The 55,954-nt window shown below is 70.6% G+C and carries 54 protein-coding genes and 2 tRNA genes (2 of these 56 only partly in view); 20 read left to right on the forward strand and 36 right to left on the reverse strand.

The genetic code is table 11. The features are described from left to right. On the forward strand, positions 1-525 hold the 3' end of the coding sequence (locus LIV55_RS06340; RefSeq protein ID WP_229299666.1) for an MMPL family transporter. It extends 1,488 nt beyond the left edge of the window; only the last 525 of its 2,013 coding nucleotides appear in the window; its start codon lies beyond the left edge, outside the window; it ends in the stop codon at positions 523-525. 179 nt (positions 526-704) lie between these two features. On the opposite strand, the gene LIV55_RS06345 is transcribed toward LIV55_RS06340, so the two are convergent. Then, on the reverse strand, positions 705-1,604 hold the full coding sequence (locus LIV55_RS06345; protein ID WP_308012878.1) for a LysR family transcriptional regulator: 900 nt from the start codon (positions 1,602-1,604) through the stop codon (positions 705-707). A 269-nt stretch (positions 1,605-1,873) separates the two neighbouring features. Between LIV55_RS06345 and LIV55_RS06350 the strand changes: the two genes are divergently transcribed. Genes LIV55_RS06350 through LIV55_RS06365 form a run of 4 tightly spaced genes read left to right on the forward strand, consistent with a single transcriptional unit; the run spans position 1,874 to position 6,551 of the window. After that, a complete protein-coding gene (locus tag LIV55_RS06350) occupies positions 1,874-2,995 on the forward strand; it encodes a PrpF domain-containing protein (protein WP_229299668.1) in 1,122 nt (373 codons plus the stop codon). Then, positions 2,992-4,155 carry a Bug family tripartite tricarboxylate transporter substrate binding protein gene (locus tag LIV55_RS06355; RefSeq protein ID WP_123093207.1) on the forward strand — a complete coding sequence of 388 codons (1,164 nt, stop codon included), beginning with the start codon at positions 2,992-2,994 and terminating at the stop codon, positions 4,153-4,155. The genes LIV55_RS06350 and LIV55_RS06355 overlap by 4 nt, the downstream gene beginning before the upstream one ends. A 9-nt stretch (positions 4,156-4,164) precedes the next feature. Next, entirely contained in the window at positions 4,165-6,150 is a 1,986-nt protein-coding gene (locus tag LIV55_RS06360; RefSeq protein WP_229299669.1) for a tripartite tricarboxylate transporter permease, read from the forward strand. A gap of 23 nt (positions 6,151-6,173) precedes the next feature. Next, the gene (locus tag LIV55_RS06365; RefSeq protein WP_068271029.1) at positions 6,174-6,551 is read left to right on the forward strand and encodes a universal stress protein; all 378 of its coding nucleotides are present in this window, start codon (positions 6,174-6,176) and stop codon (positions 6,549-6,551) included. A gap of 278 nt (positions 6,552-6,829) precedes the next feature. On the opposite strand, the gene LIV55_RS06370 is transcribed toward LIV55_RS06365, so the two are convergent. Both LIV55_RS06370 and LIV55_RS06375 read right to left on the reverse strand, forming a co-directional pair. Further along, entirely contained in the window at positions 6,830-7,513 is a 684-nt protein-coding gene (locus LIV55_RS06370; protein ID WP_068271025.1) for a helix-turn-helix domain-containing protein, read from the reverse strand. Beyond that, a complete protein-coding gene (locus LIV55_RS06375; RefSeq protein WP_229299670.1) occupies positions 7,510-8,766 on the reverse strand; it encodes a sensor histidine kinase in 1,257 nt (418 codons plus the stop codon). The genes LIV55_RS06370 and LIV55_RS06375 overlap by 4 nt, the downstream gene beginning before the upstream one ends. Before the next feature lie 187 nt (positions 8,767-8,953). Between LIV55_RS06375 and LIV55_RS06380 the strand changes: the two genes are divergently transcribed. From LIV55_RS06380 to pknB, 7 genes are all read left to right on the forward strand, one after another. Then, entirely contained in the window at positions 8,954-9,619 is a 666-nt protein-coding gene (locus tag LIV55_RS06380; protein WP_229299671.1) for a hypothetical protein, read from the forward strand. A 126-nt stretch (positions 9,620-9,745) separates the two neighbouring features. Next, positions 9,746-10,759: an FHA domain-containing protein gene (locus LIV55_RS06385; RefSeq protein WP_229299672.1), complete on the forward strand. Its 1,014-nt coding sequence runs from the start codon at positions 9,746-9,748 to the stop codon at positions 10,757-10,759. A gap of 81 nt (positions 10,760-10,840) precedes the next feature. Then, positions 10,841-11,323 carry an FHA domain-containing protein FhaB/FipA gene (locus LIV55_RS06390; protein ID WP_123093210.1) on the forward strand — a complete coding sequence of 161 codons (483 nt, stop codon included), beginning with the start codon at positions 10,841-10,843 and terminating at the stop codon, positions 11,321-11,323. Between the two features lie 3 nt (positions 11,324-11,326). Continuing rightward, a complete protein-coding gene (locus tag LIV55_RS06395) occupies positions 11,327-12,571 on the forward strand; it encodes a Stp1/IreP family PP2C-type Ser/Thr phosphatase (RefSeq protein WP_229299673.1) in 1,245 nt (414 codons plus the stop codon). Next, the gene (locus LIV55_RS06400) at positions 12,568-13,944 is read left to right on the forward strand and encodes an FtsW/RodA/SpoVE family cell cycle protein (protein WP_068272308.1); all 1,377 of its coding nucleotides are present in this window, start codon (positions 12,568-12,570) and stop codon (positions 13,942-13,944) included. Before LIV55_RS06395 ends, LIV55_RS06400 begins: the two co-directional genes overlap by 4 nt. Continuing rightward, positions 13,941-15,395, forward strand: coding sequence for a peptidoglycan D,D-transpeptidase FtsI family protein (locus LIV55_RS06405; RefSeq protein WP_123093212.1), 1,455 nt, complete (start codon positions 13,941-13,943; stop codon positions 15,393-15,395). Before LIV55_RS06400 ends, LIV55_RS06405 begins: the two co-directional genes overlap by 4 nt. A gap of 67 nt (positions 15,396-15,462) precedes the next feature. Further along, on the forward strand, positions 15,463-17,394 hold the full coding sequence (pknB, locus tag LIV55_RS06410; protein WP_229299674.1) for a Stk1 family PASTA domain-containing Ser/Thr kinase: 1,932 nt from the start codon (positions 15,463-15,465) through the stop codon (positions 17,392-17,394). Positions 17,395-17,407: 13 nt separating this feature from the next. Here the strand turns inward: pknB and LIV55_RS06415 are convergent, their stop codons facing one another. Genes LIV55_RS06415 through LIV55_RS06425 form a run of 3 tightly spaced genes read right to left on the reverse strand, consistent with a single transcriptional unit; the run spans position 17,408 to position 19,964 of the window. Further along, positions 17,408-18,475: a YihY/virulence factor BrkB family protein gene (locus LIV55_RS06415; protein WP_229299675.1), complete on the reverse strand. Its 1,068-nt coding sequence runs from the start codon at positions 18,473-18,475 to the stop codon at positions 17,408-17,410. Positions 18,476-18,499: 24 nt separating this feature from the next. After that, the gene (locus LIV55_RS06420) at positions 18,500-19,156 is read right to left on the reverse strand and encodes an aminodeoxychorismate/anthranilate synthase component II (RefSeq protein ID WP_229299676.1); all 657 of its coding nucleotides are present in this window, start codon (positions 19,154-19,156) and stop codon (positions 18,500-18,502) included. Between the two features lie 19 nt (positions 19,157-19,175). Then, positions 19,176-19,964 carry a DUF881 domain-containing protein gene (locus LIV55_RS06425; RefSeq protein ID WP_229299677.1) on the reverse strand — a complete coding sequence of 263 codons (789 nt, stop codon included), beginning with the start codon at positions 19,962-19,964 and terminating at the stop codon, positions 19,176-19,178. 98 nt (positions 19,965-20,062) lie between these two features. On the opposite strand from LIV55_RS06425, the gene LIV55_RS06430 reads away from it, so the two are divergent. Continuing rightward, complete coding sequence (locus tag LIV55_RS06430; protein ID WP_229299678.1) at positions 20,063-20,413, forward strand: cell division protein CrgA; 351 nt, start codon at positions 20,063-20,065, stop codon at positions 20,411-20,413. A gap of 329 nt (positions 20,414-20,742) precedes the next feature. On the opposite strand, the gene LIV55_RS06435 is transcribed toward LIV55_RS06430, so the two are convergent. Together LIV55_RS06435 and LIV55_RS06440 are read right to left on the reverse strand one after the other, a co-directional pair. Continuing rightward, entirely contained in the window at positions 20,743-21,606 is an 864-nt protein-coding gene (locus tag LIV55_RS06435; protein WP_229299679.1) for a rhomboid family intramembrane serine protease, read from the reverse strand. A 24-nt stretch (positions 21,607-21,630) separates the two neighbouring features. Further along, positions 21,631-22,149 carry a peptidylprolyl isomerase gene (locus LIV55_RS06440; protein ID WP_191564195.1) on the reverse strand — a complete coding sequence of 173 codons (519 nt, stop codon included), beginning with the start codon at positions 22,147-22,149 and terminating at the stop codon, positions 21,631-21,633. Between the two features lie 145 nt (positions 22,150-22,294). Here LIV55_RS06440 and LIV55_RS06445 point away from each other — a divergent pair, with 145 nt between their 5' ends. The 5 genes from LIV55_RS06445 (at position 22,295) to LIV55_RS06465 (ending at position 26,652) form a co-directional block, all read left to right on the forward strand. After that, positions 22,295-23,416, forward strand: coding sequence for a hypothetical protein (locus tag LIV55_RS06445; protein WP_229299680.1), 1,122 nt, complete (start codon positions 22,295-22,297; stop codon positions 23,414-23,416). Positions 23,417-23,684: 268 nt separating this feature from the next. Next, on the forward strand, positions 23,685-24,506 hold the full coding sequence (locus LIV55_RS06450) for a DUF4397 domain-containing protein (RefSeq protein WP_068270989.1): 822 nt from the start codon (positions 23,685-23,687) through the stop codon (positions 24,504-24,506). Between the two features lie 35 nt (positions 24,507-24,541). Continuing rightward, positions 24,542-25,249, forward strand: coding sequence for a class F sortase (locus LIV55_RS06455; protein WP_229299681.1), 708 nt, complete (start codon positions 24,542-24,544; stop codon positions 25,247-25,249). Between the two features lie 64 nt (positions 25,250-25,313). Beyond that, positions 25,314-25,838 (forward strand): RNA polymerase sigma factor, encoded by a 525-nt coding sequence (locus tag LIV55_RS06460; RefSeq protein WP_229299682.1) that lies wholly within the window; start codon positions 25,314-25,316, stop codon positions 25,836-25,838. Further along, positions 25,831-26,652: an anti-sigma factor gene (locus LIV55_RS06465; protein WP_229299683.1), complete on the forward strand. Its 822-nt coding sequence runs from the start codon at positions 25,831-25,833 to the stop codon at positions 26,650-26,652. The genes LIV55_RS06460 and LIV55_RS06465 overlap by 8 nt, the downstream gene beginning before the upstream one ends. Positions 26,653-26,667: 15 nt before the next feature. Here LIV55_RS06465 and LIV55_RS06470 read toward each other — a convergent pair whose 3' ends face one another. The 20 genes from LIV55_RS06470 to LIV55_RS06565 form a co-directional block, all read right to left on the reverse strand. Beyond that, positions 26,668-27,030: a tRNA-binding protein gene (locus tag LIV55_RS06470; protein ID WP_229299684.1), complete on the reverse strand. Its 363-nt coding sequence runs from the start codon at positions 27,028-27,030 to the stop codon at positions 26,668-26,670. A 50-nt stretch (positions 27,031-27,080) separates the two neighbouring features. Next, positions 27,081-27,908: an SGNH hydrolase domain-containing protein gene (locus LIV55_RS06475; RefSeq protein WP_229299685.1), complete on the reverse strand. Its 828-nt coding sequence runs from the start codon at positions 27,906-27,908 to the stop codon at positions 27,081-27,083. Between the two features lie 570 nt (positions 27,909-28,478). Further along, positions 28,479-29,897, reverse strand: coding sequence for a phosphotransferase (locus LIV55_RS06480; RefSeq protein ID WP_229299686.1), 1,419 nt, complete (start codon positions 29,895-29,897; stop codon positions 28,479-28,481). Next, entirely contained in the window at positions 29,890-30,543 is a 654-nt protein-coding gene (locus LIV55_RS06485; protein ID WP_229299687.1) for a GHKL domain-containing protein, read from the reverse strand. Before LIV55_RS06485 ends, LIV55_RS06480 begins: the two co-directional genes overlap by 8 nt. 212 nt (positions 30,544-30,755) lie before the next feature. Beyond that, positions 30,756-32,594, reverse strand: a complete 1,839-nt coding sequence (locus LIV55_RS06490; protein ID WP_229299688.1) for an AAA family ATPase — start codon at positions 32,592-32,594, stop codon at positions 30,756-30,758. Between the two features lie 273 nt (positions 32,595-32,867). Continuing rightward, positions 32,868-32,943, reverse strand: a tRNA-Ala gene (locus LIV55_RS06495). A gap of 24 nt (positions 32,944-32,967) precedes the next feature. Beyond that, on the reverse strand, positions 32,968-33,150 hold the full coding sequence (locus tag LIV55_RS06500; RefSeq protein ID WP_068270957.1) for a DLW-39 family protein: 183 nt from the start codon (positions 33,148-33,150) through the stop codon (positions 32,968-32,970). A 38-nt stretch (positions 33,151-33,188) separates the two neighbouring features. After that, a tRNA-Ile gene (locus LIV55_RS06505) sits at positions 33,189-33,262 on the reverse strand. Between the two features lie 141 nt (positions 33,263-33,403). Beyond that, positions 33,404-33,865: a DUF3566 domain-containing protein gene (locus tag LIV55_RS06510; RefSeq protein WP_224766930.1), complete on the reverse strand. Its 462-nt coding sequence runs from the start codon at positions 33,863-33,865 to the stop codon at positions 33,404-33,406. Further along, on the reverse strand, positions 33,862-36,459 hold the full coding sequence (gene gyrA, locus LIV55_RS06515) for a DNA gyrase subunit A (RefSeq protein WP_229299689.1): 2,598 nt from the start codon (positions 36,457-36,459) through the stop codon (positions 33,862-33,864). Before gyrA ends, LIV55_RS06510 begins: the two co-directional genes overlap by 4 nt. Before the next feature lie 50 nt (positions 36,460-36,509). Continuing rightward, positions 36,510-38,723, reverse strand: coding sequence for a DNA topoisomerase (ATP-hydrolyzing) subunit B (gene gyrB / locus LIV55_RS06520; protein ID WP_225985092.1), 2,214 nt, complete (start codon positions 38,721-38,723; stop codon positions 36,510-36,512). Between the two features lie 115 nt (positions 38,724-38,838). Next, positions 38,839-39,738, reverse strand: coding sequence for a serine hydrolase (locus LIV55_RS06525; protein ID WP_123093232.1), 900 nt, complete (start codon positions 39,736-39,738; stop codon positions 38,839-38,841). Positions 39,739-39,745: 7 nt separating this feature from the next. Then, positions 39,746-40,693 carry a hypothetical protein gene (locus LIV55_RS06530; RefSeq protein ID WP_123093233.1) on the reverse strand — a complete coding sequence of 316 codons (948 nt, stop codon included), beginning with the start codon at positions 40,691-40,693 and terminating at the stop codon, positions 39,746-39,748. 124 nt (positions 40,694-40,817) lie between these two features. Further along, complete coding sequence (locus tag LIV55_RS06535; RefSeq protein ID WP_123093234.1) at positions 40,818-42,266, reverse strand: aldehyde dehydrogenase; 1,449 nt, start codon at positions 42,264-42,266, stop codon at positions 40,818-40,820. Continuing rightward, the gene (locus tag LIV55_RS06540) at positions 42,263-42,487 is read right to left on the reverse strand and encodes a tautomerase family protein (RefSeq protein WP_123093235.1); all 225 of its coding nucleotides are present in this window, start codon (positions 42,485-42,487) and stop codon (positions 42,263-42,265) included. The genes LIV55_RS06535 and LIV55_RS06540 overlap by 4 nt, the downstream gene beginning before the upstream one ends. Then, on the reverse strand, positions 42,487-43,290 hold the full coding sequence (locus tag LIV55_RS06545; protein WP_068270942.1) for a 2-keto-4-pentenoate hydratase: 804 nt from the start codon (positions 43,288-43,290) through the stop codon (positions 42,487-42,489). The genes LIV55_RS06540 and LIV55_RS06545 overlap by 1 nt, the downstream gene beginning before the upstream one ends. After that, the gene (gene dmpG / locus LIV55_RS06550) at positions 43,290-44,378 is read right to left on the reverse strand and encodes a 4-hydroxy-2-oxovalerate aldolase (protein ID WP_205473719.1); all 1,089 of its coding nucleotides are present in this window, start codon (positions 44,376-44,378) and stop codon (positions 43,290-43,292) included. The genes LIV55_RS06545 and dmpG overlap by 1 nt, the downstream gene beginning before the upstream one ends. Continuing rightward, positions 44,375-45,370, reverse strand: coding sequence for an acetaldehyde dehydrogenase (acetylating) (locus tag LIV55_RS06555; protein WP_229299690.1), 996 nt, complete (start codon positions 45,368-45,370; stop codon positions 44,375-44,377). The genes dmpG and LIV55_RS06555 overlap by 4 nt, the downstream gene beginning before the upstream one ends. A gap of 14 nt (positions 45,371-45,384) precedes the next feature. After that, positions 45,385-46,179: a 2-keto-4-pentenoate hydratase gene (locus LIV55_RS06560; protein ID WP_123093237.1), complete on the reverse strand. Its 795-nt coding sequence runs from the start codon at positions 46,177-46,179 to the stop codon at positions 45,385-45,387. Positions 46,180-46,877: 698 nt separating this feature from the next. After that, positions 46,878-47,690: an IclR family transcriptional regulator gene (locus LIV55_RS06565; RefSeq protein ID WP_229299691.1), complete on the reverse strand. Its 813-nt coding sequence runs from the start codon at positions 47,688-47,690 to the stop codon at positions 46,878-46,880. 78 nt (positions 47,691-47,768) lie between these two features. On the opposite strand from LIV55_RS06565, the gene LIV55_RS06570 reads away from it, so the two are divergent. After that, on the forward strand, positions 47,769-48,521 hold the full coding sequence (locus LIV55_RS06570; RefSeq protein WP_191681609.1) for an IclR family transcriptional regulator: 753 nt from the start codon (positions 47,769-47,771) through the stop codon (positions 48,519-48,521). Here the strand turns inward: LIV55_RS06570 and LIV55_RS06575 are convergent. The 7 genes from LIV55_RS06575 to LIV55_RS06605 are packed head-to-tail and all read right to left on the reverse strand — an operon-like array spanning position 48,518 to position 54,227. Next, positions 48,518-49,393: an alpha/beta fold hydrolase gene (locus tag LIV55_RS06575; RefSeq protein ID WP_229299692.1), complete on the reverse strand. Its 876-nt coding sequence runs from the start codon at positions 49,391-49,393 to the stop codon at positions 48,518-48,520. The genes LIV55_RS06570 and LIV55_RS06575 overlap by 4 nt on opposite strands. A gap of 8 nt (positions 49,394-49,401) precedes the next feature. Next, a complete protein-coding gene (locus tag LIV55_RS06580; RefSeq protein ID WP_201468146.1) occupies positions 49,402-50,496 on the reverse strand; it encodes an NADH:ubiquinone reductase (Na(+)-transporting) subunit F in 1,095 nt (364 codons plus the stop codon). 42 nt (positions 50,497-50,538) lie between these two features. Then, the gene (locus tag LIV55_RS06585; RefSeq protein ID WP_191681606.1) at positions 50,539-50,877 is read right to left on the reverse strand and encodes a phenol hydroxylase subunit P4; all 339 of its coding nucleotides are present in this window, start codon (positions 50,875-50,877) and stop codon (positions 50,539-50,541) included. A gap of 1 nt (position 50,878) precedes the next feature. Further along, on the reverse strand, positions 50,879-52,477 hold the full coding sequence (locus tag LIV55_RS06590) for a YHS domain-containing protein (protein WP_229299693.1): 1,599 nt from the start codon (positions 52,475-52,477) through the stop codon (positions 50,879-50,881). Between the two features lie 14 nt (positions 52,478-52,491). Further along, entirely contained in the window at positions 52,492-52,782 is a 291-nt protein-coding gene (locus LIV55_RS06595; RefSeq protein WP_068270921.1) for an MmoB/DmpM family protein, read from the reverse strand. 11 nt (positions 52,783-52,793) lie between these two features. Further along, positions 52,794-53,801, reverse strand: a complete 1,008-nt coding sequence (locus LIV55_RS06600; RefSeq protein WP_229299694.1) for a ferritin family protein — start codon at positions 53,799-53,801, stop codon at positions 52,794-52,796. Positions 53,802-53,825: 24 nt separating this feature from the next. After that, a complete protein-coding gene (locus tag LIV55_RS06605) occupies positions 53,826-54,227 on the reverse strand; it encodes a hypothetical protein (protein ID WP_123093629.1) in 402 nt (133 codons plus the stop codon). A gap of 345 nt (positions 54,228-54,572) precedes the next feature. Between LIV55_RS06605 and LIV55_RS06610 the strand changes: the two genes are divergently transcribed. Next, the gene (locus LIV55_RS06610; RefSeq protein WP_123093628.1) at positions 54,573-55,511 is read left to right on the forward strand and encodes an AraC family transcriptional regulator; all 939 of its coding nucleotides are present in this window, start codon (positions 54,573-54,575) and stop codon (positions 55,509-55,511) included. A 198-nt stretch (positions 55,512-55,709) separates the two neighbouring features. On the opposite strand, the gene LIV55_RS06615 is transcribed toward LIV55_RS06610, so the two are convergent. Beyond that, positions 55,710-55,954, reverse strand: partial view of a GlcG/HbpS family heme-binding protein gene (locus tag LIV55_RS06615; protein WP_229299695.1) — the 3' portion only. 193 nt of this gene lie beyond the right edge of the window; the window shows 245 of its 438 coding nt (coding positions 194-438); the start codon falls outside the window, past its right edge; the stop codon is at positions 55,710-55,712.

Raw genomic sequence — 55,954 nt, forward strand, 5'->3', positions numbered from 1 at the left:
CAGCGTGACCGGCTGCTCATCCTGCCGCTCATCCTCGGGCTCGTCCTCGTCGCGCTCATCGCCCTGCTGCGCAGCCTCGTCGCGCCGCTCGTTCTCATCGCGACGGTCATGGCGACGAACTTCGCGGCGATCGGCGTCTCGTGGTGGATCTTCACGAAGGTCTTCGGCTTCAGCGCCCTCGACCAGATCACCGTGCTCTACGCCTTCCTCTTCCTCGTGGCGCTCGGCGTCGACTACAACATCTTCCTCGTCACCCGGGCGAAGGAGGAGACCCGCGAGCACGGGACCCGCGAGGGGATGCTGCGTGCGCTGGCCGCCACCGGTGGGGTCATCACCAGCGCGGGCATCCTGCTCGCCGCGGTCTTCGCCGTCCTCGGCGTCCTGCCGCTCGTCGTCCTCGCGCAGATCGGCGTCATCATCTGCATCGGCGTGCTGCTCGACACCCTGCTCGTGCGCACCGTCGTCGTCCCGGCGATCACCCTCCTGCTCGGCGACCGCTTCTGGTGGCCGCGCAAGGTGAGCTGACCCGGCTCGCCCCGGCTCCCCCCTTCGCCCTCCTCGCTCCCCCTTCGCCGAGCCCCGCTCGTGGTCCGCGAACCCCGCTCCTCGCCGCCCCGCGACGACCGGCCCTCACGGACCACGAGCGGGGCTCAGCGCATCGGAGGGGGCGGCGAAGGGGTGCCGGAGAGCGGGGCGAAGGGGGGTCAGTCCGGCTGGTAGCCCTGGGCCATGTCGAGCAGGACCTCGTGGAAGGCGATCTCGGCGGGGGCTCGGACGCGGTCGTGCCGGTGGGCGACGACGATCCGGCGCGGCGGGGCGGAGTCGCCGAGCGAGACGATGCGCACCCCGGGGTGCTTGTTCGTCAGCGCGGTGCGCGGGGCGAGCGCGACCCCGAAGCCGACGCTGACCATCGCCTGCGCCTCCTGGTAGTCGTTGGCCTCGAAGGAGATCCGCGGCTCGAAGCCCGCGGCCGCGGCGCTGCGGTGGAGCACCTCGACGACCGGGTGCTGCTCGGAGCGGATGATCCAGCCCTCGTCGGCGAGATCGCGCATGTGCACGGAGCGCTCCCCGGCGAGCGGGTGGTCCGCCGCGACGACGAGCACCGTCGGGTCTTCGAAGAGCGTCGTCAGCGCGACCTGGCTCGGGTCGATCCGACGCCACTCGTAGTCCCACAGCAGCGAGAGCCCGACCTCGCCCTCCTCGAGCTTGTCGATGAGGCCCTGCTCGCGGTCGCTGTGGATGTGCAGCCGGATCGAGGGGTAGAGCTGGCGGAAGCGCTGCACCGCGAGCGGGACGAAGGACGAGCCCACGGTCGCGAAGGTGCCGATCGACAGCTGACCCCGGCGCAGACCGGCGATCTCGGCGAGATCGGCCTCGGCGGCGGTGAGCTGGCGCACGACCTTGCGGGCGTGCCCGGCGAGCACCTGACCGGCCTCGGTCGGCACCATGCCGCGCGCGTGCCGGGTGAGCAGGGGCTGCCCGACCTCGCGCTCGAGCCGCCGCAGCTGCTGCGAGACGGCCGACGGCGAGTACTGCAGCCGGGCGGCCGCCGCGGTGACCGAGCCCCCCTCGATGACGTGCAGGAGGACCTGCAGACGACTCACGTCGAGCACGACGACCTCCGATCCTGAAGCATCGCTTCAGCCTCCTTCACATCCGATATCCGGGGCTTCAGCGTAGCCGCGTCCCGCGCGGTACCGGGGCGCGGCCGTGCGGACTGCCGGGCCGGTCACCCCCTTCGTCGACCGCACCACACCAGCGGATGAAGTGACGCTTCACACCTCCTCTCGATCTCGCGCTGGTCCTTCAGCCAGATCGCCGTCACTCTCGTCTGCGGCGACCGCTCGGTCGCACGAGATGTGAGGAGGCCCGGATGGAGATCCCGGCGACGTGGATGCGCGGAGGGACCAGCAAGTGCTGGGTCTTCCGGCGCGACGACCTCGACGTGCCCGGCATGTCGGTCGACGAGGTGCTCCTGCGGGTGTACGGCAGCCCCGACGTGCGGCAGGTCGACGGCGTCGGCGGCGGCACCTCGACGACGAGCAAGGCGGTCATCCTCTCGGCCTCGCAGCGCGAGGGCGTCGACGTCGACTACACCTTCGCGCAGGTCGGCATCGAGGCCGCCACGGTCGACTGGGGCAGCAACTGCGGCAACTGCTCGGCCGTCGTCGCGGCCTTCGCCGTCCGTGAGGGCTGGGTCGCCGCGCAGGACCCGAGCACCGAGGTCCGCGTGCTCAACACGAACACCGACCAGGTCATCGTCCAGGAGCTGAGCACCCCCGGAGGCGTCCTCACCGAGGACCTGACGACCGCGATCCCCGGCGTGCCCTTCCTCGGCTCGCCCGTGCGGATGGGCTTCCTCGACCCGGCCGGCCGCACGACCGGCCGGCTCTTCCCCACCGGTCGCGAGCGCGACCGGCTGCCCGACGGCGAAGGGGGCATCGACGCCACCCTCGTCGACGCCGGGGCGCCCGTGGTCGCCCTTCGCGCGGCCGACGTCGGCCTCACCGGTCACGACTCGCTCGCCGCCCTCGACGCCGACCCCGCCCTCCTCGGCCGGCTCGACGCGATCCGGCGCGAGGGCGCGGTCGCGATGGGCCTCGTCACCGACCTCGCCGAGGCCGCCCGCGCCGTGCCGAAGCTCGCGCTCGTCGCCGCACCGCGCGAGGAGGGCTGCGACGTCGACGTCCTCATGCTCTCGATGGGCCGCGCGCACCCCGCCATCCCCATCACCGGCAGCGTCGCGCTCACCCTCGCGTCGCGCCACCCCGACACCGTCGTCGCGCAGCTGCTCGACGACGAGGAGACCCAGGCCGACCAGCTCGTCATGCGCACCGCCGCGGGCGTCGTCACGACCTACGTCTCCGAGACCGACGGGCAGGTCGTCGTGGGCGCGACCCGCACCTACCGCCGTCTGGCGCAGGGAGTGGTCTTCCTGCCCGACCCGCCCACGAGCACCGCCACGCACCGCATCCTCAAGGGAGAGGAATCATGACCCAGGACAACCTCGTGACACCCGCACGGCCGGAGGACCCGCCGCCGCCGAACCGCCGGACGGCGCTGGCCATCATGGCCGGCTTCGCCGTGGCCGGGGTCGGCGGCACCCTGCTGGGCGGCCGCCTGCTCAACCCGCCGGCCTCGACCGCCGACGGCGACTTCGCCGGCGAGACCGTCGAGTTCCTCATCCCGCTCGCCGAGGGCGGCGGCACCGACACCTGGGCCCGCTTCGTCGGGGCCGAGCTCGTCCACAAGATCCCCGGCGTGCCCGGCTTCGCGCCGGTCAACGAGGCCGGCGGCGAAGGGATCACCGGCACCAACCACTTCGTCAGCTCGGCTCCGCCGGACGGCACCGAGGTCCTCGTGAGCACCGCGACGACCGTCGTCCCGTGGCTCCTCACGCGTCCCGCGGTCCGTTACGACTTCACCAGGCTCCAGCCGATCCTCGCCAACGGCACCGGCGCGGTCGTCTACGCACGCACCGGCGCCGGCGTCAGCGGCCTGTCCGACCTCGTCGACCGCCCGACCCCGCTGAAGTTCGGCGGCATCACCGCCACCGGGCTCGACCTCACGACGCTGCTCGCCTTCGACCTGCTCGAGATGGACGTCGACGCGACCTTCGGCTTCGAGGGTCGCGGGCCGGTCAACCTCGCCCTCCAGCGCGGCGAGATCGACATCGACTACACGACGACGTCGACCTACGCCTCGGCCGTCGAGCCGATGGAGGAGGCGAAGACGGCCGTCGTCCTCTTCTGCCTCGGCCAGCTCGACGAGTCCGGCGAGGTCGTGCGCGACCCGAACTTCCCCGACACCCCCACGGTCGTCGAGGCCTACGAGGAGCTGCACGGCTCGGCCCCCTCGGGCCCGAAGCTCGACGCCTACAAGACGGTCCTCGGCGTGACGTACACCTACCAGAAGGCCCTCTGGGTCCCCGCCGAGACGCCGAAGGCCGTCGTCGACCTCATGCGCACCTCCTCCGAGGCGCTCGCGCAGGACAAGGACTTCGAGGAGGCCGCCGACAAGGTGCTCGGCGGCTACCCGCTCGACGCGGGCGCCGACCTGGCGACCCGCATCCGAGAGGCGTACACCGTCGACGCCTCCGTCCGGGAGCACGTCATCACGCTGCTCTCGAGCTCCTACAACGTGACGGTCGAGTGAGGTCCTGACATGTTCGACGCTGCACTCTCAGCCCTGGGCTCCCTCTCCGAGCCCTCCCTGCTCCTCATGCTCGCCGCCGGTGTCATCGCCGGTCTCGTCATGGGCCTCATCCCGGGCCTCGGCGGCACGGGCGCGGTCGCGATCCTGCTGCCGGTGACCTTCGGGATGGAGCCCGAGCAGGCCTTCGCCCTGCTCATCGGCGCCCTCGCGGTCGTCCACACCTCCGACACCGTCTCCGCGGTCCTCCTCGGCGCACCCGGGTCGGCCTCCGCGAGCGTGACGATGCTCGACGGCTACGCCATGGCCCGCAAGGGCGAGGCGAAGCGGGCGCTCTCGCTCGCCTTCCTCTCCTCGATGGCCGGCGGTCTCATCGGCGCGCTCGGCCTCACCCTGGCCATCCCGCTCGCCCGACCGCTCGTCCTCTCCTTCGCCAGCCCCGAGCTCTTCATGCTCACGGTGCTCGGCGTCTCGCTCGCCGCCGTCCTCTCGCGCGGCAACGTCGTCAAGGGCCTCCTCGCCGGTCTGCTCGGCCTGCTGCTCGGCTTCGTCGGCACCTCGCCGACGACCGCCGAGGAGCGCTTCACCGGTGGCAGCCTCTTCCTCGGCGACGGCCTCTCGCTCGTCGCGGTCGCGCTCGGCATCTTCGGCCTGGCCGAGATCGCCTCGCGCGTCGGCCAGCGCACCGTCGACCGCGACATGGTCAGCCTCGGCGGCGGCTGGATGTCGGGCATCAAGGAGTGGGTCACCCACTGGACCCAGGTCATCCGCGGCTCGCTCATCGGCATCTGGGCCGGCGTCCTGCCCGGCGTCGGCGCGACCGCCGGCACCTGGCTCGCCTACGGCCAGGCCGTCGCGACGGCCAAGGACAAGCGCAAGTTCGGCAAGGGCGACCCCCGCGGCATCGTCGGCCCGGAGAGCGCGAACAACTCCGTCGAGGCCGGCGACCTCATCCCGACGCTGCTCTTCGGCATCCCCGGCGGCGTGCCCTCGGCGATGCTCCTCGGCATGCTGCTCACCTACGGCATCCAGCCGGGGCCGGCGATCGTCACCGAGCACCTCAACCTCATGTACCTCATCGTGTGGTGCTTCGCGATCGCGAGCATCGTCGGCGCCTTCTTGTGCTTCCTCGCCACCCCCGGTCTGGCCAAGCTGACGAAGGTCCCCTTCGCCGTCCTCGGCGCCGGCCTGCTCGTCATCATGCTGCTCGGCGCCTTCCAGGAGGGTGGCCAGATCGGTGACCTGTGGATCATGGTCGCGCTCGGCGCGGCCGGCTGGCTGATGAAGGCCACCGACACCCCGCGCGCGCCCTTCCTCATCGGCTTCGTCCTCGCGATCCCGATGGAGCGCTACTACTACCTCACGGACTCGCTCTACGACGGCGTCGGCTGGCTGACCCGCCCGGGCGTCCTCGTCTTCCTCGCCGTGCTCGTCGGCCCCCTCGTGTGGGGGCTCGTCAAGCGCACGCGTCGCAACCGCGACCAGGCGGCCGACCTCGGCCACCGCGGCGAGGCCGACCTGCGTCACGACGACGACGAGGACACCGAGCAGGGCATGCTCAAGGACTCGCCGTGGTCGCTGGGCTTCGCGGTCCTCACGACCGTCGTCTTCGCGGTCGCCCTCGGGGTCAGCCAGACATTCTCCCCGGAGGCGCGGCTCATGCCCCAGCTCGTGAGCGCCGGCGGTCTGATCATGGGTCTGGTCCTCGTGTGGGCCGAGCTGCGCACGCGTCGCGACGGGGCGGCCCCTCGCCCCGGGTGGACCCACGACGTGACGATCGCGGTGAGGATGTTCGGCGCGATGGCGCTCTTCCTCGTGCTCGTCATGCTCGGCGGCTACCTCGTCGCGGTGACCCTCTTCGTGCCGGGCTTCCTGCTCTACGTGGCCCGGGCGCGGCCTCGCACCGCGATCGTCTACACACTGGTGCTGTGCCTCGTGCTCGCCGCACTGCCCTCGATCCTGCCCGTGGACCTGCCGACCGGTCTGCTGCAGGGCTGACCACCACCTGAGAGGACACGCTCATGACCATCGTCGTCGCCTACGCGGACACCCCACCGGGTCACGCCGCGCTGCGGGCAGCCGCCCGCGAGGCCGTCCTTCGCTCCGAGGAGGTCGTCGTCGTCCCCGCGACCGCGGACCTCGACCCCACGACCGACTCGCTGCGGGCCGTGCTCGACGGGGCCGAGGGGCTCGACTCCTCGGGCGTCTCGCTCGAGGTGCGCACCTCGGAGCTGCACGACCCGGCGGACGCCGTCATCCAGGTCGCCCAGCAGCTCGAGGCCTCGCTCATCTGCCTCGGTCTGCGCCGCCGCTCCCCCGTCGGCAAGCTCCTCATGGGCAGTACCGCCCAGCGGGTCCTGCTCGACGCGACCTGCCCGGTGCTCGCGGTCAAGCCGTAGCGCGCGGCTGCCGACGCCCCCTTCGCCCGACCGGGTGGGGGGGGCGTCGCCGTCCCCGTCCCCCTTCGCCCCCTCCCCTCCCTGCCGCGCTCCTCCCCCTTCGCCGCTCCCCCTTCGCCGAGCACCGCTCGTCGTCCGCGAACCCCGGTCATCGCCGGCCCGCGACGACCGTCCCTCACGGACCACGAGCGGGGCTCGGCGCATCGGGGGGGTGTGGCGGAGGGGGGCGGGCGAAGGGGGCGAAGGGGGCGGGCGAAGGGAGGTGGAGGCGGAGGGGGTCAGCGGGGGCGGGCGGGCGACTCGGGCCAGAACTCGAGCAGGTCGCCTGGGCCGAGGCCGAGCGCGCGCTCGATCTCCGCGGGGGTCGTCTGCTGGAGGTGGGTCGAGACGTTCGTCGTGAGGTCGCGCCAGTACCCGCGCAGGGTCGACTCCGACAGGTAGAGCTGGGTGCTCAGCTCGGCGTAGGTGAGCCCGCGGGCGCGACCGGCGAGCACCTGGCGCTGGCGCTGCGAGAGGATCGTCAGGCTCTTGCGGCGCACGAGCACCTCGATGAGCCCGATGATCGCCTGCGGCACGACGACCCTCCCGGCCGCCGCGTCGACGAAGGCCTCCTGCGCCTCGGCCGTGGGCGCCGACTTCGAGACGATGCCGGTCGCCCCCGCCGCCATGCACGCCGCGAGCACGAAGCGGCGCTCCTCCTGGCTGTACACGCACACCCGGTAGCCCGCGTCGACGAGCATCCGCACCGCCGCGACGCCCTGGCGCGCCGAGGGCTGCGTGCTGTTGACGAGGTGCAGGTCGAGCACGACGACGTCGGCAACCGGCCGGTCCTCGAGCAGCGTCTCTACCCTCGAGTACTGCCCCACGAAGTCGATCCCCGGCATGAGCGCCGGCATCGACTCGCGGATCACGGTCGCGTCGTCGACGACGAGCGCGCGCACCCGTGGCTGGTCCTGCGTCATCCCTGCTCCACCCCGATCTCCATGGTGCCCATGCGCACCGTCGTCCCGATCCCGGGCTCGGAGTCGATGTCGACCCCGATCCCCCGGCTGGCGAGCTCGCCGACGACGACGTCGCCGAGCCCCACCCCCCTGTCCGTCACCTCGGGGTCGAAGCCGACCCCGTCGTCGTGCACCGAGAGCACCCAGCGAAGGGGGGTCCCCTCACCCCCGCGGGCAGGCCCGTCGTGCGCGTCGTCGTCCCCCTCGTCCGAGTCGAGGTGGACGACGACGAGCGAGGCGGCGGCGTGCTGGCGCACGTTGAGCAGCACGCTCGCGAGCGCCTGCTCGACCGCCTCGGTGTCCTGCGCCGTCAGGCGGACCTGCGCCCCGAGGTCGAGCGAGGTCTCCAGGCGCAGGTCGACGAAGCGCTCGCACACGGCCTGGACCCGGCCGGCGAGGGCGACCTCGCCCTGCGCCGGGGTCGCACCGGGCGCCGGCCCCTGGAGGTAGGCGCGCATCCGGCGCGACTCGACGAGGGCCTGCTGGCGCAGCCGCTCGCGCGTGCTGTCGTCGACGTCGTCGTCGGTGAGCAGGCGCATCACCGCGGCGCCGTTGTGGATCGCCACCCGGGCGCGGTGCTCCTCCTCGCGCCGGCCGAGCTCGGCGGCGAGCGCGCGGGCGCGGTCGGCGTCCTGGGCCAGACGCAGGTTGTAGCCGACGAGCAGACGCCCGACGATGCCCAGGGCGATGTAGGTGAGCAGGTTGCCCAGGACCGTGCTCGGGTGGGTGCGCGTGCCGTCGGCCATGTACACCGAGGCGGAGGCGACGACCGCGGTCATCGCCCCGAGCCACAGGACGTGGCTGCGCAGGGCGCTCGCGGTGAGCAGCACCCCCAGGGCGTACCCGGGCTGGAAGCCCACCCACGTCCCGACGCGGAAGTCGTCGGGCACGGTGAGCGGCCCGAGGACGAGCAGCACGCAGGCGACGGCGAGGTCGACGGCGGTCCACGCCGTCGACAGCGGTCCGCGGGTGGCGATCATCCGCACGCACACCGCGACGGTCATGACGAGAGCAGCCAGCCACGTGAGCGCGGCGGCCCGCTCGTCGGGAGCCACCCGCAGCGCGGAGGTGAAGGACGGCGCCATCTGCACGAGCGTGCCGACACGCGCGCCCATGACGAGCAGGGCGATGCCCCACAGCGCCCCGGCCTGAGTCGTCGGCAGCGAGTCCGGCCACCACCACCGGCGGCTCGGGGCAGGGCTGTCGTCGGTCACGCGTCGATGATCCCCGACGGATCACCCCAGGTCACCCCGCGAAAAGCGCGGAGCCCGCCTCCCGAGCGCGAATCCCGGTGTCAGGTCTGCGATTTCGTGGGGTGTTGCGACGCCGAGGGGTCGACGACACTGGCAGCGGTGTGCACCGCTGCAGGGGGCGGTGCACCCATCTACCGAGAGGCAGCCCGTGCAGATCCGCACCGTCACCGCGACCGCCGCCGTCGCCGTCCTGCTCACCGCGTGCGGGGGTGGCGAGTCCGAGAGCGGCACGACGCAGTCCGCGAGCACGTCGAGCAGCACGAGCGAGAGCACGCCGTCCGAGAGCAGCGCGTCCGAGTCGGAGAGCCCCGAGAGCACCGAGACAGAGAGCTCCGAGACCGAGGCCTCCGAGAGCGAGTCGGGCTCGGCCGCCGGCGGCGAGATGGAAGAGGTCGAGGTCGGCGAGAGCGTCGAGGACCCCGAGCTCGGCAACACCGTCGAGGTGACGAAGATCGTGCGCGACTTCGCCTCGGAGGACTTCGCCAACATCGCCGAGGACGGCGGCGAGATCGTCCTCGTCGAGATCGACGCGAAGGCCGGCGACGAGTTCAGCGGCGGCGTCAACGGCCCCTTCACGCTCCGCGCCGACGGCACCGACTCCTCCTCGACGAGCATCGTCGACGACGAGCTCGAGGCCGCGGGCATGACCCCCTTCGACGGCCCGAGCCGTGGCGAGGAGGCCACGGGCTGGCTCGCCTTCCAGGTCAACACCCGCGCGGACTCCTACGAGTTCGTCTACACCCGCCTCGCGGCGAAGGTCATCGGCTCCGACAAGACCTTCCCCAAGGAGGAGTGGACGATCGAGCTCCCGTGAGCGAGCGGTGACGAAGGGGGACCACCGTGAGGTGGTCCCCCTTCGCCCGTCCCAGGCTGCGCCCAGGCTGGTGGTTAGGATCGATGACGCACCCAGCCCGCACGCAGACGAAGGGAGGGCCTCGGCATGAGTCTCTTCGAGCGCATGGAGCGCAAGCTCGAGCGCACGGTCAACGGCGTCTTCGCCAAGGCCTTCCGCTCCGAGGTCCAGCCCCTCGAGCTGGCCTCCGCCGTCCGGCGCGCCATGGACGACCGCGCGACCCTCATCGGGCGCGGCCGCACCGCGGTGCCCAACCTCTTCACCATCGAGCTCTCGCCCGGTGACTACGACCGGCTCACCGAGTACGACGAGGAGCTCGAGGACGAGCTCATCGCCGCGGCCCAGGAGCACGCCGAGACCCAGCGCTACCGCCCCGGCGGGCCGCTGCAGGTGATCTTCGAGTCCGACGACGAGCTCGAGACGGGTGTCTTCCGGGTGCGCCCGGCGACCGCCCGGCAGCGTGTCGAGGACCCCTCGGCGGTGCGGGAGTACCGCGAGGAGTACGTCGAGACCGAGGGCGAGGACTACGACGAGTACTCCGCGCCCGTGCCGCAGGGTCGGGCCCAGGCCCCGGCCGCCCCCACCCCCGCCCCGGCGCAGGCCGCGCCCTCGGCAGACGAGTGGTGGGACGACGACGTCGAGGACGACGAGTGGGAGGTGCCGACCTCCGCGCGCGGTGCAGCCGCCGCCCCGGCGCCGGCTCCCGCCCCCGCACGCGCCCCTCAGCCTCGTGCTCCCGAGCCTCGCGCCCCCGAGCCCCGTACCCCGGAGCCCGCTCGTGCGGCCGCCCGCCGGCCGCGGGTGCAGGACCTGCCCTGGCTCGAGGTCGACGGCGAGCGCTACCCGCTCATGAGCGCCATGACCGTGCTCGGCCGCGACGAGAGCGCCGACGTCGTCCTCGACGACCCGGGCATCTCCCGCCGCCACGCCGAGGTCCGCGTCACGAACGACGGACCGCACCAGGTCGCCCACCTGCGCGACCTCGGCAGCACCAACGGCTCGTACGTCAACGGCGAGCAGGTCGACGCCTGCCCCCTCCACGACGGCGACCGCATCACCGTCGGGCGCACGAGCGTGATCTTCCGGCTGGCGCGTCGCTGAGGTTCGACGACTACCCTGCCCACCTGCGGCCACCCGCGCCGCGGCCATCCCGTCCGACCGCGACATCTCGAGAGGAGCCCCATGAGCGAGCTGACCGTCACCGTGCTGCGCCTCGGCCTGCTCATCCTGCTGTGGGCCTTCGTCCTCTCCCTCGCGGGCGTGCTGCGCTCCGACCTCTACGGCACGCGCGTCATCGCGCGGCAGGGCTCGGCCTCGAGCCGGCGCTCGCGCAAGGAGAAGCGGGCGGCCGACACGCCGCGCCGCAACCCCCGCACCCCGACCCACCTCGTCATCACCAGCGGCGCGCTCGCCGGCACCTCGCTGCCGCTGCGCGACAAGGGCGTGCTCATCGGTCGCAACCCCGAGTGCACCCTCGTCCTCGACGACGACTTCGCCTCGGGGCGTCACGCCCGGATCATCCGCGGTGACGACGGCTGGTACGTCGAGGACCTCGGCAGCACGAACGGCACCTTCATCGGCGAGTTCCGCGTCGGTGAGGCGGTCCCCGTCGAGGCCGGCACGACCGTGCGCATCGGCAAGACCCGCCTCGAGCTGCGGAGCTGACGCATGGCCATCGGACTGAGGTACGCAGCGCGCTCCGACGTCGGGCTGGTCCGCTCGGACAACCAGGACTCGGGGTACGCCGGGCCCCACCTGCTCGTCGTCGCCGACGGGATGGGCGGGCACGCCGGGGGCGACATCGCGAGCGCCACGGTGATCACCGAGCTCGTCGAGCTCGACCACGACTCGCTCGGCGCGTCCGAGGCGAGCGCCCAGCTCGGCAAGGCCATCCGCCGGGCCAACCGCGAGATCGCGCGCATCGCCGAGGAGCGCAAGGAGCTCTCGGGCATGGGCACGACGACGACCGCGCTCATGCGGGCCCGCAACAAGCTCATCCTCGCCCACATCGGCGACTCCCGCGCCTACCTCCTGCGCGACGGCACCGTCACCCAGATCACGACGGACCACTCCTTCGTCCAGACCCTCATCGACGAGGGCCGGATCACCGAGGAGGAGGCCTCGACCCACCCCCAGCGCTCGGTCGTCACCCGCGTCCTCACCGGCGACGAGGACGACGACCCGGACGTCGGCGCCCGCGAGGCCCGTCTCGGCGACCGCTACCTGCTGTGCTCCGACGGCCTGTCCGGCTTCGTCGCCCGCGACACCATCGCCGAGCAGCTCTCCTCGGGACGCACCCCCGCCGAGACCGCCGACGACCTCGTCGCCCTCGCCCTGCGCGCGGGCGCACCCGACAACGTCACCGTCATCGTCGCCGACGTCGTCGACAGCGCCGACGGGACCCCGCCCTCGACCCAGCCGCAGGTCGTCGGGTCGGCCTCGATGCGCTCGAGCTCGACGCGCGCCATCCCGACCACCCCGGCCGAGAAGGCTGCCGCCCTCGTGCGGCCCGAGACCCCCGAGCCCGACCTCGAGCTCGCCGAGGAGGGCTCGACCCGGCGGGGCCGCTGGCTGCGACGGGTCGCCGCGCTCGGCGTCGTCGCGCTCGTCCTCAGTGCGATCCTCTACGGCGCGTGGGCGTGGACGCAGCAGCAGTACTACATCGCCGGTCAGGACGGCCGCGTGACGATCTACCGCGGCATCGCCTCCGACCTCGGCCCGATCCCGCTGTCCTCCGCGGTCGAGCAGACCGACGTCATGCTCTCCGACCTGCCCGACTTCTACCGCAGCAGCATCGAGGAGAGCGTGAGCGTCGACTCCGAGCGCGACGCCCAGAAGAAGGTCGACGACCTGCGCGTCGCCGCGAAGCGGTGCGCCGAGCTGCGCAGCGAGGGTGAGCCGTGCGGTCGCTGAAGACGATCACGACGATCGCCCCGAAGCGCGGCCGCAACGTCGAGCTGCTGCTCGTCGCGCTCGCGATCGGCGTCGTCGTCCTCGCGTACATCAACGTCGAGGTGGCGGCCAACGGCTCGGTCCCGCCGGACCTGCTGGCCCACACCGGCATGCTCGCGGCCATCGCGCTCGTCTTCCACGTCGTGCTGCGCTGGCGCGCGTCGTACGCCGACCCGCTCGTGCTGCCGATCCTCACCCTGCTCAACGGCATCGGCCTGGTGATGATCCACCGCCTCGACCTGGCGGCCGGGCGGGACTTCAGCGAGGGCTACGCCCTCAAGCAGCTGCAGTGGACGGCCCTGGGCGTGGCCCTCGCCCTCACCGTGCTCGTCGCCCTGCGCGACCACCGCGTCCTGCGCCGCTACACCTACACCGCCGGCCTGCTCGGCCTCGTGCTGCTCCTCCTGCCGCTGCTGCCGATCATCGGTCACGACGTCTACGGCGCGAACATCTGGATCAAGATCGGGCCCTTCACCTTCCAGCCCGCCGAGGTCGCGAAGATCTGCTTCGCCGTCTTCTTCGCCGGGTACCTCGTGCAGACGCGTGACGTCCTCGCCCTCGCCGGGCGCAAGGTCCTCGGGCTCACCCTGCCGCGCGGGCGCGACCTCGGGCCCATCCTCGTCGCCTGGGTCGCCTCGGTGCTCGTCCTCGTGCTCGAGACCGACCTCGGCACCTCGCTGCTCCTCTTCGGCCTCTTCGTCTCGATGCTCTACGTCGCGACCGAGCGCGTCAGCTGGATCGCGATCGGCCTGAGCCTGGCGGCCTTCGGCGCCTTCGTCGCCTACCGCCTCTTCCCCCACCTGCAGACGCGCGTCCTGTGCTGGGTCGACCCCTTCAGCGAGGAGGGCACCCGCCAGTGCGGCCAGCTCGTGAGCGGTCTCATGGGGCTGTCCGCGGGCGGGCTGCTCGGCACGGGGCTCGGTCGCGGGCGGCCGTGGTCGACGCCGCTGCCGGAGACCGACTTCATCTTCAACAGCCTCGGCGAGGAGCTCGGGCTCGTCGGCATCATGGCGATCATCGCCCTGTACGCGATCCTCGTCGAGCGCGGCCTGCGCTCGGCCATCGGCCTGCGCGACGGCTTCGGCAAGCTGCTCGCGACGGGTCTGGCCTTCACCGTCGCGCTCCAGGTCTTCGTCGTCGTCGGCGGGGTCACCCGGGTCATCCCGCTCACCGGTCTCACCCTCCCCTTCGTCGCGTACGGCGGGTCCTCGCTCCTCGCGAACTGGACCCTCGCCGCGATCCTCCTGCGCATCAGCGACCACGCGCGCCGTCCCGAGCCCGAGCTGGACCCGGCGTCGATGGACGCCCCGACCGAGGTGGTGAGCACCCGATGAACGAGCCCATCCGACGCCTCTCGATGCTCGCGGCGCTGCTCTTCACCGCGCTGCTCGTCTCCTCGACCTGGCTGCAGGTCGTCGGGGCCGAGGCAATCAACGACCGCCCCGACAACCGCCGCACCGCGCTGAAGAACTACGGCCAGGAGCGCGGCCAGATCCTCCTCGGCGGTCAGCCGATCGCGCGCTCGGTGCCCTCCGACGACGAGCTGCAGTGGCAGCGCGTCTACGCCTCGCCCGAGACCTACGCGCACATCACCGGCTACTACTCCTTCGAGTACGGCGCCGGCGGCGGGCTCGAGGGCGCCGCGAACTCCCTGCTCAGCGGCACCGACGACACGCTCTTCTACGGCCGGGTCTCCGACATCCTCTCCGGCAAGGCCTCGAAGGGGGCCTCGCTCGAGCTGACCATCGACCCGCAGGCCCAGCGGGCCGCGAAGGAGGCGCTCGGCGACCAGCGCGGCGCCGTCGTCGCCATGGACCCGCGCACCGGGGCGATCCTCGCGATGTACTCCTCGCCGACGTACAGCCCGACCCCGCTCGTCAGCCACGAGCAGGGCACGGCGGCCAAGGCGTGGGAGAGCCTCAACGCCGACTCCTCCCGCCCCCTGGTCAACCGCGCCATCGGCGGCAACCTCTACCCGCCCGGGTCGGTCTTCAAGGTCGTCACCGCGGCCGCCGCCATCGAGTCCGGCGACTACGACGAGAGCTCGTCGATCCCCGGGCCCGCGGTCCTCGACCTGCCCCAGACCGACGTCGGCCTGCCCAACAGCCACCCCGGCGCGTGCGGCCCGAACGACCGCGTCACCCTCGCCGTGGCGATGCAGGACTCGTGCAACACCGCCTTCGGCTGGCTGGGCATGGAGCTCGGCGGCGACACCGTCGGCGACCAGGCGAGCAAGTTCGGCTTCGGCGACAAGCTCGAGATCCCCATGGACGTCACGCCCTCGACCTTCCCCACCGGGCTCAACCCGCCGCAGGAGGCGCAGTCGGCCATCGGCCAGTACGACGTGCGCGTCACGCCCCTGCAGGTCGCGATGATGAGCTCGGCGGTCGCCAACGACGGGGTCGTCATGCGCCCCTACGTCGTCGAGCGGGTCCAGGGCGACGACCTCTCGGTCATCTCCGACACCAAGCCCGAGCAGCTCTCGCGGGCGATCGACCCGGAGACCGCCACCGAGCTCACCGACATGATGAAGCTCGTCGTCGAGCGCGGCACCGGCACCCAGGCCGCGGTCCCCGGCACGAGCGTCGCCGGCAAGACCGGGACCGCCGAGCACGCCGAGGGCGCGGCCCCGCACGCGTGGTTCACCGGCTTCGCCCCCGCGGACAACCCCAAGGTCGCGGTCGCGGTCGTCGTCGAGGACGGCGGCCGGGCGGGCAACGAGGCGTACGGCGGCTCGGTCGCCGGGCCGATCAGCGCCGCGGTGATGAAGGCGGTGCTCGAGTGAGCGCTGGACCCCTGACCAGGTCAGACGTCGTGTCGGCCACAATGGCGGCACAGGAAGAGAGGACGTCGTGACGACAAGCACCCCCCGGCTGCTCGGAGGACGGTACGAGCTCGGCGAGCTCATCGGTCGAGGCGGCATGGCCGAGGTCCACCGTGGCTACGACACCCGTCTCGGACGACCCGTGGCGGTGAAGATCCTGCGCAGCGACCACGCGCGCGACACCTCCTTCCTCCACCGCTTCCGCCGCGAGGCCCAGTCGGTCGCCGGGCTCAACCACCGCTCGATCGTCGCGGTCTACGACTCCGGCGAGGACCGCACGACCGAGTCCGGCGGCGCCGGCCTGTCCGTGCCGTACATCGTCATGGAGCTCGTCGAGGGCCAGACCCTGCGCGAGGTCCTCAACGACCAGGGCCCGCTCGCACCGGCCGAGGCCGCACGGATCTGCGAGGGCGTCCTCGACGCGCTGTCCTACAGCCACCGCATGGGCATCGTCCACCGCGACATCAAGCCCGGCAACGTCATGCTCACCGCCGACGGCACGGTCAAGGTCATGGACTTCGGCATCGCCCGCGCGGTCGCCGACACCCAGGCCACGATGACGCAGACCGCAGCCGTCATCGGCACGGCGCAGTACGTCTCGCCCGAGCAGGCCCGGGGCGAGACCGTCGACAACCGTAGTGACGTCTACTCCGTCGGCTGCCTGCTCTTCGAGCTCATGACCGGGACGACGCCGTACACCGGCGAGCCGATCAGCCTCACCTACCAGCACGTCAACGCGCCGATCCCGCTGCCGAGCTCGCTCGAGCCCACGGTGTCGAGCGATCTCGACGCCGTCGTCGCCGCCGCGCTCACCAAGGACCGCGACGAGCGCTACCAGGACGCCTCGGACATGGCCGACGACCTGCGCGCCGTCCGCGCCGGCCGTCCGGTGAGCGAGCTCGCGCAGGGTGCCCTCGCGGCCGTCGCGGGCGCCGGCGCGCTCGAGGCCGACCCCACGGTCGCCCTCGCAGCGGCCGCCCCGGCGCAGCACCTCGGTGACACCTCGACCTTCCGCCCGATCCAGGACCCGCCCACCCCGCTCGAGCCCGAGCGTCGCCGGCGCGGTGGCCTGGGCTGGCTGCTGGCGCTCCTGCTCCTCATCCCCGTCGCCGCCCTCGGGTGGTACGTCTGGGACTCCAACCAGCCGCCGGAGATCGTCCGGGTCGCCGCGCCGCAGCTCGTCGGGCTCGACGAGGACGCGGCGGAGGCGAAGCTCACCGACCTCGGTCTCGACGGTGATCGGGCCGAGGCCAACAACGCGGCCCCCGAGGGCGAGGTCTTCGAGCAGAGCGTGCCCGAGGGCGAGATGGTCGACGAGGGGTCGACGATCGCCTACACCGTGTCGCAGGGCCCGGAGCAGGCCACCGTGCCCCAGGTCGTCGGTCAGAGCCGCGCGGATGCCGAGAAGGCGATCCGCGATGCCGGCCTGGAGGTCGGCGACGTCACCTTCGAGGACAGCAACGAGCAGAAGAAGAACCGCGTCATCTCGGTGAGCCCCGGGCAGTCCGAGCAGGTCGAGGCCGGCAGCACCGTCGACCTCGTCGTGGCCAGCGGTGACGTCCAGCTCCCCGACTTCGTCGGTCAGCCGATCAGCGACGCACGACCCGAGATCTTCGCCCTCGGGCTGCTGACCGAGGAGGTCACCGTGCCCTCCGACGAGCCGGCCGGTCAGATCCTCAGTCAGGACCCGGGCGCCGGGAAGGTCGCCCAGGGCCGCACGGTGAAGATCGAGATCGCCGGGCCCCAGGACAAGACGGAGACGACGACGGTCACCCCGCCGCCGCCCTCGACCTCCGAGACGACTCCTCCGGAGACGAGCGACCCGAGCACGACGAGCCCGCCGGAGGAGACGACGGACCCGGGCGACGGCGAGGAGGGCGACCAGGGAGACCAGACGCCGGGTGGCCCGGCCAGCCCGTCGACGCCGAACCCGCGCTCGACGACGGCGCAGACGCCGTAGCCGGACCCGCCGGTCAGGGCGCGGTCGAAGGGGGAGCCTCGGCTCCCCCTTCGTCGTCCTCCGGGACCTCGGGGCGCGGCCGCTCGAAGCTCACGGAGATCTTCTCGAAGCCCTTGAGCCGCTGCGCCCGGGCCTGCCCGCGGTAGGCGCGGCGGTCGGCGTCGGTCAGCTCGACGTCGTCGGTGAAGATCGTCAGGAGCGCGCGCGGCCATAGCCGCTCGGCGAGCACGACGTTGATCTCGACGCACAGGAGGATGACCACGGCGTTGCTGTAGATGAAGATCAGCAGGCCGAGGACGATCGCGAAGACCGAGCTGACGTTGCTCGCGCGGCTGACGACCGTGCCGACGTACAGGACGCCGACGTTCTGCAGCAGCAGGAAGAGGACCGAGGCGATGACCGCGCCCGGCAGCACCTGGCGCGGCGTGGGGGCGCGGGTCGTCGAGATGATGAAGAGGAAGGTGAAGACGCCGGCGTTGAGCACGACTGACCCGAGGTCGACCGCCAGGCTCTGCCAGGCGCCGACGACGAGCCTGTTCGCCACCTGCGTGAGCACGCTCGTCGCGACGACCGCCAGCCCCGCGGTGAGGATGATCATCAGGCCGCGGGCCCGGGAGAGGAAGGGGTTGGGCCGCGAGTTGCGCGGGACCATCCACGCGGTGTTCATCGCGTACTGAAGCGCCTGGGCCACGCCGAGCCCGCCGTAGATCGCGGCGACCGAGCCGATGATGACGCCGAGCGTGCCGCCGCCGAGGGTGCCGGTCTGGCGCAGCTCGTCGCCGACGATCGGGAACTCCGACAGCGCGGAGTCGAGGATGCGCTGCTGCCACTGCGGGTGCCCCTCGAGGACGATGCCGAGCAGGGTCGACAGGAGCAGCAGCAGGGGGAAGAGCGAGAGGAAGCCGTAGTAGGTGATGAGCGCTGCGAGGTACCCGCCGAAGTCGTCGAAGAACTTGTAGACCACGGCGATCGGCATGCCGAGGACCGGGTGCTCGCGCTGGAAGCGGTCGACCGGGCCGACCCGGGGCCGCGCGTCCTCTCCCCCGCCCTGCCCGCTGTCGCTGCCCTGCTGCGTCGTCACCCCCGCGCTCACGGTCGGTGCGCCCTAGCCCGCGGCGACCATGCGGGCGACGCCCTCGGCGTCGCGCACGAGGGGGCTCAGCCCCTCGGAGCGGGCGACCGCGCCGTCGTCGCCGAGCAGCTCGAGCCAGTTGGCGAGGATGCGGTGACCGCCCTGGGTGAGGACGGACTCGGGGTGGAACTGCACGCCGTGCAGGGGCAGGTCGCGGTGGTGCGCGGCCATGACGATGCCGCTCGCGGTGCGGCCGTTGGGCACGAGCGTGTCGGGGATCGTCTCGGGCTCGATCGTCAGCGAGTGGTAGCGGGTGGCGGTGAAGGGCTCGGGCAGCCCGGCGAGGACGCCGGTGCCGTCGTGCTCGACCTGGCTCGTCTTGCCGTGGAGCAGCTCGGGCGCGCGACCGACGGTCGCGCCGCACACCACGCCGAGGGCCTGGTGGCCCAGGCACACGCCGAGCATCGGCTGGGCGCGCTCGGCGCAGGCCTCGATCATCGCCATGGAGACGCCGGCCTGCTCAGGGGTGCCGGGCCCCGGCGAGATGAGCACGCCGTCGAAGTCGGCGCCGTCGGCGGGGCTCACGGCGTCGTTGCGCACGACGGTCGTCTGCGCGCCGAGCTGCTGGAGGTAGCCGACGATGGTGAAGACGAAGCTGTCGTAGTTGTCGACGACGAGGACGGTGCTCACACGTGCAGTATGCCTGCGATCAGCGCGCAGCCCGGGCGTGCGCCAGCTGGCTCTGCCCGGCGTAGGCGGGCAGCGTCGTCTCCTCGCTCGACGTCACCTCGTAGCCCAGCCCGATCTGGTCGACGTACTCGCGGTAGATGCTCACCGTCGGGTCCTCGTCGAGCGAGGCCCGCAGGGCGTCGCGGTCGCCGATCGCGGTGATGACGAAGGGGGGCGAGTACACCCGGCCCTGGAGGATGAGGGTGTTGCCGACGCAGCGCACGGCGCTCGTGGAGATGATCCGCTGGTCCTGGATCATCATCGCCTCGGCCCCGCCACGCCACAGCGCGTTGACCACGCCCTGCACGTCCTGCTGGTGCACGACGACGTCGTCGACGTCGAAGCCCTCGGGGATCTGGTCGGCGTCCAGCGGCGCGTCGTCGAGGCTCACCGAGACCGACGGCCCGCGGACCTCCTCGAAGCCGGCCTTCGGCGCGGCGTTGGCCGTGTCGCGGCTGATCCGGTCGATCTCCTGGTTGCCCGGCGAGCGCTCCTTGGTCAGCGCGGTGACGGTCGTGCGCAGCTCCTCGGCGCGCCGGGCCTTCACGGCGTTGTCGTGGGTGCGCTCACGGATGAGCGCGGGAAGCGTCGTCACCTCGGAGCGGAGGTCTCCGCCGCGCGCGGTCGTGCCCGAGACGGAGAAGAGCAGCCCGGCGCACAGGGCGATGACGGGCACTCCCGCCGACCACCGGGTGGGCCGGTGGTCGAGATACCAGCGCACCAGTCGACGCGGTCCGTGCGGACGGGTCGGGGCCTCGTGCTCCCCCATGGCGGGCACCTCCCTTCGTCACCGGTGCTCAGACCTCTACGCTAAGGCACTGACCCGGCGCGTCCGCGCGCCTCCCCGTGACGAGGAGCACTGACGACGTGGCGCCGTCGAAGAAGAACGAGGACGAGCTCGAGCAGACCGAGAAGGTCGCGAGCACCAGCACGAGCGCGGGCAGGCGCTCGGGCGACCCCCGGCGCCGCGCGGAGGCGGAGGCGGAGGCCGACAAGCCCGTCAAGGCCAAGCGCGAGAAGGTCAAGGCGCAGAAGATCGGCAACCCCAGCTGGTACGTGCCGGTGATGCTCGGCCTGATGATCCTCGGGCTCATCTGGGTGGTCACCTTCTACATCACCCAGCAGGAGTACCCCGTCGCCGCGTGGGGCCAGTGGAACCTCGGCGCCGGCTTCGCGCTGATGATGGCGGGCTTCGTCATGACGACCCGCTGGAAGTAGCCCCGGCCGCCTCAGCTTTCCCGCCCAGGGCGGGAACATTCGACCTCGGGCAAGAACATTTCTTTCCCGAGGTCGAGCTTTCCCGCCCAGGGCGGGAAAGCTGGGACTGGCGCACCGCCCGATCGTCTCGTCTGGCCCTCTCTAGCATTCGCGCTAGAGGGGGCCAGATGCGTTCATCGACAGGTCGCGACGTCCCCGCCACCCACAGCCCTGTGGACAACTCCACCCGGCCTGTGTGTGGAGATCGGGGTTTGTCCACAGGCTTGTGCACACCTGGGGATGAATGACACGCGTGTAACACGGGCGAAGGGGGACCCGGCCCGCCGGCGTCAGGCGATGGGGATGACGACGGCCGGCGCGAGGACGACGTACTTGACGACGAAGAGCGCAAGAGTCAGGCCCGCGACGGCGCCGAGGGTGCCCCACGCGATGGCCGGTGCGCGGCGCTGACGGGCGAGCGCGAAGCCGGCCGCGATGGCAGCACCGGCGACGAGCCCGCCGAGGTGGGCCTGCCAGGCGACGTTGGGGATGACGAAGCCGAGGACGGCGTTGATGGCGATCGTGCCGACCATCGCCGAGCTGTCCCGGCCGAGGTGGCGCTGCAGCACGACGAGCGCGCCGAAGAGGCCGAATACCGCGCCGGACGCGCCGACGACGCCCTGGGTGGAGCCGACCGGCTGGAAGAGCAGGTAGGTCACCGAGCCCGCGAGCGCGGAGACGAGGTAGAGCCCGAGGAAGCGGGCGCGCCCGAGCAGGCCCTCGAGGTAGGGCCCGACGAACCACAGCGCCATCATGTTGAAGACGATGTGGAAGATCTGCGACGGCGAGTGCAGGAAGGCCGAGGTCAGCAGGCGCCACGGCTGGTCGACGGCGAGGAAGGCCGCGAGCGCGCCCTCGCCGTAGACCTGCGGGGTCGCGAGCTCGCCGAGGTAGACGAGCACGCAGATCGCGACGATCGCCCGGGTGAGGTAGGGGGTGTCGCTGCGCGAGGCCCGGCCGCCGAGCGGCGTGAGCGTCGGTCGGTCGGCACGGGCGGCCTCGCGCACGCAGTCGACGCACTGCACGCCGACCGCAGCGGGGCGCTGGCAGTCCGAGCACGCCGGCCTGCCGCACCGCTGGCAGCGGACGTAGCTGACCCGGTCAGGGTGACGGGGGCAGGTCGGCGGGGGCCCGGAGAGGGGCTGCTCGGACATGCGCAGCGCGAAGGGGGAGAGTCGTCAGTCGACGATCTCGACGGACTCCATGACGACCGGCTCGGCCGGCTTGTCGTTGGCACCCGTGCGGACCGCGGCGATCTTGTCGACGACCTCGCGGCTCGGGCCGTCGGCGACCTCGCCGAAGACCGTGTGCTTGCCGTAGAGGAACTGCGTCGGCGCGACGGTGATGAAGAACTGGCTGCCGTTGGTGCCCTTGCCCATGCGCTTGCCGGCGTTGGCCATGGCGAGCTGGTAGGGCTTGTCGAAGGTGTGCTCGGGGTGGGGCTCGTCGTCGAAGGTGTAGCCCGGGCCGCCGAAGCCCTCGCCGAGGGGGTCGCCGCCCTGGATCATGAAGCCGGAGATGATCCGGTGGAAGACCAGGCCGTCGTAGAAGGGCGTCGGGTTGGTGCGGCCCGCGTCGTCCTTGTACTCCTTCGTGCCCTTCGCGAGGCCGACGAAGCTGTCGACGGTCTTCGGAGCGACGTCCGGGAAGAGCTCGATGGTGATGTCGCCGTGGTTGGTGTGGAGGATCGCCTGCATGTGGCGAGTTTGGCACAGCGACCCGTGCGTGCGGTGAGAGCCCCGGATTCCCTGGACGCCGACGGCGTATCGCCAGGCGATCCGGGGCAGGATGGGTCGTAAGCACCACGCACGAAGCACCACCCACGACATTCGAGGAGGACCGGTGTTCCGCACGGAGAGCAAGGTCGAGAAGGGCCGCGTCGCCGCCCACGAGGGCGCCGAGTCGGGTGTGGCCAAGATCCACACCCTCATCGACAAGGTCGCCGAGGGCGCCGAGACCGGCTCGGACCGGGCGGCAGGGCTCGGCGCAGCAGCGAGCGCGAAGAGCGCCGACCTGCGCGCCCAGGCCGCCGACGCGAGCAAGGACGTCCGCAAGGACGCGAAGAAGACCGGCAAGCAGCTGCGCAAGGACGCCTCGAAGAGCACCAAGCAGCTGCGCAAGGACGCGAAGAAGGCCGGCAAGCGTGCCGGTGACGGCGCCCACGACCTGCGCGACACGATCGTCGACGACGTCCTGCCGAAGGTCGTCGCCACCGCGACCGGCCTCGCCGCCACCGGCGCCGCGACGACGAAGTCGGTCGCGGACGAGGCGGGCAAGCGCGCTCCCGAGGCCTTCCACGCGCTCAAGGACGACCACGACACCCATGCCGCGCTCGCCGCGATCAAGGGCGAGACCCGCCGCTCGGGCCGCAGCTGGAAGGTCCTGCTGCTGGCTCTCGTCGCCGGTGGTGTCGCCTTCTACGTCGCGAAGAAGCAGCAGAAGCCGAAGAAGGACCCGTGGGCCGTGCCCGCCGGTGACCCGTACAAGGCCCCCAGCACCGGGCGCGCCTCGAGCGTCACCCCGGCCGCCCCGGTGACCGACGGCGCCGCGGCGACGAGCCAGACGCCGATCGCCGACGAGGTCGTCGCGGACGAGGTCGTCTCGACCGACGACGTGCCGGTCGCGGGCTCCGCGGCCCCCCCGCTCGACGCCGGTGACGGCCCCGTCCTCGGCGAGGGCGACACGACCCACGCCGCGATGACCGGCCACCCGGACGGCGTCAGCGACCAGGGCGCGTCCTCGACGAGCACCTCGGCGACCACGGGCTCGGGCGACACCGGTCTCGGCGAGACCCGCCCGCTGTCCAACGAGGAGATCGACGAGCTCGCCTCCGACGACCCCACCCAGGCCCACGTCGGCTCCCCCGACGAGACCGCTCAGACCAACGGCGAGGGCGGCGACGCCTGGAGCAGCGCCCGCGACTGGGCTGACGACGGCCAGAACCCCGACGACAAGCGGGGCTGACCCAGCACGACCCATGACGAAGGGGTGGCCACGGCAACAGCCGTGACCACCCCTTCGTCGCGTCTTGGGGTTGAGATGCGAGCGCCAGCCCTGTCCTGAGGTGCGACGAAGGAGCCTCGAAGGGGAGCCTCGAGACCACCACTCACGACCCCAGATCGAAAAAACTTGAAAAAAGTCTTCGGACAGCTGCATCCGACCCCGCCTCTCCACGGGAAGTACGAGATGACAGGGCGCACAGGGCGTCCTCACTCGAAGGAGAGGTAATCCAATGTCTGCCACCACTCGCGCCATGGGAGTCACCGCAGCGATGGCCCTCGTCGGGCTCTCCGCCGCCGCGCCGGCACACGCCGCCGACGACGCGCACGTCTCGATCCTCCACGCCGTGCCCGGCGCCACCGTCGACGTCTACGTCAACGGCGACGCCCTGCTCACCGACTTCAAGCCCGGCACCCTCACCGACCCGCAGGCCCTGCCCGAGGGGCAGTACGACCTCAAGGTGACCGCCGCGGGCGCCGGTGCCGACGGCGACGCGATTGTCGAGGCCAACGACGTCGACGTCCCCGCCGGTGCGAACATCACCGTCGTCGCCCACCTCGACGCCGACGACCAGCCGGCGCTCACCCCCTTCGTCAACGACACCAGCGCGATCGACGCCGGCAAGGCCCGCCTCACGGTGCGCCACACGGCCGCCGCCCCCGCGGTGGACGTCCGCGCGAACGAGGAGGTCGTCTTCTCGAACCTCACCAACCCCAACGAGGAGAGCGCTGACGTCGCGGCCGGCACGGTCTCGGCGGACGTCGTCCTCGCGGGCACGGACACCGTGGCGATCGGCCCGGCGGACCTCAACCTCGGTGAGGGCACGAACACCATCGTCTACGCGTGGGGCAGCGCGAAGGACAAGAACCTCAAGCTGGCCACCCAGTCGATCTCGGGCATGCACTCCTCCCCCAACGGGGTCCCGAGCGGTTCGGGCGGTCAGGTCGCGGCGGCTGACGAGACCGGTCGCTACGCGATGGCCACCCTGGGCGCACTCGCGGCCGGCGGTCTGGTCTTCTTCGCGGGTCGCCGCAAGTCCCGGGTCCAGGCCTGATCCTGATGACCCGGGCGCGGCACCCACGAGGGCGCGTGATCGGTCTCGCCGCCGTCACCGCGCTCCTCGTGGGTGCCGTCCTGCTCTTCCTCACCCGCCCGTCGGCCGACGACGCCGGCACCGTGGACGCGGCCCTGTCGGGGCCGTCGACGACGGGCGGGTCGGGCAGCACCTCGACCGCTGCTCCCTCACCGACGTCCTCCGGGACGTCACCCTCACCGGGCTCGACGAAGGCCGCGAAGGCCCCCCGGACCGCCGTCGCCACGGCGCCCGCCACCCCTTCGGCCGCCCCTCCCGCACCCACCTCGGTGAGCGTGCCCGAGCTCGGCGCGACGCTCCCGGTCCGCCCGGTCGGCGTCGACACGACCGGGGCGATGAGCATCCCCGAGGACCCGAAGCAGGCGGGCTGGTACAAGTTCGGGTCCGCCCCCGGGCAGGACGGAGCGACGGTCATCACCGCGCACGTCGACACCAAAGAGCTCGGTCCCGGGCCGTTGGCCCGTCTCGACACCCTCTCGAAGGGGGATGCCGTCACCGTGAGGACGTCGGCCGGGACGACCACCTACCGCGTGCGCGAGGTCGTGCTCGCCCGCAAGACCGAGCTCGACCTCGACGCCCTCTTCCGCCGCTCCGGGCGGCCCGCGCTGCACCTCGTGACGTGCGGCGGAGCCTTCGACCCGAAGACCGGGCACTACGAGGACAACGTCGTCGCGATCGCCGAACCCGTCGCAGGGCGTGAATAGGATCGGCGATGTGCCCCCGTCGACGCCTCCGCACCGGGACCTCGCTCCCGAGGAGCGTGAAGCCATGGCTGTGCAGCTGAGCGAGGGCCGGCCGTCCGCGATCGAGGCGGCCTACCGGCACTACTCCCACCTCGTCTACACGATCGCGCTTCGTGCGCTGGGTGACCGGCAGGACGCCGAGGACGTGACGCAGCAGGTCTTCCTCGCCGCATGGCGCGGGGCGGAGAACCTCCGTCCGTCGCCCACCGCGCTGCCCGGCTGGCTCGTCGGCATCGCCCGGCACAAGATCGCCGACGTGCTGCAGGCCCGCGGGCAGGAGTCGCGGCGGCTGCGTGCCGTCGCCGACGAGACGGGTCGGATCGGCCCAGCGACCTCGCGCGACCACGCGCTCGAGATCGCGGTCATCGCCGAGCTCGAGGCGATGGGCGACCCCCGTGGGCAGATCCTGCGGATGACGATCATGGAGGGGCTGAGCCACAGCGATGTCGCCGACCGGCTCGACCTGCCGCTCGGGACCGTGAAGAGTCATGCCAGACGAGGGCTGATCCACCTACGACAGGTGCTCAAGGAGGTGCGAGACGATGACTGAGACCATGCGATGGACCGATGGCCACCCGGACGAGGAGGCCCTGGCCGACCATGCCTTCGACGTGCGCGACGGTCTGCCCGGTGATCTCGACGTCGTCGCGCACGTCGCCGGGTGCGCGCAGTGCTCGGCCGACCTCGCAGAGCTGAGCGACCTGGCCCGTGGTCGGGTGCCGGGCGAAGGGGGGCCCCTCGCCCGCGCGGTCGACGACCGAGGCGAGATCGCCTGGCAGTACCCCGACGAGCGGGTGTGGCACGCGATCGCCGCCGAGATGGGCACGCCCGCGCTCACGGTGGTCGGCGAGGAGCGGCCGGCCCGTGCCGTGCCGGCCCCGGCCGACCGGGCGGGCGACGGCCCGACCCCTGCTGCGGAGCGGTCCGCCGGCGGCTTCAGCCTGCGGCGCACGGTGCCCTGGCTCGCCGGTGTCGCCGCGCTCGTCGTCGGCCTCGCCCTCGGGCGCGGCATCGGCGACCCGAGCCCCGAGGTCACCGAGGTGGCCCGGCTCAGCACGGTCGACGACGCGAAGGAAGCGCGCGGCCAGGCCGAGCTCGTGCGCGCCGGCGACGGCCTGCAGCTGCGGGTGCAGCCGCAGTCTCTGCCGAAGGGGCCCGGCTACCTCGAGGTGTGGCTGCTCAACACCGACGGGTCTCGCATGGTGTCGGTCGGTGTCCTCGACGGTGACTCGCCCCAGGACTACACGGTGACGCAGGACCTCATCGACGAGGGCTACACGGTCGTGGACATCTCGCGCGAAGCCTTCGACGACAAGCCGGAGCACTCCGGCGACTCGCTGGCCCGAGGGACCCTCGGGGCCTGAGGTTCGCTGCCGGCGTCAGACGAGTCGGCTGCCGTCGGGCACCGTGCTGGCCGTCGTGGCGAGGACGATGCGGCCCTCGTCGTCGGGCGCCCCGGTCACGAGCACCTCGGACACGACCCCCGCGATGCGCTTCGGCGGGAAGTTGACCACGCACAGCACCTGCCGGCCGACGAGGTCCCCGGGCTCGTAGAGGTCGGTGATCTGAGCGCTGGAGGTCTTGGTGCCCAGCGGCCCGAGGTCGATCTGCAGGACGTAGGCCGGCTTGCGGGCCCGGGCGTTCGGCTCGGCCGCCGTGATGGTGCCGACCCGCAGGTCGACCCGCTCGAAGGTCGCCCAGTCGAGGGGCTCCGGAGTCTGTGCGTCCTGGGGCTCGTCCACGGGGGTGATGCTCGCACGCCGGTGACTGGATGGGGCGTCCCGTGCGTGCGTCAGCGGGTGAGGGTCGCGAGCCGGCCGGCGAGGACCTCCCGGGACCAGGTGGCGGTGAGGTGGTTGGAGACGCCCCGGTAGACCTGGACCGGCCCGTCGGTCCCGGTGTGGACGGGCGAGTAGGTCGGGCCCGACCCGCGGGCGGCGATGGGCGTGAGGTCGAGGACGGAGATGCGTGGGCTGGCCTGCCGGGCGGCGGTGAGCGTCGCGGACCGTCCGGCGTCCGCGTCGGTGAGGCGGAAGCGGCAGCGAGTCGTCGGGCTGCTCGACGCGACGACGCACGAAGGGAGCGTCGCGACGTCTGCGGGCAGCGGCGACGCCGTCACGAGGTGGACCGTGGCGCCGTCGGCTCGCAAGCGCCACACGGTCGACCGGATCTGGGTGCTCGTGCCGAGCCCTCGTCCGGCGAGCACGACGATCGGCCGACGGCCGTCGCGGGCCTTGGCCCGGATCTGGCTGCGGACCCGGGCGGACCACCGGCCCGAAGGGGAGTCGCCTGCCGGCAGTCGGAAGATCCCGCCGGACTTCGTACGGGGGAGCAGGGCGCGGTGCTGGCCCGCGGTCGACCGACGCAGGCCATCCGCCAGCTGGCCGGCCATCGAGTCACCGACGAGGAAGACCGGTCGCCCGTACCCGTAACGACGCGTCGTCGGGACCTCGCGCGCGCCCGTCAGGTGATCGCCGGTGGCGTAGTGGAAGGGCTCGTCGAGCTGCGTGGCGCGCACGGTCGACGGGTCGACGCCATCGGCCGACGCGGCGGAGGGAGCGGCGACGAGCATCGCGGCGGCGACGAGTGCGGGTGCGACCAGCAGGCGGGTGGCGGACATGCTCAGCATGGTCCTCCGCCTCGCCCAATCCCTCCACCAACGATCGCCGGGCGCTCGAAAGGCGCCCGAGTCAATGAGACGGCGCAGGCTTTGCGGCTGGTGAGATGTGGGGCGACTGCGCACTCGTCTTGACGACCCCGACACGCTGACCCAGTCAACCCATACGACTGCAACCGAAACTTCACGCTCCGCGACGTCAAAGCAGGGGTGCACGGTCATTTCGGTTCGCGCGACCCGTCGGGCAGGTTGGTCGCGGCGAGAGCGATCCGTGTGGTCATCCAGGCAACCCGACGGATCCCCGCGAGCCCCCTCGCCGACCTCGCCATTCGCCCGCGCGCCGCGACGGCAGTCCCACGCCACAGCCGAATAGGCCTCAGAATGAGGATCTACGCCCACGTCTCATCGAACTCCATTCAGCACACACCCAGGCGCCTAGGGCGGCGAACTGGCCAACCCTCCATGAAGCCAGCGGCGTCGCGGCATCTCATCTGCGTCCTCGTGTCGTAACTCCTAGCCACCGCTCGACGCGAACAACGTCGCAGTTTGTGACCAGATGCTTGCTGCCGCCGCCTATAGCTCGGCGAGCCGGCGTGCCGCAGAGCGTGCGATCGCTAGTGCCCGTCCCAGTACGACCTGGTCGTCCTGCACATCCTTAAAGTTTAACTGCCTAACAGCGAAAGCTAACGTTAACGCCCACTGCTCCCGCTCACTCTGCACGGTGCTAGCGCACCACCGTTGGGATGCGCTGGTCCACATCGGAATTGGGCACCCGTCCAAAAACTGTTCAGAAAAGACATCTAGACACTGGTCTGCCAGCGGCCACTCTTGCGACCTGATTGGCGAGGTTTCGTGGAAAAGCGGTGCGAGAAGCGCCGTTACAGCGTCCAACGCCATGGAACCTTCGGTCTCACTATCAAAATCGATCAGGACCGGATTTCCGTTCACTTCCAGTATGTTGCCCGGATGCATGTCTCCGTGCTGAGCGCCCACCCGGGTGGTCGCCGTCAGAGTCCCACGTGGAGCATCAATCTCGTACTTAAGCATCAGTTCACTCAGCTTGGCCCAGTTGACCAGCGGCTCCGCTAACTTGGCCACCGTCACCTGCGACGGCCTCCCCTGGAGATGGGTGCCCTCCAACTCCGCGATCTTCTCAAGATTTCGTGCTGCACGGTTGTCGTCGTCTTTAAGAAGGGACATGGCAGACACCGGCGCACTGTCTGCGCTCTGCATAACCAGTAGTCGTTTTCCGAAACACAGCCCAGAAATCTCCGCAATGGGCGCAGCGATGAATGGAGAGGGTAGAAGTGTGTGCAGACCACCGGGCGCCAAAGACTTGCGACCACTTGTCTTCTTCACTACGACAGATGCAATCGGCCGCGCCTTCTCATCCGTCACACGACAGTGCCACACTGCTAATCCCTTAACCCCTCCCGCCAAGGCCGTTGCCTGCAGCGCAACGCCTTCGAAGTGAAGCGCGACGCGAGCCAGAAGCTGCCGGTCAATCTTTGCGTCGTCGCCACTGCTGTCCAACCCGACCACCTCGACGTCAGAAATGCCGTCGATTAGGAACGAGAGGCGCTGTACAAACTCACTGAACTCAATTGCCTGACTTTTTTGAAACGGAGTGACTCGATCGATCGTGTCCCCGGGAGCGCCGACGCTAATGGTTCCGCGATTGCGCGTCGAGAACTGGAGGTGTTCGATACTTGTATATCCCGTGAAGATGATGAACGGCGTGTCGGAAAAGCGCGTGGTCCAGTCATTCAGTAGGTCGTCGCCATGATTATCAACAGGTTCATCGAGCGCTGTCACCGGCAGTCGACGATCAAGCACCACCACGTCAATCGGGTGTTCCACTGATCGGATCTGAGCGCGAGCGGACTCGATGTCAGTGAAATGAACGGTGTCAAATCCCGATTCGGCTAGGACCGCCTTGCTGAACTCTGCCTGTTCGATATCGTCCTCAACCAAAATGGCAAACTTAGCCATATCGTTTCCCTCTCAGCGTGAAGTTGGCGGTGGACCCCACCGCGCGCAGTTCCACCTTGTAACCCAGTCGGCCAGCAGCCAATTGCATGACACGTGTGCCCAACCCTCTGTGTCCGACCTTGCTCGTGCGGCCGCTAGCTGCGACGGAGTCGAGATCGAAAGCAGCACCCACGAACCGGTTACTGATAGCTAGCCAAAACGAATCCTCGCTAGTTCCTGTAGAAACGAGAATTTGACCTTCCTCCGGAGCCAGTGGCCGCGACGCATCCGCTGCATTCTGCAGTGCATTTGACACGATCAGTGACAGCAGCCCGGGGTCCGTAAGAATTTCATCAGACCCTTCCGTCGAGATCTCAAAAGAAAACATCGCACGTGGGTATTCCGAGGAAAGGGAACCCGTTACTACTTCCGCAAGTGAAATAAGTCTCATTTCGGGGAGCCGTTGTGCGTTGGCTAACTTCACCAGTCCGTCAACCCGGCGACGGAGGCCTTCGACCGCGCGATTGGTTGCACTAGCGCCGAACTCGCGAACTTCTTGATTGGCGGCGTGACGGATCCATCCGATGGCCGGTTCCATCTCATGCTGAATCAAACTTCCCAGATCTTGAAGCGTTGCTTGCAGTGACTCCTGCGGGTCCAACTCCACGGCGCTGATCGCAGGTGCTGACTTAGCGAGATCCGTGTTCCGTAATGCGGCGCTAAAGGCATCGCGGATCCGGGGGACCCTCTCCCGAGAGAGTGCCTCCGTCACAAGTCGCCGTTGTTCGTCGTCTAGAGTGTGCGATACAGCCCACTCGGCTGCCTTCATTCGTTCGGAAGGAAGACCCGACTGAAGGTTTTCAAAAGCATTCGACGCAATCACGGCGTTATACCGTGAGTCCGATAAAACATCGCGCGTTTGCGGAATGCTTCCTCTCCTCCCTCCATAACGGTAGTGATCGCGGTGACGATCGAATCGTCATCATACGACCCCTGATTGCTGACATATCCGCGTCGGCCATTGCTTTCCATCGAGAGAACTGAGGCTGCGGAGCCGAGCACTGGGATGTTCGCGTTATGGGTGGCGACTATCGTTTGCGCCTGGGCGGAGCTGCGATTGTTCAGACCGACGACCACATTATCCACGAGGTACGCGTTATCTAGGTGATCCTCTGGCTGATCCAACACGAGCGTTCTCTCATGCTCTGTCAGCAAGATGGGAAGGGTCACGGCGCATTTCTGGCCCGTAGACAATTCTTCAACACTTTTTAGCGAAGACCCATCAAGAAGTAGGAAGTCCGCCCGGTCAGCCAACCGCACAAGGGAGAGCGCGCTCAGCGTTTCGGGATTTGCCATCCACTGGAACGCTCTGCTGACCCGGTCCGCAGGAAGATTCGTTAACAGTGAGGCGCGATCCCAGTCCCGTTCTTCAATCAATTCGAGAAGCTGGCGGGGGAGGAGGTGCCGTGAGAAGGCGTCTGCAACAGCTGTGTACTTCAATCCCGAACCCTGGAGGGCGCCGCCGAGGAATTTCCGGAACTCTCCGGCATCAGCGAGATGCTCAATGGAAACGGTCACTCGAGACGACAAATTTCGAGATACATTATCCGCGACAGCGACCCTCGCCAGATACTGCTGCTCACTCTGAGTTTCAGCCCGCGTGAGCAGGTCAGTCCTTCTATCCTGGGTTTCGGCGTACCGCCGCCTAAGAACTTCAAGTCGCTCCTGCTTTTCCCCCAGCCTTGCGATCTGACTCCGCAGGTTCCGTGCGCGGGCTGTTAGTTCGCCGAGGCCGCGCTCCGCTTCATTAAGTTGAGTCCGTATGGGTTCGGCCAAAGAGCGCAACTCCGGCTCTCTGGTACGCCGGGACTGTCGCTCCCGGTCCAGCAAACGAGAAACGGACTCAAGCTCGAGACGGTACCGCGTCAGAGACTGCTTCGCCACGTCCAAGTGGCCCGCTACTTTTTCCTGCAGTTCTGTCGCCAGCGGGAGAATCGTTAGTTCATTAAACGCAGTAGCGGCAATAGAATGAGTTGCGAGCGACTTGGACAAGTGTTCTTCGAAGGAGTGCGCTTGATTCAGATCTGCCTGCAGCTGCAGTAACTCACCTTCGAGCCGGTGCAGCAGTTGCCTGTTTTCACTCAACTCGAGGGTGGCTTCGCTCATCAGCGAGGCCTCTTGAGCAACCATCACCTCAAGGTCAGCTTGGAGTGCTGGCCGTTGTGCCACGTCTTCAGCCAGCTCGTCAATCTGATCACGCAACTCGGCCAAGAGGCTAGTCACCTCCGCGACCTCTGGGTCCACTTGTGACGATGAGGTCAGCTGGGCCCTCAAGTCGATGAGCCTCAGCCGACTGTCAGCGTTGGACGCGATGCTCTCAAGTTCGTTCTGTCCCAGGAGTAGCGCCACATTCGCCATCTCGACCCTGCGGCCCCCACCGTGCGCGTCTACTACCAGTCGGTACGACTGGCGGTCACCCTCGATATCGAGCACTACTTCGCCATCGCCAAGGAGGTAGAAGATCCGCCGCTCTTCGGCCTCCCTTCTGGACGGGTCCGCGTGCTCCGCGCCGAGCCCGTGTCGGATCAGCTCCAGCAGGGTGGTCTTGCCTGAGCCCCGTGGCCCGATGATCACATTGAGGCCACGCTGGAACGACACGTCGAGACCAGTCAAGAAGCCTCCGGTTACTCGAAGCCGCGATATCCACACGCGGCTCATCCTGTCAGACGACTCAGTGCATGTGACTGCGGTGACAGCGAGCAACCTGAATCGGAGGCCCCTACCGACCAGCCCACGCCCTGGAGTCCACCACGCGATGGGCACCCCCGCTTACGACGGGTCTCACACCTGTCCGCTGTTCCCGACCTGCCGATGATGGCCACGTGGCAAGCGCGCTGGTGCCGCATGCCCTCTTCGGGCACAGCGGTACTCGTTTCGCGCAAAGACTCGAAGGACGCCACTCCCTACAACATAGAAAGGGGCTCTGACTTGTGGTGGAGCCAAGGGGACTCGAACCCCTAACCCCCTGCTTGCAAAGCAGGTGCGCTACCAATTGCGCCATGGCCCCTGGATGTGAAGTTGTGCGATCCCGTCAGGCGCGGGAGTCGGTGGCCGCGGCCCACACGTCGCGCGGCGGGGCGGACGCGGTGCCTCCGCGCTGGCCACCGGCGGCAGCTGCGGCGTAGAGGTCCTTCTCCGAGCGCTGCGCCTCGATCTTGCGGCGGGCGTACGCGGCTCCTGCGGCAACGGCAGCGAGGGCGAGGATCTTCTTCATCGGCTGCTCCGTGGTCGGGCATCGAAGGGGGGATCGGGTGGGCCTAAGAGGACTTGAACCTCTGACCTCTTCCTTATCAGGGAAGCGCTCTAACCGTCTGAGCTATAGGCCCGTGTGCGACCGGATGCGTGGTTTCGAGGCTCAGGCCGTGAGGGCCTTCGCACCTCAACCACCGTGGCTGACGCGACGCCCGAGGTTACCCCACGGCTGGCGTCGCGGCCAAAACGCGGGGGTCCCTGGGGTCGTGCAGCCCTCAGTCGTCGGTGAGGGTGAGGTGGAGGCCGCCGACGAGACTGGCGACGATGTTGTACAGGAAGGCGCCCAGGGTGGCCAGGGCGGTCAGCAGGACGACGTCGACGACCGCGACGACGACCGACAGCGAGACGACCCGGCCGAAACCGAGGAAGTCCATGATGTCGAAGGTCTGGCCCGAGCCGTCACCGATGATCTGGCTAGCCAGGGAGTTGATGGAGTCGAAGACCCCCATCGCCGACATCAGACTCCACAGCACCGCGCTCATGACGACCATCGCGATGCCCAGGGCCACGGAGAGGAGGAAGCCGACCTTCATCGCCGACCACGGGTCCACCCGGGAGACCATGAGCTTGACCCGACGACCACCCCGAGCGGGTCGGGACGCCGCGGGACGGGGGGCGCCCGCCCCCTTCGCACCCTCGCTGCCGCGAGAGGCCTGCATCACCGTCGTGTCGCTCACTGGTCACCTCCGGGGGCCTGGTCCCCGCTGTCAGTCGTGGCGTCCGTGGCCGGCTCAGAGCCGTCCTCGGACGCAGGTCCAGGCTCCGACGCTACCGCGTCGTCCTCCACCTCTGCTGCGACACCCCGGTCGACGTTGCGCGCGACCGCCACGATCGCGTCGCCCTTGCGGGGGGTGGCGAAGGAGACACCCATGGTGTTCCGGCCGGTGCGGGAGACCTCGGTGACCGCCGAGCGCACGATGTTGCCGCGCTCCATGACGACCATGACCTCATCGTCCTCGCTCACCGTGAGCGCCCCGACGAGCTGGCCGCCCTTGCCGGACTTGGCCGCCATGACGCCGAGCGTGCCGCGCCCCTTCGCCGTCCACTCCGAGGCCGGCGTGCGCTTGGCGACGCCGTTCTCGAAGACGACGAAGACGTCGGGGTCGGTGCCCTCCTCGATGACCTGCATCGACAGCAGCGAGTCGCCGTCGCGGAACTTCATGCCCGTGACACCGCTCGTGCCGCGCCCCATCGGGCGCAGCTGCTCATCGGTGGCGTGGAAGCGCACCGACATCGCGTTGCGCGAGACGAGGAGCAGGTCGTCGGCGGCAGAGGCGAGACCCGCGGTGACGAGCTCGTCGCCGTCGCGCAGGTTGATCGCGATGAGACCGCCGGAGCGGGGGGAGTCGTACTCGGTGAGACGCGTCTTCTTCGTCAGGCCGTTGCGGGTAGCCAGGACGAGGTAGGGCGCCGCCTGGTAGTCCTTGATCGCCAGGACGGCCGCGATCTGCTCCTCGGGCTGGAAGGCGAGGAGGTTCGCCACGTGCTGGCCCTTGCCGTCGCGCGACGCCTCGGGCAGCTCGTAGGCCTTCGCCCGGTAGACCCGCCCGAAGTTGGTGAAGAAGAGCAGCCAGTGGTGCGAGGTCGTCGTGCCGAAGTGCTCGACGACGTCCTCGCCGCGCAGGGTCGCGCCGCGCACGCCCTTGCCGCCCCGCTTCTGGCTGCGGTACTCGCTGACCTTGACCCGCTTCGCGTAGCCGCCGCGGGTGATCGTCACGACGACGTCCTCCTCGGGGATGAGGTCCTCCATCGCGACGTCGCCGTCGTAGGGCAGGATCCGCGTGCGCCGGTCGTCGCCGTACTTGTCGACGATCGCCTGCAGCTCCTCGGAGACGATGCTGCGCTGGCGCTCGGGCGTGGCGAGGATGTCCTGGTAGTCGAGGATCTGGGCCTCGAGCTCGTCGTGCTCGTCGATGATCTTCTGCCGCTCCAGCGCGGCGAGCCGGCGCAGCTGCATCTCGAGGATGGCGCGGGCCTGCTCCTCGTCGATCTCGAGCAGGTTGATCAGCCCGTCACGGGCCGCCTCGACGGTGCGCGACGCGCGGATGAGGGCGATGACCTCGTCGAGCGCGTCGAGCGCCTTGAGCAGGCCGCGCAGGATGTGGATCGCGGCCTCGGCCTTGGCCAGGCGGTACTTCGTGCGCCGGACGATGACCTCGATCTGGTGCTCCACCCAGTGCCGGATGAAGGCCGAGATCGGCAGCGTGCGCGGCACCCCGTCGACGAGGGCGAGCATGTTCGCGCCGAAGTTCGTCTGCAGCTGGGTGTGCTTGTAGAGGTTGTTGAGCACGACCTTCGCCACCGCGTCGCGCTTGAGCACGATGACGAGCCGCTGGCCGGAGCGACCAGAGGTGTGGTCCTGGATGTCGGCGATGCCCTGGACCCGGCCCTCCTTGACGAGGTCGGCGATCTTCAGCGCCAGGGTGTCGGGGTTGACCTGGTAGGGCAGCTCGGAGACGACGAGGCACGTGCGCCCCTGCAGCTCCTCGACCTCGACGACCGCGCGCATGATGATCGAGCCGCGACCGGTGCGGTACGCCTCGTCGATGCCGCGGGTGCCCATGATGAGCGCGCCCGTGGGGAAGTCCGGACCGGTGATCCGCTTCATCACCGCCTCGAGGGCCTCCTCGCGGCTGGCCTCGGGGTTCTGCAGCATCCACTGGGCGGCGTCGGCGACCTCGCGCAGGTTGTGCGGCGGGATCTGCGTGGCCATGCCGACGGCGATGCCGGCCGAGCCGTTGACGAGCAGGTTGGGGAAGCGCGAGGGCAGGACGTCGGGCTGCAGCGTCTTGCCGTCGTAGTTCGGCACGAAGTCGACGGTGTCCTGGTCGATGTCGCGCACGAGCTCGAGCGCGATCGGCGCCATCTTGCACTCGGTGTACCGGGGGGCGGCCGCGCCGTCGTTGCCGGCGGAGCCGAAGTTGCCCTGCCCGTCGATGAGCGGGTAGCGCAGCGACCACGCCTGCACGAGGCGCACCATGGCGTCGTAGATCGCGCTGTCGCCGTGCGGGTGGTACTGACCCATGACGTCGCCGACGACGCGCGAGCACTTGTTGTAGCCGCGGTCGGGGCGGTAGCCGCCGTCGTACATGGCGTAGACGATGCGGCGGTGCACCGGCTTGAGGCCGTCGCGCACGTCGGGCAGCGCACGGCTGACGATGACGCTCATCGCGTACTCGATGTAGCTGCGCTGCATCTCCGCGTTGAGGTCGATCGGGTCGATCCGGTCGGTGGTGACCTCGGTGCCGGTGCCGTCGGGGGTGTCAGTCATGTCGTCCTCTAGCTCGCAAGTTCGGGCGAAGGGGGGTGCTCGGGCCCCGGTCAGATGTCGAGGAAGCGCACGTCACGTGCGTTCTTCTGGATGAAGGAGCGGCGGGACTCGACGTCCTCGCCCATGAGCACGGAGAACATCTCGTCGGCCGCGGCGGCGTCGTCGAGGGTCACCTGGAGCAGCACCCGCGAGTCGGGGTCCATCGTGGTCTCCCACAGCTCCTGGTAGTTCATCTCGCCCAGACCCTTGTAGCGCTGGACGCCGTTCTCCTTCGGCAGGCGCCAGCCCTGGCTCTGGCCGTGGGCGATCATCGCGTCGCGCTCACGGTCGGAGAAGGAGAACTCGTGCTCGTGGTTGCTCCACTTGAGCCGGTACAGCGGCGGCTGGGCGAGGTAGACGTACCCGGCCTCGATGAGCGGCTTCATGAAGCGGAAGAGCAGCGTGAGCAGCAGCGTGCGGATGTGCATGCCGTCGACGTCGGCGTCGGCCATGAGGACGATCTTGTGGTATCTCGCCTTGGCGATGTCGAAGTCCTCGCCGATGCCGGTGCCGAAGGCGGAGATGAGCGCCTGGACCTCGGTGTTGGCCATGACCCGGTCGATGCGGGCCTTCTCGACGTTGAGGATCTTGCCGCGGATGGGCAGGATCGCCTGGTTCTCGGGGTTGCGACCCGCCTTCGCCGAGCCGCCGGCCGAGTCGCCCTCGACGATGAAGACCTCGGAGATCGTCGGGTCCTTGCTCTGGCAGTCCGAGAGCTTGCCGGGCAGGCCGCCGGACTCGAGCAGGCCCTTGCGGCGGGTGGCGTCGCGCGCCTTGCGCGCCGCGATCCGGGCGGTCGCCGCCTGGACCGACTTGCGCACGATGTCCTTGCCCTTGGTCGGGTTGGCCTCGAGCCAGTGGCCGAACTCGTCGGTCATCGCGCGCTGGACGAAGCCCTTGACCTCGGAGTTGCCGAGCTTGGTCTTCGTCTGGCCCTCGAACTGCGGCTCGCCGAGCTTGACCGAGATGACGGCCGTGAGCCCCTCGCGGATGTCGTCGCCGGTGAGGTTGTCGTCCTTGTCCTTGAGCAGGCCCTGCTTGCGCGCGAAGTCGTTGATCATCTTCGTCAGCGCCGCACGGAAGCCCTCCTCGTGGGTGCCGCCCTCGTGGGTGTTGATGTTGTTCGCGTAGGTGTGGACCGACTCGCTGTAGGCGGTCGTCCACTGCATCGCGATCTCGAGGGAGAGCGAGCGCTCGGTGTCCTCGGTCTCGATGTCGATGATCGTGTCGATGACCGGCTCGGCCTTCTTGCTGCCGACGAGGTGGGTCACGTAGTCGACGAGACCGTTCTCGTAGCGGTAGGTGACGGTGCGCGCCGTCTTCGTCGTCGCCTGGCCGCCGTCACCGGCGTCGTCGTCGTGCTCGACCTCGGTGATGTCGGCGTCGACGGCGTCGAGGTCCTCGTCGGCGTCCTGGTCCCGCTCGACGCGCTCGTCGATGAGGGTGACCGTCAGGCCCTTGTTGAGGAAGGCGGTCTGCTGGAAGCGCGCCCGGATCGTCTCGTAGTCGTACTCGACGGAGTCGAAGATCGCGGCGTCGGCCCAGAAGGTGATCGTCGTGCCGGTCTCCTGCGTCTCCTCCATCCGCTCGAGCGGAGCGGTGGCGACGCCGTAGTCGAAGGACATCCGGTGGGCGTAGCCCTTCTGGCGCACGCAGACGTCGAGGCGCGTCGACAGCGCGTTGACGACCGAGGAGCCGACGCCGTGCAGACCGCCGGAGACCTTGTACCCGCCGCCGCCGAACTTGCCGCCGGCGTGCAGCTGGGTGAGCACGAGCTCGACCGCGCTCACGCCTTCGCCCGCGTGCATGTCGGTGGGGATGCCGCGGCCGTCGTCCTTGACCCGGACGGCGCCGTCGGCCATGAGCGTGACGGTGATCGAGGTGGCGTAGCCGGCCAGGGCCTCGTCGACGGAGTTGTCGACGATCTCCCACACGAGGTGGTGCAGGCCGCGCTCGCCGGTGCTGCCGATGTACATGCCTGGACGCTTGCGGACGGCCTCGAGACCCTCGAGCACCGTGATCGCGCTCGCGTCGTACGCGGCGGGGTCGTCGCCGGCGGCGACGAGGGCGGCCTCGGCCGCCGCCTCGTGCTCGGCGCGGGCCTGCTCTGCCTCCGCGGGGGTGAAGATCTCGTCGGTGCCTGGGGTGTCGTCCTGCTCGGCCACAGGTCTCCTCGTCGTCATGCCGACGGCGCGCCGTGAGCGCGCCGTCCGACGTGTGTCCATGATGTGCCCTCAGTCTACCGCCCGAGCGCGACAACGCACGCACGTGCGCGCCCGTGGCGGCCGATCTGAGCGCCAGAACTCCCCGTCGAGGACTCCCGGTATGGCTCCTACCCCCTCAGCGGCTGTGAGAGGCCTTCTCGCAGCGCCCGCCCGGGAGGTCCCCCGCGTGCTCCTCGAGGACCTCCGCCAGCTCGTCCCCCAGCGCGCTGCCGCGCTCGTAGCTGCTCGTCCGGATCGTCATGGTCACGGCGACGTGCTCCCCCTTCGCACCCCTCATCACCCCGAGCTGACGGGCGACGTAGCCGTCGTCGGTCGGCCCCCACCCGCCCTTGACGAGGGAGCCGTCGAGCCGGCCGACGCCCCACGCCTGCCAGTCGAGGACCCGACCCATGGGGTCGGTGACGGTCTCCGCGTCGCGCAGGCAGACCGCGCCGGCGACGAAGCGCGCCTGGTCCGAGGCGCGCCACCGCGTCTGCCCGAAGGGGGAGAAGCCCGCCACGGTCGAGCGGCGCTGGACCGTCGTACGACGGTCGCCGCCGTCGGCGAGGACGTCCTCGACCGCCCGCTGCGCCCGGCTCGGCGAGCCCAGCCCCTGCCACAGCCGCAGCGCGGCGTCGTTGTCCGAGGCGGTGAGGGCGAGCTCGACGTCCGCCTCGACCGAGCCGTCGTCCGGGGCCGCGCGGGTCGCGGCGAGCGCGAGCGGCACCTTGATCGTCGACCAGGCGGGCAGGGCCTCGTCGCGACCCATGACAGCGGGGGCGCCCGAGCCCCCGACCGGGGCGACGGCCAGGCTCACCTGCTCGTCGGGGTGGCGGGAGATGACTGCCCGCAGGTCACGCCGGGTGGCCGCGTCGAGCGTCGCCCGCTCGGGGGCGGGCGACGCGGACCGCGTCGCGGTCGGGCTCGGTGAGGCGGAGGTCGTCGTCGGCCCGGGGTCGACGGGGCTCGCCGTGCACCCCGCGAGGGCGAGCGCGGCGACGACCGGGACGAGCGCCCGGCGGGCGCCGCGGCTCACCAGCGGCCTAGTAGAGGACGACCGAGGCGTCGTTGCCCCCGGTGCACGTCGTCACCGTCGCGCCGGAGCAGCGCATCGTGTACGTCTGGTCGGTCACCGGGCTCTTGACGAGCAGGGTGGCCGAGCCGTCGCTGCCGGGCGTGTCGGCGAGGTAGGCGTCGCGGACCGCCTCGGCGAAGGGGCACGACGTCACCTCGGTCGCGGTGCCGGCCCGAAGGCCCTGCTTCGCGGTGCCGCACGCGGTCGCGCCCTCGGGCAGCACGCCCGCGCGGGTCGGCGAGGAGGAGCTGCTCGAGCTGCTGCTCGAGCTGCTGCTGGAGCTGGACGACGAGGGCTGGCCGCCGTCCGCGGACGAGGAGGTCGGCGCGGGCGAGCTCGCGGTGCTGCTCGGCTCGTCGTCACCGAGCAGACGCAGCCCGGCGACGGCCAGGAGCGCACCGGCGACGAGGGCGCCGACGAGGAGCAGGACGAGACCCGCGGTGCGGCCGCCGCCCGAGCGCTGCGGCGCCCGGGGCAGCGGCGCGGGGGCCGCGCTCTGCGGGTGGTGCTGGGGGCCGGGCTGGGGCGGCGGCGCCTGGTACGCGGCTGCGCCGGCACCGCCGACGGCGGCACCCGTGCCGGCCGCGGGGGAGACCCCGGTGCTCGGGTCGTCGGGGTGGCGCTCGTAGCCGGGGCGGTAGGCCGCCCACTGCTGCGGGGTCTGCTCAGGGGTCTGCGGGGTGGCCGCCGACCGGCCGGCGGGGGTCTCGGACCCCCCTTCGTCCTCGGTCCACCAGTGCGTCGGGACCGCGTCGGAGGTCGCCTGCGGGGGGCGGGCCATGACCTGCGTCGGGGTGTCCTCGCCGTCCTCGACGCGCGGCAGCTCGGTCGTCGCGTCCGCGCCGTCCTGGGCGCGCTCGGGGTCGCCGAAGAGGACGTCGTCCAGGGGTGTGGGCTCCTCGCCGTCGCGGCTCATCGTCGCCCTCCTCTCGTCTCGGGCAGTCGTCCAGCCTGCCAAGGATCGCCGGAGTTGTCACAACGCAGACGTCCCGGGCACGCGTGACGTGTGCCCGGGACGACCCCTGAGGAGGGTGCTGCGGTCAGGCGCTCGTGCGGTCGATCTGCATGACGACGGCCTTGGGCTCGGTGAAGAACTCACGGCTGAAGTCCCCGCCCTCGCGGCCGACGCCGGAGTCGCCGACACCGCCGAAGGGGGTGCGCAGGTCGCGGATGAAGAAGCAGTTGACCCACACGGTGCCCGCCTTGAGCCGGGAGGAGACCCGGTGGGCCCGCGAGAGGCCCTCGGTGAAGAGCATCGCGTTGAGCCCGTAGCGCGTGTCGTTGGCGAGGTGGACGACCTCGTCCTCGGTCGAGAAGCGGTTGACGACGCACACCGGCCCGAAGATCTCCTCGCAGTACGCGGGGGCGTCGAGGGGCAGGTCCTCGATGATCGTCGGTCGCACGAGCCAGCGGCCCTCGCCGTCGACGCCGCCGGTGCGGATCGTGCCGCCCGTGGCCTCGACCCCTTCGACGTAGCCGACGACCTTGTCGTAGTGGCGCTTGGAAGCCAGGACGGAGAACTTCGTCTCGGGGTCGAAGGGGTCGCCGATCGGCAGCGCCTCGGCCGCGGCCTGGAAGCGCTCCATGAACTCGTCGTAGATGCCGTCCTGGACGAAGAGGCGCGAGCCGGCCAGGCAGATCTGCCCGGAGTTGCGGAAGATCGCCTCGACCGCCCAGTGGACCGCGTTGTCGAGATCGGCGTCGTCGAAGACGACGTTCGCGCCCTTGCCGCCGAGCTCGAGGGAGACCGGGGCGAGGTGGGTCGAGGCCGAGGCCATGACCGCCTTGCCGGTCGTCGAGGAGCCGGTGAAGGTCACGCGGTCGACGCGGTCGTCACCGGTGAGGGCGGCGCCGGCGGGCGCCCCGTGGCCGTTGAGCACGTTGAGGACACCGGGCGGGAAGCCGGCCTCGACCGCGAGCCGACCGAGGAGGGTCACCGAGGCGGGGGTGTCCTCGCTCGGCTTGATGATGCACGTGTTGCCCCACGCGATGGCGGGCGCGATCTTCCACGTCGCCATCATCAGCGGGAAGTTCCACGGCGAGATCGCCGCGACGACCCCGACGGGGCCGAACTCGCTGTACGTGTGGTGGCCGCTGTCCATGGGGAAGACCGAGCCGACGTGGTCGCGCTGGTGGTCGGCGAAGAAGCGGAAGTTGTCGGCGGAGCGGGCGACGTCGTGCTTGGCCTGGGCGAGGGGCTTGCCCATGTTCGTGCTGTCGAGGGTCGCCAGCTCGTCGGTGCGCTCCTCCATGAGGTCGGCGAGGCGGTGGATGAGCCTTGCGCGCTCGACGCGGCCCATGCGGGGCCACGGGCCCTCGTCGAAGGCCGTGCGGGCGCTCGCGATCGCGCGGTCGGCGTCGGCCTCGCCGCCCTCGGCGGCCTGGGCCCAGACCTCCTGCGTCCACGGGTTGTAGACGTCGAAACGGCCGCCGTCGAGCGACTCGACCTCGACGCCGTCGATGATGTGACCGAAAAAGGTGTCGCTCATGACGAGCTCCTCTCTGCGGAGGCGTCCTGCGACGCCAGCCGCTCGGCGATCGTCACGTCGCCCGCCGCGAAGTGCTCGCGGGGGATCTCGGTGACGAGCACGCGGATGTTGGACTTGGGGGCGACCTCGGCCTCGACGATCGCGTCGGTGACCTTCGAGATCATCGAGCGGATCGCCTGCGGCGAGCGGCCCTGGGTGAGGGTGATCTGGACGACGGGCATCAGGCGTCCCCCTTCGTCCCACCGCTGATGAAGACCGAGCCGAGGTTGCTGAAGTGGCAGGCCACGCTCGACCCGGGCGGCGCGAAGACCGCGTCGGTCATGCCGCCGGTGAGCACGACCCAGCCGGCCTCGATGGCGTGGCCGCGGGTCGCGAGGTCGTTCGCGGCGAGCGCGAGCGCCTCGCCGGGGTGACCCTGGACCGCGGCGCCGGTCGCCGAGTCGACGACCTCGCCGTCGACCTCGACGAGGACGGCCTCGAGGGAGAGGTCGACCTCGCTCGGGGCGAGCCCGAGCCCACCGGTGACGAAGGCGCCCGAGCTCGCGTTGTCGGCGATGACGTCGCCGGCGGCGAACTTGAAGTCCTTGTACCGGCTGTCGATGACCTCGGCGCCGCCGTGCACGGCGGCGACGGCCGCCATGGCCTGCGCGCCCGTGACACCGGGGCCCTCGAGCCGCTCGCCCATGACGAAGACGAGCTCGGGCTCGATGCGGGGGTGGATGAGCGCGTCCTGGGGCACGGGGTCGCCGGCGGGCAGGATCATCGCGTCGGTGAGCCAGGCGACGAAGGGGGTGTCGACCCCCATCCGCTGCTGCTTGGCGCGCGAGGTGAGGCCGAGCTTGACCCCGATGAGCTTCTCGCCGCGCTCGAGGCGCTTGGCGAGGGTGAGGTCCTGGATCTCGTAGCCGGTCGCGACGTCGAGCTCGGGCCACTCGTCGGTGAACTTCACCCGGTCACGACGCTCGTCCTCGCAGGCGAGCAGCTCGGCGGCGACGGACTCGACGTCCCACTGCTGGGCGGCCATCAGGAGGTCGCCCCGAGCGCCTGGAGGTCGCCCATGTCGATCTCGTGCTGCTTCTGCAGCTCCAGCGCCACGTCGATGATCATGTCCTCCTGGCCGCCGACGTAGCCGTACTCGCCGACCTTCGACAAGATCGCGTGGGCCGGCACGCCGTAGCGCTCCGAGGCCCGCTCCGCGTGGATGAGGAAGGAGCTGTAGACGCCCGCGTAGCCCTGGGTGATCGAGGAGCGGTCCATCCACGGCAGACGGCGGATGTAGGGCCGCACGACGTCCTGGGCCGCGCCGAGGATGCCGTCCATGTCGACCCCGGTGGAGATGCCGAGGCGCTCGAAGGCCACGGCGAGGACCTCGGTGGGGGAGTTGCCCGCCCCGGCGCCGAGCGCGCACAGCGAGCCGTCGATCTGACGGGCGCCGGCGCGGTAGGCGAGCACGGAGTTCGCGACGCCGAAGGACATGTTCTGGTGGCCGTGGTAGCCGACCTGGGCCTGCGAGCCGATCTCGGAGACGAGGGCGCTCACGCGCTCGGAGACGTCCTCGAGGATGAGGGCGCCGGCGCTGTCGACGACGTAGACGCACTGGCAGCCGGCGTCGACCATGATGCGCGCCTGCTTGGCGAGCTCCTCGGGCGTGACCATGTGGCTGAGCATGAGGAAGCCGACGGTCTCCATGCCGAGGTCGCGGGCTGCGCCGAAGTGCTGGATCGAGACGTCGGCCTCGGTGCAGTGCGTGGCGATGCGAGCGATGTCGGCGCCGTTGTCGCGGGCCTGGTGCAGGTCGTGGACACGGCCGAGACCGGGCAGGAGGAGGACGGCGATCTTGGCCCGCTCGGCCTCGGCCCGGGCGGCCTTGATGAGGGACATCTCGTCGACGGCGGAGAAGCCGTAGTTGAAGCTCGAGCCGCCGAGCCCGTCGCCGTGGGTCACCTCGATGACCTGGACGCCGGCCTGGTCGAGGGCGCGGACCGTCGTGCGGACCTGCTCCTCCGTGAACTGGTGCGACATCGCGTGCGAGCCGTCGCGCAGCGTCGTGTCGGTGAGGCGCACGTCGACGCCGCCGGAGAACTCCGGGATGGGGTGGGTCATCTCGCTCATGCCGAGACCTCCTGCTGCTTCGTGTCGGGCGAAGGGGTGGTGGCCGGGTCCTCGGAGACCCAGCCGGTCTCGACGCCGAGGCGGTGGGCGACCATCATGTCGCCGACCCGGGCCGCGGCCGCGGTGATGATGTCGAGGTTGCCGGCGTAGTCGGGCAGGTAGTCGCCGCGACCCTTGACCTCGACGGGGACGGTGACCCGCGCCATGCCGTTCCACAGGTCACGGGCGTGGTCGAACTGCGGCTCGGCGCGCAGGTGGTAGCCGGGGACGTACTCCTGGACGCGCTCGACCATGGCGGCGATGGACTCGCGGACCCGGTCGTTGAGCTCGCCGGCCTCGGCGGCCTCCTCGGGGATGGCGCAGAAGACGGTGTTGCGCATCATCAGCGGGGGCTCGACGGGGTTGAGGATGATGATCGCCTTGCCCTTCGTCGCGCCGCCGACGACCTCGAGGGCCTCCGAGGTGGTCTCGGTGAACTCGTCGATGTTGGCGCGGGTGCCGGGGCCGGCGGACTTGCTCGAGATCGAGGCGACGATCTCGGCGTAGGGGACCGGGACGACGGAGGAGACGGCCGCGACGATCGGCGTCGTCGCCTGACCACCGCAGGTGATCATGTTGACGTTCGTCGCGTCGAGGTTGAAGTCGAGGTTGACCGGCGGGCAGAGGTAGGGGCCGACGGCGGCCGGGGTGAGGTCGACGGCGAGGATGCCGGCCTCGGCGTAGCGCGGCGCGTTGGCCTGGTGCGCCTTGGCCGAGGTGCACTCGAAGACGACGTCGGGCAGCTCGTCCTGCGCGAGGAGCCAGTCGACCCCTTCGTGGCTGGCCTCGAGACCCAGGGTCTTCGCGCGGCGCAGGCCGTCGCTCGCCGGGTCGACGCCGATCATGTAGCGCGGCTCGATGATCTCGGAGCGGCGCATGAGCTTGAACATCAGGTCGGTGCCGATGTTGCCGGGGCCGACGATCGCGGCGGTCCCCTTCGTGCGTGCAGTCATGTCTGTCTCGTCTCTCAGCTGTGGGCGAAGCGGGCCGTGACGCTGCCGAGCCCGGCGAAGGTGGCGGTGAAGGTGTCGCCCGGGGCGACCGGGCTCATGGCGGTGACGGAGCCGGGGAGGATGACCTCGCCCGCCTCGAGGGTCGTCCCGAGCGCGCCGAGGGTGTTGGCGAGCCAGACGAGCGAGGTGATCGGCGAGCCGAGGACGGCGCCGCCGGCCCCAGTCCCGATGACCTGGGCGTTGCGGTGGAAGACGCAGCCGACGAGGCGCAGGTCGACCTCGTGCAGGGGGGTCGGCGTCGAGCCGAGGACGTAGCCGCCCGAGCTCGCGTTGTCGGCAATGGTGTCGGCGAGGGTGATCTTCCAGTCCGCGACGCGGCTGTCGACGACCTCGAGGGCCGGGAGAACGTAGTCGACCGCGGCGATCGCCTGGGTCACGGTGACGCCCGGGCCGGCCAGCGGAGACTTGAGGACGAAGGCGATCTCCGGCTCGACCCGCGGCTGCAGGAAGCGGTCGGCGGGGATCGGCTCGTGCTCGGCGTAGACGAAGTCGGCGAAGAGGTGGCCGAAGTCGGGCTCGGTGACCCCGAGCTGCTTCTGCATCGCGGCGGAGGTCAGCCCGACCTTGTGCCCGACGACCGTGCGCCCGTCCTCGGTCCAGCGGCGCACCTGCTCGAGCTGGATGCCGTAGGCGTCCTCGACCGTGAGCTCGGGGTAGTCCGCGGTGAGCGGCGGGATCGGGGTGTGGGTCTCGTAGGCCCGCAGCAGGCGCTGCGCTGCCTCCTGCTGGACCTGGCTCGGCTCGCCCATGGGTCTCCTTCGACGGTGCGGACTTCGATCAAAACTAGGGATGTCGGGGGCGCGGTGGTCGGCTCGTTCCCTTCGGTGGAACGTGCGCCGGGTGCGTCCCGCAGCGACCTCACGAGGCTCCCGCACCCACCCCGGCCAGGGCTACGAAACCGTCCCGATCAGCGGGACACCCCCGCCGCGGATGGTCGAGGGCCCTGCTGGTCGAGGTGCGACGGAGGAGCCTCGAGACCAGGCCCCAGCCGTTTGCTGGTCGAGGTGCGACGAAAGAGCCTCGAGACCACACCCCCCCCCCAACTGCTCGAGAAGCTGGCAGCCGCGCGGGTTGCAACCCGAGCACCCGCCACCATCTCGAGGAGGCGGGGTCCCCCTTCGCCCGGGTCGAGGTGATCCCACGACCCCCAGCACACCCAGATACCTCGACCCGCGCCGCACCCCTCGATGACCGAGGTGCGAGGGGCGCCAGGCCCGAGCCTCGAGACCACACCGCCCGAGAAGCTGGCAGCCGCGCGGGTTGCAACCCGAGCACGCGCCAACATCTCGAGGAGGCTGGATCCCCCTTCGCCCGGGTCGAGGTGTCGCCGCGACCCCCAGCACGCCCGGACACCTCGACCAGCGCATCCCCGTCGCCCGAGGAGCAGGCCACGACAGGGCAGACCCCCGCCACCTCGCGAGGTGACGGGGGTCCGGGGGGTGGCGGGTCAGTGGGTCTGGCGGCCGATCCGGCGGGCGGCGGCGCGCAGCAGGGGGACGATGCGGTCCTCGCGGGCGACGACGGACTCGCTCGGCCCGAAGACCGAGATCGAGGCGACGGCGAGCTCGCCGCGCAGGACGGGCACGGCGATCGAGCTCACCCCGTCGAAGGACTCGTCGACGGCCATGGCGTACCCCTTCGAGCGCACCCCGGCGAGCTCGTGCGCCCAGTCCTGCTCGGTGCGCACGGTGCCGCGCACCCGCGGCGGGAAGCCGGCCTCGCGGCGGGCCCGGTCGACGGTGAGGCTGAAGGCGGCGATGGCCTTGCCCGAGCTCGTCACGTGGGCGGGGAAGCGTCGGCCGGCGTGACCGAGGATGTGCTCGCCAGCACCGAGCGCGATGCGCTCGAGGAAGACGACGTCGGCGCCGTCGGGGACCCCGAAGTTCACGGTGAGCCCGGTCTGGGTGGCCACCTGGCGAAGGGTGGGCAGCGCCCGGTGGCGCAGCTCGTGGCGCCCGATGGTCAGCTCGCCGAGCTCGTACAGGTGCAGCCCGAGACGGTAGAGGCCGGTCTCGGGGTCCTGCTCGATGAAGCCACGCCCGGCGAGCGTCGTGAGGACGCGGTGCACGGTGCTCTTGGCGATGCCGAGCCGGCGGGCGATGTCGGAAACCCCGAGCTCGCCGTCGGCGGCGAAGCACTCGAGCACGTCGAGAGCCGTCGTCACCGAGCGCAGGCCACCGCCGTCGGACGGCTTGCGGCGCAACGGGGTCGACGCGCACCAGGCGGTCTCGACGGGCTGGATGACGGGCTGTGCTGACATGGTGCTCTCCTCGGCAACGACGGTGTCGTGAGGTCTGTTGTGTCGACGATCCCGCCGCGTGTGCGGCATGATCAAGGAATGCGTCCCGATGAGCGGAACACCGCTGACGACGGCGTCATCGCCCGTGCCAGCGCGATCCTCGACGCCGTCGCGAAGGGGGCGTCGGGGGTCCGGGCGATCGCCCGCGCGACCGATCTCCCGGTGAGCTCCGTGCACCGGCTCGTCGCCCAGCTCGTCGAGGTCCAGGTGCTCGAGCGTCTCGACGACCGCATCCGCCTGGGGCCCAAGCTCTTCGAGCTCGGCACCCAGGTGCCGGCCCATCGCGACCTGCGCGACGCCGCCGACCCCGTCATGGAGGACCTGCGAGCGGCGACCCACCACCGCGTGCACCTCGCGATGCTCGACGGCGTCGACGTCGTCTACCTCAAGATCCTCGGCCCGAACCTCGGCCTGGACTCGCGGCTCGGGGGTCGCCTGCCGGCCCACGCGACGGGGGTGGGCAAGGTGATGCTCGCGTACTCGCCGATGGCGACCGTGCGGGCTCGCGTCGAGGCCGGGCTGCCGCGCTTCACGCCACGGACGATCACCACGCCGGGCCAGCTGACCCAGGAGCTGCGCAAGATCCGCAGCGTCGGCATGGCGCTCGACCTCGAGGAGTCGACGGTCGGCGTCTCGTGCGTCGCGGCACCGGTCTTCGGCTCCGACCGCAAGATCCGCGCGGGCCTGTCGGTGACCGGGCCGACCCGCTCGATCGACCCGGCTCATCTGGGCATCGCCGTGCGCACCGCGGCCTTCACCCTCAGCCGGACCCTGCGCGACTCGGGGCTCTAGCCCGGCTGCTGGTCGAGGAAGTCCAGGACCAGCTCGTTGAAGGCGGCGGCGTGCTCGATCTGCGTCCAGTGCCCGCACCTGCCGAAGACGTGCAGCCGCGCGTCGTCGATCCACTCGAGCATCGTCAACGAGGTCGACAGCGGGATGACCTTGTCGTCGCGCCCGTGGACGAGCAGCACCGGGGCCTCGATCCCGCGGATCGAGCCCTCCGGGTGGGCCATCGCGTCGACCCACCGCTGGCGGGGCGCGGGGAACATCGAGGAGAAGGCCTCCATCGTCCCGCTGCGCGTCGAGGCGGCGTACCGGCTCGCGACGAGCTCGTCGGTGATGAGCGAGCTGTCGTACGCGAAGGTCTCGCGCATGAGCCGGCCCATCGTCTCGACCTCGGGCTCATAGCCCCACACCGCGTCGAGCCCCTCGGTGATGGCGAAGGGGACGCCGACGCTGCCCATGAGGACGACCGAGCGCACCCGCTCCGGGTGGTGGATCGCGAGCGCGAGGGCCATCGACCCGCCGAAGGAGTTGCCGACGACGTCGACCCGGTCGACCTCGAGGGCGTCGAGGAGGTCGACGACCTGGCGCAGCCACACCTCGCGGCTGTACTCCTGGCCCTCCGGCACGTCGGTGAAGCCGAAGCCGGCGAGGTCCGGCGCGATGACGCGGTGCCGCGCGCCGAGCGCGGGGATCTGCAAGCGCCAGTTCGCGAAGGCGCTCACCCCCGGTCCGGACCCGTGGAGGAGGAGGACGGTCCCCCCTTCGCCCCCCGTCGGGGGACCGCTGTCGTGGTAGTTCGTGCGTAGCTGCCCGGTCTGGACGGACCGACCGATCTCGGGGTTCGTCGGGGCGGCAGTCGGGGTCGTCGTGCTCGTCACTGCTCGGATCACCTCTTGATCAGGGGGGACTTGAGACCGCCGTCGACCTTGTCGGCCTCGTTGAAGAAGTCCTCGCGGTAGATGTCGCGGGGGAAGAGCCGCTTGGACATGAGGACCTTGAGCGCCGACTCGACCATGAGCGGCGGGCCGCACAGGTAGCCGGCGCAGCCGGAGAGCTTGTCGTGATCGGCGGCGATGACGTCGGTCACCAGCCCGTATCCGTAGCGGTCGGGGTCGTCCCCCGAGGCGGCGACCTCCTCCGGGGTCTCGTCGGACAGGCACGGGCGGAAGGTGAAGCCCTCGTGCTCCTCCTCGAGCGCCCGGAAGAAGTCGACGTCGTAGAGCCAGGCGCGGGAGCGGCCGCCGGCGTAGAGGGTCAGCTCGCCCTCGTACTCGCCGTTCTCCAGGGCGTGGCGCACCATCGACTTCATCGGGGCCATCCCGGTGCCGCCGCCGACCATGATCCCGTGGCGGTCGTCGCCGGTCTTGAGCACGAAGCGCCCGTACGGCCCGGAGAGCGCGATCTGCTGGCCGACGGCGAGGTCCTTGAAGACCCAGCCGTCCGACCCGCGCCCGCCCTCGACCTTGCGGATGTGGAACTCGAGGGTCTTGGTCTGCGTGGGCGGGTTGGCCATCGAGTACGTGCGGTCGACCTCGGGGCCGTCGGCGCACGCGGGGACGAGCAGCTTCATGTACTGCCCGGCGTTGAAGCCCATCTCGCGGTCGAGCTCGACGACGAGACGGCGGGTGTCGGTCGCGATGTCCTCGAGCACGGTGACCGTGCCCGTGTAGTCGTCGACGGGGAAGACCTCGAGGTCCTCGTCGACGTCGAGGTCGGCCTCGATCGTCACGTCGGAGCGAGGCTTGGCGCAGCAGGTGAGCAGCTTCTCCTCGCGCTCGAAGTCCATGAGCGCGAAGGAGCTGGCCTCGCCGTGGTCCACCTCACCGTCGAGCCACTCGCTCTTGCACGTGGCACAGGTGCCGTGGGTGCACGAGTGGGGCAGCCACACGCCGTTGCGCAGGCAGGCCTCGAGGATGGTCTGGTCCTCGTCGCACTCGATCTCGCGACCGAGCGGCTCGACGGTGATGGTGTACCGCGTCATGACAGTCCTCGCTCTTCGTGGGTACCGCCGGGGCGGCCGCGATCAGGCGGCCGCACCCCGCATGGACAGCGTGGCCTTGTGGGCGATGCCGAGGTCGGCGAGCGACTTCTGCGGGTCGGGGGCGAAGGGCTCGCCCCCGAGAGTCCACTCGAAGTCGCTCCAGTCCTTGCCCTCGGCGAGCTCGGGGTCGGTGCCGGCCCACGGCACGAGGACCTGCGACCAGAAGTCGCCGAAGGTCATCGAGCGCGGCGCCCGCTGCGTCACCGCGGCGCAGAACCACGGGTTGTCGCGCCACCACACGTGGACCATCTGGTCCTCGCCGTAGAGCTCCTGGCGCGAGCGCGACGGGAAGTCGTACGCGCCGATCGTCTTCAGAGCCATCTCAGCTCCTCCCCTCAGCGGCCACGGCGGCCGCGTCGTCGTTGACGGCAGCTGTGGCGTCGGCGGCGGTGCCGTCGTCGGCGGCGGTGCCGCGGCCGTGCCACTTCTCCCAGTTCTGGTGGTCGACGGAGCCGATGTACTCGCCGCCGTCGCCCTCCTGCAGGCCGTACCAGTCGAGGACCTCGGGCACGCTCGGACCGCCGCACGCGCCCTGGAAGATCTGGTGCACGGGCAGCCAGGCCTGGACGTACTTCTCGGGCTCGCGCTCGAAGATCCACTGGCAGCCGTCGGAGCAGGTGTTGTACAGCTCGCCCTCGTGCTCGGACTCGCGCTGGACGATCTCGTCCGAGCCGTCGGTGGCGCGGAAGAGCATCGGCACCTGGCAGACCTGGCACAGCTGGGGCAGCCCGCGGTAGAAGGTGCGCCCGCCCTCGGCGACGATCTTCTTCTCCTTCTCCCACAGCGGGAGGAAGTCCTTGGTGAAGGCCTCGCCGTAGTTGTCGGAGAGCCACTGCAGGTGCTCGTCGTCGGGGACGGTCGTCGTGAAGGACGCGGCGAAGGCGAACTGGTAGAGCGTCCAGTAGACCTCGTGGCTGAGGATGTCCTTCTCGGCGATCGCGTCGTCGACGTGCTTCGGCGGGCGGATCCCGTAGAACTCGAGGTCCTTGAAGAGACCGTTGAGCATCTGCTCCTCGAAGTAGAGCTCGAAGCTCTCCTTCCAGCTCATGACCTTGCGCGGGAGCATGTAGTCGAGCATCTGGGCGATGAGCGCCGTGACGCGGTAGCCCCGCCAGAACCACTTGTCGACCCACGCCTGGACGATCGGGACGTTGTCCTCGTCCTGCTCGAGGATGAACTTGATCGCCTCGAGGCCGAGCGTCATGTGCCGCGACTCGTCGGACTGCGCCGAGAAGCCGAAGGTCATCGTCGGCAGGTCGCCGTTGAAGGACGCCCCCGACATGAAGGGCACGAAGAGCAAGTTGGTCAGCAGGTACTCGAAGGAGAAGCCGACGGCGATGAGGAACTCGAAGGGGCCGGCGGTGAGGGCGTCGTCGAAGAAGGACTTCGGGACGGAGAGGTACCAGACGCGGTCGTGCATCTGCACGTAGTTGTGGAAGCCGCCGTAGTACTTGTTGTAGTTGCTCAGCGTGTGCGTCTCGGTCTGGAAGTGACGCATCTCGTCGATCGACTGGCACATGGCCGCGAAGCGCGGCCCGGGACCGGCGAGGTGACGCGCGAGGAAGGAGAAGTGGCGGTGGGCCGCGTACTCCAGCGGCGCGACCCCCTGGATGAAGAGCTTCATCGCGTTGAGGTAGTTCGCGTCGGTGAGGGAGAGGTGGCCCTGCCCCTGGGCGAAGCCGTCGAGGACGGCGTAGAGGCGCTTGTCCTTCTCGGCCTGGTACTTGCAGTACGCGTCGATCGTCAGGCGGAAGGGGTCCTCCCAGGCCGCCCAGTCGTGGATCTTGATCCCCTCGAACTCGAGGTAGGGGAACATCTCGTCCTTCTCGACGTAGCTCGGCTCCCAGTCCAGGTCACGGGTGAGCGCCTGGTAGCGGGACTTCATCGAGAGCTTGCGGGTCTTCTTCGGTGCGATGGTCATGGTGATCGGTCCTCTCAGTGGTCCCAGGCGATGACGATCTCGTCGTCATCCCATTCCTGGATGTGTCCGAAGTAGCTGACGATGGCCATCTGGAACTCGTGGGTCTCCCACGGGCGGCCGAGCTTCTCCTCGACCGTGGCCTGCTGGATGACGAGCCGGCCGGGGGCGGCGATGCGCACGAGGCCGGGCGAGTGGGTGAGCTCGGCCTCGGGGTTGTCGGCCTCGATCGCCTCGATGACCCCGCGGTTGTTCTCCGACTCCTGGATGTCGACGCCGACCTTGCGCGTCTGGGTGGTCTCGCTCATGGGGTGCCTCCTCAGGCGGTCGTGGGGACGACGTGGGCGGCGCGCAGCTGCTCGGCCTTGGCGTCGAGAGCCTCGCCGGCGCCGGCGTCGAGCAGGCGGTCGATCTTCTTGGCGACCGGGCGAAGGGCGATCTCGGCCTTCGCGAGGGCCTCCTCGACGGTCGAGGCGAGCAGCTCGGCGTTCTTCTCACCGGTCTGCGGGTCCTCGCGCCACGTGGCGAAGAGCTTCTCGATCCACGTGCGCTGCTCGGCCAGCCAGCCGGCGAGGTGCTGCATCGCCAGCGAGTACGCCGGGGCCCCGCCGGTGACGGCCTTGTCCTCGAGGTGCACGTAGAGCAGGTCGTAGAGCATCTCGTCGAGGACGTAGAGGGTGACGAGCCCGACGCCCCAGTCGTCGACGCAGATCGTCTTCTCCATGTGCTCGCGCAGCGGCTGCAACGCGTCGTCCTCGAGCCACGTCGTCTTCGCCGTCGCGAGCTGGTCGGCCGTGCCGCCGCCCAGTGCGATGCCGATCCGGGAGATGACCTGGGCGTTGCCGGTGCGGTCGAAGCCGGCGTAGCTGAGGCACTGGGCCAGGGCCGAGCCGTTGCTGAAGCGGGCCGCCGCCGTGAGGATCAGCTGCGCGCCGCTCTCGTAGTGGCGCATCGGGATGACGACCTCGGAGACGACGTCCTTCCAGTCCTGGGGCAGCCGGCCGAGCAGGTCGCGGTCCTCGATGTAGTCCAGCGAGGTCTTGAAGCTGTCGTAGGCCTCGGCGCGGTTGGCGACGTACGGCGCGTAGTAGTACTGCCGCGGGTCGAGGAAGGCGTTGGGGTCGCTGAGGACGAAGGCGCTGAAGTCGTCGCCGTACAGCTGGGCCTGCGGCGCCCACATCGGGGCGTAGTGGAAGTTCTCCTTGGGCTGGATGTCGACCGAGCCCTCCTGGTACCGGGTGGCCGGCCGGTCGCCGAAGATCGCGGCGATGTGGTCGAAGGTGTGGCGCTGGGTCTCGATGACCTGCGTCTTCAGCTCGTACTGCACGGTGTCCTCCTGGGTGGGCGTGGGTCAGGAGGCGACGGGGCGCTGCGCCCCTGCCTCGACGATGAGTCGGACGAGCAGGTCGGGCAGGGCATCCGCGCTGTCGAGCTCCTGGGGGAGCTCGCTGTCGAAGCCCTGGCCGACGAGGCGCCCGTAGGCGATGCCGTCCTCGAAGGTGGTGGAGATGCGGGCGGCCCGCTCGTCCATGCGCACCTCGAAGGCGAGCTCGCTGGGCAGCGTCTCGTCGACGAGGGAGAGGTGGTGGCGCTGCGGGCCGAGCACCGCGTTGGCCTCGCACAGCAGCTGCTCGGCGAGGGAGCGGATGGCGACGTGCCGGTCGGCGCCGGTGCCCGTGGAGATCCGCTGGCTGATGCGGGTGGTCGGCATCGGCGCGATCGCGCCCACGTCGGGCTGGTCGTCGGCGTCCACACCGACCACGTCTGCCACTCGGAGCATGAAGGGGGTCATCGTGCTGACTCCTCGGTCCGTTGCGTTGCGTGGCTCCCGGCGAGGGGAGGGCACGTCGCCGGCGTCGTTGCACGGCGTGGGAGGGACGTTATGAGCGCGTCGGCGCGGGCACGATCCGCTGAGCGCAGCGGCTATCCGGGGAGCGCACCCACCCTCTCGGGTGGGCTCGCCGCCCCCTTCGCGCCGGGGATCTGGGCCCGGCGAAGGGGGGTCCACGGCGTTCCGCGCTGCGGAACGCTTCTCGTCGGCGGCTTCCCGACGGCCCCCCGGGTGCGCATACTCACGAGACGAAGGAGGTGAGGTGCGATGCGGCACCTCCATGAGAGCACGCCCACCTTCTCCGACTGGGAGGGCGTGCACGACGCGGTCGCCGACGCATACTTCCCGCATGCCCTGCGGCCGCGCTCCGAGGGCTCTGCCGCCCGCTCCGAGCTCGAGGTCGTCGACCTCTCCCTCGTCCGCGTCGCGCACATCCGCTTCGGCGCGACCGTCGACATCTCGACCGACCACGCCGGTGCCGTCGCGATCAACCTCCAGCTGCGCGGCTCGATGGAGTCCGTCCTCGGCGGCACGTCGGTGACGACCGAGCCCGGCCAGGCCGCGATCTTCCCCGCGGACACCCCGGCCCGGTTGCCGGCGTGGACCCCCGACAGCGACGTGCTCGGGCTCCGCGTCGACGAGGACTACCTCGCCCGAGAGAGCGAGCGGGTGCTCGCCCGCAAGGGCCTCGTCCTGCCCCGGGTCGTGGACCTCAGCGGGCCGGAGGGGCGCGCCTGGGTGGCGATGGCCCGCACGACCCTGCGCAACGCGCGCGACTGCGGCGGCGTCCTCTACCGCGACCCCCGCGTCGCCGAGTCGGTCTCGAGCATGCTCGTTACCGGGCTGCTCCTCGCGGCGGTGCCCGAGGACTCGCTGACGAGCACCCGGCCGCGCCCGGTGCACCGCGCCGTCGAGGCGATGGAGGCCGACCCCGCGCGGCCGTGGTCCCCCGCGGACCTGTCCGAGATCGCCGGCTGCAGCGTGCGCCGGCTGCAGCAGGCCTTCCGAGAGCACGTCGGGACCTCGCCGCTGGCCTACCTGCACGACCTGCGCCTCGACCGGGTGCGGGTCGACCTCGCCGCGGGCGCGGGGCCCGTCACGGATGTGGCGATGCGCTGGGGCCTGCACCACATGGGCCGTTTCGCCGCCGACTACAAGCGCCGCTTCGGCGAGCTGCCGAGCCAGACCGCCGCCCGCGCCGCCTGACCCCTTCGCCCCCTCCGCCCCTTCGCCCGCCCCACCCCTTCGCGCAGCCCACCCCGGGCATGCCGAAGGGGACCCACCACCTGGTGGGTCCCCCTTCGTACGTCATGGGTCGCGATGCCCCCCGCTCTGCCGCGGGTACCACGCAGTACTGGTCGTGATCGCGATCAGTACTGCGCCGTAGCGCGGGGGCGAAGGGGGTCAGCGCACGGCGTCGGCGCCGGCCTGGGCGACCTGCTTGTCCTGCGCCGCGCTGCCGCCCGAGGCGCCGACGGCGCCGACGAGCTCGCCGTCGACGACGACCGGGACTCCGCCGCCGAAGGCCGCGACGCCCTCGCGACCGCCGATGCCGTCGCGGACCGCGGGCTCGCCCTCGATCGCCGCGTACAGCTCGTCGGTCGGGGCCCCTCCGAAGGAGACGACGGTGCGGGCCTTGTCCCTCGCGA

Source organism: Janibacter melonis, from assembly GCF_020567375.1.
Lineage (GTDB): Bacteria > Actinomycetota > Actinomycetes > Actinomycetales > Dermatophilaceae > Marihabitans > Marihabitans melonis.

What these genes read in the sequence shown, in the direction of transcription:
- LIV55_RS06350 (WP_229299668.1), top strand. Translation starts at nt 1,874, where the DNA reads ATGGAGATCCCGGCGACGTGGATGCGCGGAGGGACCAGCAAGTGCTGG.
- LIV55_RS06355 (WP_123093207.1), top strand. Translation starts at nt 2,992, where the DNA reads ATGACCCAGGACAACCTCGTGACACCCGCACGGCCGGAGGACCCGCCG.
- LIV55_RS06360 (WP_229299669.1), top strand. Translation starts at nt 4,165, where the DNA reads ATGTTCGACGCTGCACTCTCAGCCCTGGGCTCCCTCTCCGAGCCCTCC.
- LIV55_RS06365 (WP_068271029.1), top strand. Translation starts at nt 6,174, where the DNA reads ATGACCATCGTCGTCGCCTACGCGGACACCCCACCGGGTCACGCCGCG.
- LIV55_RS06370 (WP_068271025.1), bottom strand. Translation starts at nt 7,513, where the DNA reads ATGACGCAGGACCAGCCACGGGTGCGCGCGCTCGTCGTCGACGACGCG.
- LIV55_RS06385 (WP_229299672.1), top strand. Translation starts at nt 9,746, where the DNA reads ATGAGTCTCTTCGAGCGCATGGAGCGCAAGCTCGAGCGCACGGTCAAC.
- LIV55_RS06390 (WP_123093210.1), top strand. Translation starts at nt 10,841, where the DNA reads ATGAGCGAGCTGACCGTCACCGTGCTGCGCCTCGGCCTGCTCATCCTG.
- LIV55_RS06395 (WP_229299673.1), top strand. Translation starts at nt 11,327, where the DNA reads ATGGCCATCGGACTGAGGTACGCAGCGCGCTCCGACGTCGGGCTGGTC.
- LIV55_RS06405 (WP_123093212.1), top strand. Translation starts at nt 13,941, where the DNA reads ATGAACGAGCCCATCCGACGCCTCTCGATGCTCGCGGCGCTGCTCTTC.
- LIV55_RS06425 (WP_229299677.1), bottom strand. Translation starts at nt 19,964, where the DNA reads ATGGGGGAGCACGAGGCCCCGACCCGTCCGCACGGACCGCGTCGACTG.
- LIV55_RS06435 (WP_229299679.1), bottom strand. Translation starts at nt 21,606, where the DNA reads ATGTCCGAGCAGCCCCTCTCCGGGCCCCCGCCGACCTGCCCCCGTCAC.
- LIV55_RS06440 (WP_191564195.1), bottom strand. Translation starts at nt 22,149, where the DNA reads ATGCAGGCGATCCTCCACACCAACCACGGCGACATCACCATCGAGCTC.
- LIV55_RS06450 (WP_068270989.1), top strand. Translation starts at nt 23,685, where the DNA reads ATGTCTGCCACCACTCGCGCCATGGGAGTCACCGCAGCGATGGCCCTC.
- LIV55_RS06460 (WP_229299682.1), top strand. Translation starts at nt 25,314, where the DNA reads ATGGCTGTGCAGCTGAGCGAGGGCCGGCCGTCCGCGATCGAGGCGGCC.
- LIV55_RS06465 (WP_229299683.1), top strand. Translation starts at nt 25,831, where the DNA reads ATGACTGAGACCATGCGATGGACCGATGGCCACCCGGACGAGGAGGCC.
- LIV55_RS06475 (WP_229299685.1), bottom strand. Translation starts at nt 27,908, where the DNA reads ATGTCCGCCACCCGCCTGCTGGTCGCACCCGCACTCGTCGCCGCCGCG.
- LIV55_RS06480 (WP_229299686.1), bottom strand. Translation starts at nt 29,897, where the DNA reads ATGGCTAAGTTTGCCATTTTGGTTGAGGACGATATCGAACAGGCAGAG.
- LIV55_RS06490 (WP_229299688.1), bottom strand. Translation starts at nt 32,594, where the DNA reads ATGAGCCGCGTGTGGATATCGCGGCTTCGAGTAACCGGAGGCTTCTTG.
- LIV55_RS06500 (WP_068270957.1), bottom strand. Translation starts at nt 33,150, where the DNA reads ATGAAGAAGATCCTCGCCCTCGCTGCCGTTGCCGCAGGAGCCGCGTAC.
- gyrA (WP_229299689.1), bottom strand. Translation starts at nt 36,459, where the DNA reads ATGACTGACACCCCCGACGGCACCGGCACCGAGGTCACCACCGACCGG.
- gyrB (WP_225985092.1), bottom strand. Translation starts at nt 38,723, where the DNA reads ATGGACACACGTCGGACGGCGCGCTCACGGCGCGCCGTCGGCATGACG.
- LIV55_RS06530 (WP_123093233.1), bottom strand. Translation starts at nt 40,693, where the DNA reads ATGAGCCGCGACGGCGAGGAGCCCACACCCCTGGACGACGTCCTCTTC.
- LIV55_RS06535 (WP_123093234.1), bottom strand. Translation starts at nt 42,266, where the DNA reads ATGAGCGACACCTTTTTCGGTCACATCATCGACGGCGTCGAGGTCGAG.
- LIV55_RS06540 (WP_123093235.1), bottom strand. Translation starts at nt 42,487, where the DNA reads ATGCCCGTCGTCCAGATCACCCTCACCCAGGGCCGCTCGCCGCAGGCG.
- LIV55_RS06545 (WP_068270942.1), bottom strand. Translation starts at nt 43,290, where the DNA reads ATGGCCGCCCAGCAGTGGGACGTCGAGTCCGTCGCCGCCGAGCTGCTC.
- dmpG (WP_205473719.1), bottom strand. Translation starts at nt 44,378, where the DNA reads ATGAGCGAGATGACCCACCCCATCCCGGAGTTCTCCGGCGGCGTCGAC.
- LIV55_RS06555 (WP_229299690.1), bottom strand. Translation starts at nt 45,370, where the DNA reads ATGACTGCACGCACGAAGGGGACCGCCGCGATCGTCGGCCCCGGCAAC.
- LIV55_RS06560 (WP_123093237.1), bottom strand. Translation starts at nt 46,179, where the DNA reads ATGGGCGAGCCGAGCCAGGTCCAGCAGGAGGCAGCGCAGCGCCTGCTG.
- LIV55_RS06565 (WP_229299691.1), bottom strand. Translation starts at nt 47,690, where the DNA reads ATGTCAGCACAGCCCGTCATCCAGCCCGTCGAGACCGCCTGGTGCGCG.
- LIV55_RS06570 (WP_191681609.1), top strand. Translation starts at nt 47,769, where the DNA reads ATGCGTCCCGATGAGCGGAACACCGCTGACGACGGCGTCATCGCCCGT.
- LIV55_RS06580 (WP_201468146.1), bottom strand. Translation starts at nt 50,496, where the DNA reads ATGACGCGGTACACCATCACCGTCGAGCCGCTCGGTCGCGAGATCGAG.
- LIV55_RS06585 (WP_191681606.1), bottom strand. Translation starts at nt 50,877, where the DNA reads ATGGCTCTGAAGACGATCGGCGCGTACGACTTCCCGTCGCGCTCGCGC.
- LIV55_RS06590 (WP_229299693.1), bottom strand. Translation starts at nt 52,477, where the DNA reads ATGACCATCGCACCGAAGAAGACCCGCAAGCTCTCGATGAAGTCCCGC.
- LIV55_RS06595 (WP_068270921.1), bottom strand. Translation starts at nt 52,782, where the DNA reads ATGAGCGAGACCACCCAGACGCGCAAGGTCGGCGTCGACATCCAGGAG.
- LIV55_RS06610 (WP_123093628.1), top strand. Translation starts at nt 54,573, where the DNA reads ATGCGGCACCTCCATGAGAGCACGCCCACCTTCTCCGACTGGGAGGGC.